The sequence below is a fragment of the Collinsella sp. An271 genome (assembly GCF_002159695.1).
GTDB lineage: Bacteria > Actinomycetota > Coriobacteriia > Coriobacteriales > Coriobacteriaceae > Collinsella > Collinsella ihumii.
Window position 1 is genome coordinate 1 of record NZ_NFJE01000001.1, and the last position, 57,671, is coordinate 57,671.

The 57,671-nt window shown below is 63.5% G+C and carries 52 protein-coding genes and 1 tRNA gene (1 of these 53 running past the window's edge); 41 read left to right on the plus strand and 12 right to left on the minus strand.

Annotated elements, in window-relative coordinates:
* Window positions 1-291 precede the first annotated feature (291 nt).
* Window positions 292-555 carry a 30S ribosomal protein S20 gene (gene rpsT, locus B5F74_RS00005; protein ID WP_066831951.1) on the minus strand — a complete coding sequence of 88 codons (264 nt, stop codon included), beginning with the start codon at window positions 553-555 and terminating at the stop codon, window positions 292-294.
* 197 nt (window positions 556-752) lie between these two features.
* On the opposite strand from rpsT, the gene lepA reads away from it, so the two are divergent.
* The 35 genes from lepA (at window position 753) to hflX (ending at window position 42,594) form a co-directional block, all read left to right on the plus strand.
* Window positions 753-2,561, plus strand: coding sequence for a translation elongation factor 4 (lepA, locus tag B5F74_RS00010; protein ID WP_066831953.1), 1,809 nt, complete (start codon window positions 753-755; stop codon window positions 2,559-2,561).
* A gap of 55 nt (window positions 2,562-2,616) precedes the next feature.
* Window positions 2,617-3,648: a tRNA dihydrouridine synthase DusB gene (gene dusB / locus B5F74_RS00015; protein WP_087199008.1), complete on the plus strand. Its 1,032-nt coding sequence runs from the start codon at window positions 2,617-2,619 to the stop codon at window positions 3,646-3,648.
* Between the two features lie 126 nt (window positions 3,649-3,774).
* Window positions 3,775-4,974: a radical SAM family heme chaperone HemW gene (gene hemW / locus B5F74_RS00020; RefSeq protein WP_239283291.1), complete on the plus strand. Its 1,200-nt coding sequence runs from the start codon at window positions 3,775-3,777 to the stop codon at window positions 4,972-4,974.
* Between the two features lie 237 nt (window positions 4,975-5,211).
* Window positions 5,212-6,315, plus strand: a complete 1,104-nt coding sequence (locus tag B5F74_RS00025; protein ID WP_187119125.1) for a DnaJ domain-containing protein — start codon at window positions 5,212-5,214, stop codon at window positions 6,313-6,315.
* Window positions 6,316-6,512: 197 nt separating this feature from the next.
* Window positions 6,513-7,664 carry a molecular chaperone DnaJ gene (dnaJ, locus tag B5F74_RS00030; protein WP_087199012.1) on the plus strand — a complete coding sequence of 384 codons (1,152 nt, stop codon included), beginning with the start codon at window positions 6,513-6,515 and terminating at the stop codon, window positions 7,662-7,664.
* A 12-nt stretch (window positions 7,665-7,676) separates the two neighbouring features.
* Window positions 7,677-8,963, plus strand: coding sequence for a MiaB/RimO family radical SAM methylthiotransferase (locus B5F74_RS00035; protein WP_087199451.1), 1,287 nt, complete (start codon window positions 7,677-7,679; stop codon window positions 8,961-8,963).
* A 60-nt stretch (window positions 8,964-9,023) separates the two neighbouring features.
* On the plus strand, window positions 9,024-10,028 hold the full coding sequence (locus B5F74_RS00040) for a PhoH family protein (protein ID WP_066831962.1): 1,005 nt from the start codon (window positions 9,024-9,026) through the stop codon (window positions 10,026-10,028).
* Window positions 10,009-10,518: an rRNA maturation RNase YbeY gene (gene ybeY, locus B5F74_RS00045; RefSeq protein WP_087199014.1), complete on the plus strand. Its 510-nt coding sequence runs from the start codon at window positions 10,009-10,011 to the stop codon at window positions 10,516-10,518. Before B5F74_RS00040 ends, ybeY begins: the two co-directional genes overlap by 20 nt.
* An 11-nt stretch (window positions 10,519-10,529) precedes the next feature.
* The gene (locus B5F74_RS00050; protein ID WP_087199016.1) at window positions 10,530-10,910 is read left to right on the plus strand and encodes a diacylglycerol kinase family protein; all 381 of its coding nucleotides are present in this window, start codon (window positions 10,530-10,532) and stop codon (window positions 10,908-10,910) included.
* Window positions 10,911-10,932: 22 nt separating this feature from the next.
* Window positions 10,933-12,033, plus strand: a complete 1,101-nt coding sequence (gene era / locus B5F74_RS00055) for a GTPase Era (RefSeq protein WP_087199018.1) — start codon at window positions 10,933-10,935, stop codon at window positions 12,031-12,033.
* An 18-nt stretch (window positions 12,034-12,051) separates the two neighbouring features.
* On the plus strand, window positions 12,052-12,804 hold the full coding sequence (gene recO / locus B5F74_RS00060; RefSeq protein WP_087199020.1) for a DNA repair protein RecO: 753 nt from the start codon (window positions 12,052-12,054) through the stop codon (window positions 12,802-12,804).
* A 421-nt stretch (window positions 12,805-13,225) separates the two neighbouring features.
* Entirely contained in the window at window positions 13,226-13,879 is a 654-nt protein-coding gene (locus B5F74_RS00065) for a class I SAM-dependent methyltransferase (RefSeq protein ID WP_087199022.1), read from the plus strand.
* 183 nt (window positions 13,880-14,062) lie between these two features.
* Window positions 14,063-15,892: an NAD(P)-binding protein gene (locus B5F74_RS00070; RefSeq protein WP_087199023.1), complete on the plus strand. Its 1,830-nt coding sequence runs from the start codon at window positions 14,063-14,065 to the stop codon at window positions 15,890-15,892.
* The gene (locus B5F74_RS00075; RefSeq protein ID WP_087199025.1) at window positions 15,886-17,628 is read left to right on the plus strand and encodes a [FeFe] hydrogenase, group A; all 1,743 of its coding nucleotides are present in this window, start codon (window positions 15,886-15,888) and stop codon (window positions 17,626-17,628) included. Before B5F74_RS00070 ends, B5F74_RS00075 begins: the two co-directional genes overlap by 7 nt.
* Before the next feature lie 198 nt (window positions 17,629-17,826).
* Complete coding sequence (locus tag B5F74_RS00080) at window positions 17,827-18,336, plus strand: hypothetical protein (protein WP_087199027.1); 510 nt, start codon at window positions 17,827-17,829, stop codon at window positions 18,334-18,336.
* Window positions 18,333-18,836 carry a hypothetical protein gene (locus tag B5F74_RS00085; protein ID WP_087199029.1) on the plus strand — a complete coding sequence of 168 codons (504 nt, stop codon included), beginning with the start codon at window positions 18,333-18,335 and terminating at the stop codon, window positions 18,834-18,836. The genes B5F74_RS00080 and B5F74_RS00085 overlap by 4 nt, the downstream gene beginning before the upstream one ends.
* A gap of 151 nt (window positions 18,837-18,987) precedes the next feature.
* Window positions 18,988-20,301 carry an NCS2 family permease gene (locus B5F74_RS00090; RefSeq protein ID WP_066831976.1) on the plus strand — a complete coding sequence of 438 codons (1,314 nt, stop codon included), beginning with the start codon at window positions 18,988-18,990 and terminating at the stop codon, window positions 20,299-20,301.
* A 272-nt stretch (window positions 20,302-20,573) separates the two neighbouring features.
* Entirely contained in the window at window positions 20,574-21,290 is a 717-nt protein-coding gene (locus B5F74_RS00095) for a transposase (protein ID WP_158095644.1), read from the plus strand.
* A gap of 163 nt (window positions 21,291-21,453) precedes the next feature.
* Window positions 21,454-21,732: a 30S ribosomal protein S15 gene (gene rpsO / locus B5F74_RS00100; protein WP_066831978.1), complete on the plus strand. Its 279-nt coding sequence runs from the start codon at window positions 21,454-21,456 to the stop codon at window positions 21,730-21,732.
* A 146-nt stretch (window positions 21,733-21,878) separates the two neighbouring features.
* Entirely contained in the window at window positions 21,879-24,152 is a 2,274-nt protein-coding gene (locus B5F74_RS00105) for a polyribonucleotide nucleotidyltransferase (protein ID WP_087199032.1), read from the plus strand.
* 384 nt (window positions 24,153-24,536) lie between these two features.
* A complete protein-coding gene (locus tag B5F74_RS00110) occupies window positions 24,537-26,213 on the plus strand; it encodes a ribonuclease J (RefSeq protein ID WP_087199035.1) in 1,677 nt (558 codons plus the stop codon).
* A 1-nt stretch (window position 26,214) separates the two neighbouring features.
* Window positions 26,215-29,115: a DNA translocase FtsK gene (locus B5F74_RS00115; RefSeq protein WP_087199037.1), complete on the plus strand. Its 2,901-nt coding sequence runs from the start codon at window positions 26,215-26,217 to the stop codon at window positions 29,113-29,115.
* Window positions 29,115-30,515 (plus strand): helix-turn-helix transcriptional regulator, encoded by a 1,401-nt coding sequence (locus B5F74_RS00120; RefSeq protein ID WP_087199038.1) that lies wholly within the window; start codon window positions 29,115-29,117, stop codon window positions 30,513-30,515. Before B5F74_RS00115 ends, B5F74_RS00120 begins: the two co-directional genes overlap by 1 nt.
* A 30-nt stretch (window positions 30,516-30,545) precedes the next feature.
* The gene (locus B5F74_RS00125; protein WP_087199040.1) at window positions 30,546-31,043 is read left to right on the plus strand and encodes a YajQ family cyclic di-GMP-binding protein; all 498 of its coding nucleotides are present in this window, start codon (window positions 30,546-30,548) and stop codon (window positions 31,041-31,043) included.
* Between the two features lie 41 nt (window positions 31,044-31,084).
* A complete protein-coding gene (rimO, locus tag B5F74_RS00130; RefSeq protein ID WP_087199042.1) occupies window positions 31,085-32,437 on the plus strand; it encodes a 30S ribosomal protein S12 methylthiotransferase RimO in 1,353 nt (450 codons plus the stop codon).
* 9 nt (window positions 32,438-32,446) lie between these two features.
* Complete coding sequence (gene pgsA / locus B5F74_RS00135; protein ID WP_087199044.1) at window positions 32,447-33,088, plus strand: CDP-diacylglycerol--glycerol-3-phosphate 3-phosphatidyltransferase; 642 nt, start codon at window positions 32,447-32,449, stop codon at window positions 33,086-33,088.
* Between the two features lie 15 nt (window positions 33,089-33,103).
* Complete coding sequence (locus tag B5F74_RS00140; protein ID WP_087199046.1) at window positions 33,104-33,622, plus strand: CinA family protein; 519 nt, start codon at window positions 33,104-33,106, stop codon at window positions 33,620-33,622.
* Window positions 33,623-33,892: 270 nt separating this feature from the next.
* Window positions 33,893-34,987, plus strand: coding sequence for a recombinase RecA (recA, locus tag B5F74_RS00145; RefSeq protein ID WP_066832010.1), 1,095 nt, complete (start codon window positions 33,893-33,895; stop codon window positions 34,985-34,987).
* Window positions 34,988-34,989: 2 nt separating this feature from the next.
* Window positions 34,990-35,676 carry a regulatory protein RecX gene (locus B5F74_RS00150; RefSeq protein WP_239283292.1) on the plus strand — a complete coding sequence of 229 codons (687 nt, stop codon included), beginning with the start codon at window positions 34,990-34,992 and terminating at the stop codon, window positions 35,674-35,676.
* Window positions 35,677-35,944: 268 nt separating this feature from the next.
* The gene (gene rny / locus B5F74_RS00155; RefSeq protein WP_066832012.1) at window positions 35,945-37,495 is read left to right on the plus strand and encodes a ribonuclease Y; all 1,551 of its coding nucleotides are present in this window, start codon (window positions 35,945-35,947) and stop codon (window positions 37,493-37,495) included.
* A 5-nt stretch (window positions 37,496-37,500) separates the two neighbouring features.
* The gene (locus B5F74_RS00160; RefSeq protein ID WP_087199048.1) at window positions 37,501-38,589 is read left to right on the plus strand and encodes a sensor histidine kinase; all 1,089 of its coding nucleotides are present in this window, start codon (window positions 37,501-37,503) and stop codon (window positions 38,587-38,589) included.
* A gap of 86 nt (window positions 38,590-38,675) precedes the next feature.
* Window positions 38,676-38,996: a stage V sporulation protein S gene (locus B5F74_RS00165; RefSeq protein WP_087199050.1), complete on the plus strand. Its 321-nt coding sequence runs from the start codon at window positions 38,676-38,678 to the stop codon at window positions 38,994-38,996.
* A gap of 3 nt (window positions 38,997-38,999) precedes the next feature.
* Window positions 39,000-40,358 (plus strand): tRNA (N6-isopentenyl adenosine(37)-C2)-methylthiotransferase MiaB, encoded by a 1,359-nt coding sequence (gene miaB / locus B5F74_RS00170; RefSeq protein ID WP_087199052.1) that lies wholly within the window; start codon window positions 39,000-39,002, stop codon window positions 40,356-40,358.
* A complete protein-coding gene (miaA, locus tag B5F74_RS00175) occupies window positions 40,355-41,302 on the plus strand; it encodes a tRNA (adenosine(37)-N6)-dimethylallyltransferase MiaA (protein WP_087199054.1) in 948 nt (315 codons plus the stop codon). Before miaB ends, miaA begins: the two co-directional genes overlap by 4 nt.
* Window positions 41,303-41,304: 2 nt before the next feature.
* Entirely contained in the window at window positions 41,305-42,594 is a 1,290-nt protein-coding gene (gene hflX, locus B5F74_RS00180) for a GTPase HflX (protein ID WP_087199056.1), read from the plus strand.
* 16 nt (window positions 42,595-42,610) lie between these two features.
* On the opposite strand, the gene B5F74_RS00185 is transcribed toward hflX, so the two are convergent.
* Both B5F74_RS00185 and lexA read right to left on the minus strand, forming a co-directional pair.
* Entirely contained in the window at window positions 42,611-43,333 is a 723-nt protein-coding gene (locus B5F74_RS00185; RefSeq protein ID WP_255375100.1) for a heparan-alpha-glucosaminide N-acetyltransferase, read from the minus strand.
* Window positions 43,334-43,350: 17 nt separating this feature from the next.
* Window positions 43,351-43,989 carry a transcriptional repressor LexA gene (gene lexA, locus B5F74_RS00190; RefSeq protein ID WP_066832030.1) on the minus strand — a complete coding sequence of 213 codons (639 nt, stop codon included), beginning with the start codon at window positions 43,987-43,989 and terminating at the stop codon, window positions 43,351-43,353.
* Between the two features lie 159 nt (window positions 43,990-44,148).
* On the opposite strand from lexA, the gene B5F74_RS00195 reads away from it, so the two are divergent.
* The 3 genes from B5F74_RS00195 to dut all read left to right on the plus strand — a co-directional run bounded on the left by B5F74_RS00195 (window position 44,149) and on the right by dut (window position 45,606).
* Window positions 44,149-44,568, plus strand: coding sequence for a LysM peptidoglycan-binding domain-containing protein (locus B5F74_RS00195; protein ID WP_087199058.1), 420 nt, complete (start codon window positions 44,149-44,151; stop codon window positions 44,566-44,568).
* A gap of 146 nt (window positions 44,569-44,714) precedes the next feature.
* Window positions 44,715-45,158 (plus strand): transcriptional regulator NrdR, encoded by a 444-nt coding sequence (nrdR, locus tag B5F74_RS00200; RefSeq protein WP_087199061.1) that lies wholly within the window; start codon window positions 44,715-44,717, stop codon window positions 45,156-45,158.
* A 4-nt stretch (window positions 45,159-45,162) separates the two neighbouring features.
* Window positions 45,163-45,606 carry a dUTP diphosphatase gene (dut, locus tag B5F74_RS00205; protein ID WP_087199063.1) on the plus strand — a complete coding sequence of 148 codons (444 nt, stop codon included), beginning with the start codon at window positions 45,163-45,165 and terminating at the stop codon, window positions 45,604-45,606.
* 74 nt (window positions 45,607-45,680) lie between these two features.
* Here the strand turns inward: dut and B5F74_RS00210 are convergent, their stop codons facing one another.
* On the minus strand, window positions 45,681-46,979 hold the full coding sequence (locus tag B5F74_RS00210; protein WP_087199064.1) for a glycosyltransferase: 1,299 nt from the start codon (window positions 46,977-46,979) through the stop codon (window positions 45,681-45,683).
* A 155-nt stretch (window positions 46,980-47,134) separates the two neighbouring features.
* Between B5F74_RS00210 and B5F74_RS00215 the strand changes: the two genes are divergently transcribed.
* The gene (locus B5F74_RS00215; protein WP_087199066.1) at window positions 47,135-48,079 is read left to right on the plus strand and encodes an FAD-dependent oxidoreductase; all 945 of its coding nucleotides are present in this window, start codon (window positions 47,135-47,137) and stop codon (window positions 48,077-48,079) included.
* A 212-nt stretch (window positions 48,080-48,291) separates the two neighbouring features.
* On the opposite strand, the gene B5F74_RS00220 is transcribed toward B5F74_RS00215, so the two are convergent.
* Window positions 48,292-49,164 (minus strand): DegV family protein, encoded by an 873-nt coding sequence (locus tag B5F74_RS00220; protein ID WP_087199068.1) that lies wholly within the window; start codon window positions 49,162-49,164, stop codon window positions 48,292-48,294.
* Window positions 49,165-49,301: 137 nt separating this feature from the next.
* On the opposite strand from B5F74_RS00220, the gene B5F74_RS00225 reads away from it, so the two are divergent.
* The gene (locus B5F74_RS00225) at window positions 49,302-49,913 is read left to right on the plus strand and encodes a DUF1836 domain-containing protein (RefSeq protein WP_239283294.1); all 612 of its coding nucleotides are present in this window, start codon (window positions 49,302-49,304) and stop codon (window positions 49,911-49,913) included.
* Between the two features lie 47 nt (window positions 49,914-49,960).
* Here B5F74_RS00225 and B5F74_RS00230 read toward each other — a convergent pair whose 3' ends face one another.
* Genes B5F74_RS00230 through B5F74_RS00240 form a run of 3 tightly spaced genes read right to left on the minus strand, consistent with a single transcriptional unit; the run spans window position 49,961 to window position 52,052 of the window.
* Window positions 49,961-50,794, minus strand: a complete 834-nt coding sequence (locus tag B5F74_RS00230) for a MerR family transcriptional regulator (RefSeq protein ID WP_239283313.1) — start codon at window positions 50,792-50,794, stop codon at window positions 49,961-49,963.
* A gap of 26 nt (window positions 50,795-50,820) precedes the next feature.
* Entirely contained in the window at window positions 50,821-51,255 is a 435-nt protein-coding gene (locus B5F74_RS00235) for an FHA domain-containing protein (protein ID WP_229254248.1), read from the minus strand.
* Window positions 51,256-51,296: 41 nt separating this feature from the next.
* Entirely contained in the window at window positions 51,297-52,052 is a 756-nt protein-coding gene (locus B5F74_RS00240; protein WP_087199071.1) for a CDP-alcohol phosphatidyltransferase family protein, read from the minus strand.
* A 279-nt stretch (window positions 52,053-52,331) separates the two neighbouring features.
* On the opposite strand from B5F74_RS00240, the gene B5F74_RS00245 reads away from it, so the two are divergent.
* Window positions 52,332-52,408, plus strand: a tRNA-Pro gene (locus B5F74_RS00245).
* 144 nt (window positions 52,409-52,552) lie between these two features.
* Here B5F74_RS00245 and B5F74_RS00250 read toward each other — a convergent pair.
* The 4 genes from B5F74_RS00250 to B5F74_RS00265 form a co-directional block, all read right to left on the minus strand.
* Window positions 52,553-55,072: an S-layer homology domain-containing protein gene (locus B5F74_RS00250; RefSeq protein WP_087199072.1), complete on the minus strand. Its 2,520-nt coding sequence runs from the start codon at window positions 55,070-55,072 to the stop codon at window positions 52,553-52,555.
* A 674-nt stretch (window positions 55,073-55,746) separates the two neighbouring features.
* Window positions 55,747-56,946 carry a bifunctional phosphopantothenoylcysteine decarboxylase/phosphopantothenate--cysteine ligase CoaBC gene (coaBC, locus tag B5F74_RS00255; protein WP_087199074.1) on the minus strand — a complete coding sequence of 400 codons (1,200 nt, stop codon included), beginning with the start codon at window positions 56,944-56,946 and terminating at the stop codon, window positions 55,747-55,749.
* The gene (locus tag B5F74_RS00260) at window positions 56,946-57,662 is read right to left on the minus strand and encodes a C4-type zinc ribbon domain-containing protein (protein WP_087199076.1); all 717 of its coding nucleotides are present in this window, start codon (window positions 57,660-57,662) and stop codon (window positions 56,946-56,948) included. Before B5F74_RS00260 ends, coaBC begins: the two co-directional genes overlap by 1 nt.
* Window positions 57,659-57,671, minus strand: the 3' portion of a protein-coding gene (locus B5F74_RS00265) for a Nif3-like dinuclear metal center hexameric protein (protein WP_087199458.1). Its footprint extends 800 nt past the window's final position; only the last 13 of its 813 coding nucleotides appear in the window; its start codon lies off the right edge, out of view; the stop codon is at window positions 57,659-57,661. The genes B5F74_RS00260 and B5F74_RS00265 overlap by 4 nt, the downstream gene beginning before the upstream one ends.

Here is a 57,671-nt window from a genome sequence, read left to right on the forward strand (position 1 = left end):
TTCGACTGCGGTGCGCGACCGCCGTTTGCGCTGACAACAACGATTGTCGCCCATCCCGCGGGCATCCGGGGAGGCTCCGACCGATCAGTTATCGGTCATATCTTCTAAATGCTTTTGCTGACCCCCTATAGCGTGCCAAACGGTCCGCTTTGTGTCATTTCGCGCTCACGCTCGCCCTTCTCGGAAGGCGCGGCGGTGCATTCGTGCGAGGTCGCGCCGCCCTCGCGCCATGGAAAAGGGCCCCGCTGGCGAAAGCGGGGCCCTTGCGATCAACGTTGTACCGTTGAGAAGTTACTCCATGGAGTTGACCAGGTGCTGCACGCCGGACTTGCGGTTGGCGGCCTGGTTCTTGTGGATGACGCCCTTGGCGACAGCCTTGTCGAGCGCGCGGTTGGCGCGGGTCGCGGCAGCAGAGGCAGCAGCCTTGTCGCCAGCCTCAACGGCAGCGTGAACGTGCTTGATCAGCGTCTTGAGCTCGGACTTGATCGCCTTGTTGCGGATGCGGGCAACCTCGGCGGTGCGGATACGCTTCTTCTGAGACTTGATGTTTGCCACTTGCAGAAATCCTTTCAAATGCTTCGATAAGCCTTATGTTCACGGCCTCTGAGACACGGTGAGGTCACAACTCGGTGAGTATAGCACGCGTATGCAGGGAAGAAAAGCGTATTCGGTGTGGAATAGGCGTGATGCTCACGAGATGTGCACGAGTGGACACTCGCGTGAGCCCTCGGCGTTCGGGTATGATAGGCCCCATGGATACGACTAACACCTCACATATCAGAAACTTCTCCATCATCGCGCACATCGACCACGGCAAGTCGACGATCTCGGACCGCATCCTCGAGCTCACGCACACCGTGGACGAGCGCGACATGGAGTCGCAGCTGCTCGACTCGATGGACATCGAGCGCGAGCGCGGCATCACCATCAAGAGCAACGCCGTGCGCGTCATGTACACGGCAGACGACGGCGAGGTCTACCAGTTCAACCTCATCGACACGCCGGGCCACGTCGACTTCACCTACGAGGTCTCGCGCTCGCTCGCCGCGTGCGAGGGCGCGGTCCTCGTGGTCGATGCCACCCAGGGCGTCGAGGCCCAGACGGTCTCCAACGCCAATTTGGCCATGAACGCCAACCTGGACATCGTTCCGGCCATCAACAAGATCGACCTTCCGAGCGCCCATCCCGACGAGGTGAAGACCGAGATCGAGGACGAGCTCGCCATCCCCGCCGACGACGCGGTCTGCGTCTCGGGAAAGACGGGCGAAGGCATCCACGACCTGCTCGAGGCCATCGTGTTTCTCGTCTCGCCGCCGACGGGCGACGCGAAGGCGCCGCTGAAGGCGCTCATCCTTGATTCGTATTTCGATGAGTACCGCGGCGTGGTGGCGACGGTGCGCGTCTTCGACGGCTCGATCCGCAAAGGCGACACGCTCACCATGATGCAGACCGGCGAGAGCTTCTTGGTCGATGGCGTGGGCATCAAGCGCCCCGCCGAGATCCTTGTCGACGAGATCGCCGTCGGCGAGGTCGGCTTCGTGGTGACGGGTCTCAAGGATCCGGGGGCGGTGCACGTGGGCGACACGTTGACCTACCGCGACCGTCCGTGCCCTGAGCCGCTGCCAGGCTATCGCGAGGCCAAGCCTATGGTCTATACGGGCCTGTTCCCGATCGACAACAAGGATTACGAGAACCTGCGCGACGCCCTCGAGAAGCTGCGCGTGAACGACCCGTCACTCACCTGGAGCCCCGAGACCTCCGTGGCGCTCGGCTTCGGCTTCCGCGTGGGCTTCCTCGGCCTGCTTCACATGGAGGTCGTCAAGGAACGCCTGGAGCGCGAGTTCGACCTCGATCTCATCGCGACGAGCCCCAGCGTGGACTACCACGTCTACAAGACCGACGGCACCATGGTCGACGTGCGCAGCCCGCAGGATCTTCCCGACGTGACGCGCATCGACCATATCGAGGAGCCGTACCTCGCTGCGAAGGTCATCGTGCCGCCCGAGTACACCGGCGCGGTCATGCAGCTCGCCATCGAGCACCGCGCGGTCATGACCGACATGATCCACCTGTCCGCCAAGTCGGTGGAGATGCATTTCGACATGCCGCTCGCCGAGCTCATCTTGGACTTCTTCGACCAGCTCAAGAGCCGCACCAAGGGATATGCGAGCCTCGACTACGAGTTCTCCGGCTATCGCACGAGCGAGCTCGTCAAGCTCGACATCCTGCTTTCGGGCGACGAGGTCGACGCACTGTCCTTCATCGTCCACAAGGACAAGGCCTACCCGCTCGCGCGCGGGCTGTGCGACAAGCTCAAGGAGATCATTCCCAGGCAGCAGTTCGAGGTGCCCATCCAGGGCGCGATCGGCAACAAGATCATCGCGCGCTCGACGGTCAAGGCGGTGCGCAAGGACGTGCTCGCCAAGTGCTACGGCGGCGACATCTCGCGCAAGCGCAAGCTGCTCGAGAAGCAGAAAGAGGGCAAGAAGCGCATGAAGGCCATCGGCTCGGTCGATGTGCCGCAAGAGGCGTTCCTTGCGATTCTGAAGGTGGACGAGTAACCGCGTGAAATTCTAGGGACAGTCCCTAGAATTTCATTGCGTGCAAAGGGGATTCATGGGGTTTTCCGACGACCTGCGCGCGGCCTATGCCGAGCAGCCGTTTCTGCTGGCACCCATGGCGGGCGTGACCGACGCGGCCTACCGTATCATGTGCCGTCGCCGCGGGGCGGCCATGGCGTACTCCGAGATGGTGAGCGTCGCCGGGCTGGCATACGCGAGCAACAAGACCTGGCGCCTCGTGCTGCCCGAGGACGAGGAGCCCCAGATCTGCGTGCAGCTGTTCGGCTCCAAGCCCGAGCAGTTCGCGGGCGCCGTCGATGCGGTGCAGGAGCGCGTGGGGGACAAGCTCTTGCTGATCGATATCAACATGGCGTGCCCCGCGCGCAAGGTCATCACCAAGGGCGAGGGTTCCGCCCTCATGGAGACCCCCGAGCTAGCCGCGGATATCGTGCGCGCCGCGGTCGAGCGCGCCCAGGTGCCGGTGACGGTCAAGATGCGCATCGCGTTCCGTACGGGCGAGCGCACCGCGCCCGAGCTCGCGCGCATGCTCGAGGACGCGGGCGCCGCCGCCGTGGCGGTCCACGGGCGTACGGCCAAGCAGCTCTACACCGGGGCCGCCGACTGGTCCATCATCGACGAGGTCGCCGATGCCGTGGAGATCCCGGTCGTTGGCTCGGGCGACGTGTTCTCCGCCGAGGACGCCGTGCGCATGCTCAAGACCACGAAGGCCGAGGCCGTGTTCGTGGCGCGCGGCACCTACGGTAACCCCTGGATCTTCGACGATGCGCGCGCCCTCGCCGCGGACGGGACCGCGGTGCCCGTCCGCTCGGCGCACGAGCGTCTCGAGGCCCTGCGGGAGCATCTGGGCCTCGTGCACCGCTACCTGCCGTTCATGGCGCGCGCCCGCACGTTCGCGACTTGGTATCTCAAGGGCATGCCGCATGCCGCCGCGTGGCGCGGGCGCGTGGTCAAGTGCACGGACTACAGGGACTTCATGGACCTGGTCGACGAGATCGAGGCGGACGTGGCCGTTTGCGAGGAGATCCTCGCCGCGGGCGGCACCCTGCCTCCTCTCGCGAGCGCGTAGCGCTCGGCGCCCATGCTTCCAAAGAGCGCCACGGGAGCGCATTCGGGCGAATAGCGCTTCCGTGGCGTACACTCGGTCGGTGGACGCTCCATGTGCGCGCCGTGGACGTGCGGAAGGGGAATGCGAATGGTCGATGCGCTCTATATCCATGTGCCGTTTTGCCATGCGAAGTGCCTGTACTGCGATTTCGATTCCCGGGCATGCCGGGACGCTTCGGCCTACGATGCGTACGTTGCATCCATGCGGGCGTGCATCGAGCGGCTGGGGGAGACGGGCGCGCTGTCGTCCTGCCGGACGGTCTATATTGGCGGCGGCACGCCGAGCGTTTTGGGCGACCTGCTGGTCGAGCTCGCGCAAACCGTGCGCGAGGCTGCGCCCGGCGTCGTCGAGTTCTCGTGCGAGGCGAATTCCGAATCGTTTTCGGCGGGACTGGCGGAGTCGCTCGCGGGCGCAGGCGTGACGCGTGTGTCGCTCGGGGTCCAGAGCTTCGTCGACGACGAGCTCCGTGCGCTCGGGCGCCTGCATTCGGCGCGCGGCGCACGCGAGGCCATCGACGCGGCGCGTGCCGCGGGGCTGGACGTGTCGTGCGACCTCATGTGCGGCATTCCCTTGCAGACGGCCGAAAGCTGGGAGGCCACGCTCGATGCAGCCGTCGCCGCCCGGACGGACCACGTTTCGGTCTACCCGCTCACGATCGAGGACGGAACGCCGCTCGCCGCGAAGGTCGAGCGCGGCGCGCTCGCCGAGCCCGACGAGGACTTCCAGGCATGGTGCATGGAGGAGGCGAGGCGGCGGCTCGGGTCCGCCGGCATGCGCCCTTACGAGGTGGCGAGCTATGCGCGACCGGGCAAGGAGTGCGCCCACAACATCGCCTATTGGACCGGGAAGAGCTATCTGGGGCTCGGGCGGTCTGCGGCGAGCATGTTCGACCGTAAGACGTATGGTGAGCTGCGCTGCAACCTTTCGTTGCCCGAGGTCGGGGAGGATGCCGCGAGGATCCGCTTCGTCCAGACGACCGACGCGCTGCCCGGCGGAAGGCGCGCGCCGGCTTCCTTCGATATCGAGCAGATGCGCGCCCGCGAGGCCGTCGCGGAGGACCTGATGCTCGGCATGAGGATGTCGTGCGGGGTGGACGGCGAGCTGCTCCTTCGCGCCCGCGAGGAGATCGGGTTGGATGCGGTCGACCGCGCCGTCGACCATGCGCTGTCGCGGGGGCTCGCCCGCTGGTGCGATGCGGCGGGCGGGCGGCGCCTGGTGCCCACCCACGACGGCTGGCTTCTCGGCAACGAGCTTTACGGCCTGTTCTGGGACCTGGCCTCCGCATGAAATTATAGGGACTGAAATTCTAGGGACTGTCCCTATAATTTCACATTCTGACAAGATGCCCTGGGAAGAGAAGATCGCCTACGTGAAATTTAAGGGACTGTCCCTAGAATTTCAGTCCCTAGAATTTCACCGCTCTCGTTAGTGTACGGACGTGCAGGTATCGTGGGGTGTGCATATTAACCGTGCGGTTCGGTACAATAGAGCAACTGAAAAAACCGCAGGAGGTTATGTCGCCATATGGCAACGATGAACGAGAAAGACTACTACGCGATCCTCGGCGTCTCGAAGGATGCGTCGGCGCGCGAGATCCAGAAGGCCTTTCAGCAGAAGGCGCGCAAGCTGCACCCGGACGTCAACAAGGCACCGGATGCCGAGGAGAAGTTCAAAGAGGTATCCGAGGCATACGCGGTGCTGTCCGACGAGCAGAAGCGCGCTCGCTACGACGCCATGCGCTCGGGCAACCCCTTTGCCGGCGCGCCGACGTCCCAGCCCTATGGCGGCGGGTATTCCGGCAGCTATACCGGCGGCGGGTACGGGGGCTTTCCCTTCGGCGGCTTTCCGTTCGACAACGCGTACGGCCAGCGCCGCCGCAGCGGTTCGGCGTACAACCCCGAGACCGGCGCCGATGTCGTGGTCGATGTCGACCTCACCGCGGAGCAGGCCAAGCAGGGCGCGCGCCGCGCGGTGAAGTATCGCCGGTATGAGCCGTGCGACCGCTGCCACGGGTCGGGCTCGGTCTCCTCGGGCGAGGCCCATGCGTGCCCCTCATGCCACGGCACCGGCACCATCGACGTCGACCTGTCCTTCATGTTCGGCGCGGGTACGTTTCAGACGGTCTGCCCCGAATGCGGGGGCTCGGGGCGCGTGATCGCCGACCCGTGTCCCGACTGCGGCGGCTCGGGAAGGACGCCGGTGGTCACCGAGGCGGTCGTCGAGTTCCCTGCTGGCACCCACGACGGCGACACCGTCCGCGTCTCGTCTATGGGGCACGCGGGCACGAACGGTGCGGCGGGCGGAGACTTGGTCGGTCGCGCGCACGTTGCGGCCGAGCGCCTCGAGGGTACGCCCCGCACGGGCTTCTACCTCGTGGGATTCGTCCTGCCCTTCCTGATTCTCTCGGCGGTCCAGGGCGTGTTCGGCGTGTTCGCCATCCTGTGCCTCGTGCCGTTCTTCATGGGGCTCTCCATGATCATTCGCTCGGATCTCAAGAGCCGCTCGAAGATCTGGTGGAAACGCGGCCTGTCGCAGGTGGTCAACGGCATGGCGAACGGCCTGCTGCTGGCGCTCATCTCGGTGTCGTTCTCGTCGTGCATGATGCGCCCGTACTACTATCTCTTCTAACGGCGACCGGGCGGTACGTTTTGGAACGGAACCATTTTTGATAATGGCCCTCGAAACGGGGGCCACGATTAAAAATGACCCCGTCGCAAAATGTACCGCCTACGAGTGCGGCGCGTTGGGTATATCTTCTTGGGTCGGTTTTTATCCGGCCCTTCGCTTTGCTGTGTTGCTGAGGATTTCTGGGAAGGAAGTTCGCTGTGGCGGATAAACGGGACTACTACGAGGTACTGGGCGTCGACCGCGACGCCGACCAGCGTACGATCAAGCGCGCGTTCCTGAAGAAGGCACGCGAGGTGCATCCGGACGTGTCCGACGATCCCGATGCGGAGGCCAAGTTCAAAGAGGTCAACGAGGCGTACTCGGTCCTTTCCGACGAGCAGAAGCGCGCGAACTACGACCGGTTCGGCACGGCGGACGGGCCGGGCATGGGAGGCGGCTACGTCGACTTCTCCGATATCTTCGGCGGCATGGGCATGGACGACATCTTCTCGTCGTTCTTCGGCGGCGGGGCAGCCGGTTCGCGCGGAGGCGCCAGCGCGCGTCGCACCCGCGGCCGCGACATGGCCATCACGCTGACCGTCACCCTCGAGGAGGCTGCGCGCGGCTGCACGAAGACCATCAGCTACGACCGCCTGGCCACGTGCGAGGACTGCCACGGCACCGGCGGCGCCGACGGCGCGCAGGAAAAGCAGTGCCCGCGCTGCCACGGCACCGGCTTCGTGACCACGGTCCAGCGCTCCATCTTCGGCCAGGTCCAGTCCAGCTCCCCGTGCCCCGATTGCCACGGCGAGGGCACCGTCATCGACCATCCCTGCGAGATGTGCGACGGCCAGGGCCGCACGCCCACCCATGAGAAGATCGATATCGACGTGCCAGCGGGCATCGCCACCGGCCGGCAACTGCGCGTGCGCGGCTACGGCGAGGCCGGATTCCGCGGTGCCGCATCCGGCGACCTCATCGTCACGGTCCAGGTATCCGAGCACGATCGGTTCCAACGCAGCGGCGACGACCTGTACTGCACGGTCGAGGTCCCCATGGCGAGCGCGGCGCTCGGGTGCACGGTCCAGGTGGACGGCATCCTCGACGGCGAGCGCATCGATGTCGAGATCCCGTCGGGCACGCAGTACGGCGACGCCATCACGGTGGACGGGCGCGGCATGCCCCGCTCCGGCGGAGGCGGCTCGCGCGGGCGCCTGATCGTCCGCGTCGCCATCGTCGTCCCGCGCAAGATGAGCCCCGCCGCCCGCGAGGCGCTCGAGAAGTTCGCCCGCGAGATGGGTGAATCGCCGACGCCGCGCAAGACGATGGGCGACCGCATCCGTGACGCCATCGACGACATCTTGGAGTAGCTGCCCGTGCCCATGCCCTTTGTGAGCGTCGTGAACCTCGGCTGCCGCGTCAACCGGGTCGAGAGCGACCGCATGACCGTAGACTTTGCCCGCGCCGGCTTCGGCCTGGTCGATGAGGACGAGGCCGATCTCGTCGTCATCAACACCTGCGCTGTCACCGGCGAGGCGGAGGCCAAGACCCGCAAGGCCGTTCGCCATGCGGTCAACCTGCCGCGCAAGCCCTACGTGGTCGTCACGGGATGCGCGGTCAACCTGCACCCCGACTCCCTCGCCGAGCTTTCCGACCGCGTGGTGATCGAGCCCATGAAGACCGACGTCGCTGCGCGCGCCGCGGACCTCCTGGGATTCGGCGAGACCGGAGCGTGCGATGGCGGCCTCGATTCCCGCGAGCTCGCCGACCTGCTCGGCCGCTCGAGGCTCGGGGTCAAGATCCAGGACGGCTGCAACAACCGCTGCACGTACTGCATCGTCTGGAAGGCCCGCGGGCCCGAGCGCTCCGTGCCCGTCGACGCCGTGCTCGAGCAGGTTCGCGAGGCCTTCGCCGCGGGCATTCCCGAGGTCGTGCTCACGGGCGTGAACCTAGGGGCCTACGACGGCATGGGTCCCGACGACGATCACGTCGAGATTGACGAGCTGCTCGACGCCATCCTGACCGAGACGGATATCCCGCACGTGCGCCTGTCGTCCATCGAGCCGATGGATGTCAGCGAGCGCCTGGTTCGCCGCATGGCCGCAGAGCCTCGGCGCGTGGCCCCCTTCCTGCACCTTCCCGTGCAGTCCGGTTGCACCGCCACACTTCAGCGCATGGGCAGGCCGTATTCCGCGGAGGAGTTCGAGCGCACGGTCGCGCGCATTCGCGAGATCCTGCCGGCGGCCTCCATCTCGGGCGACCTGATCGTCGGGTTTCCGGGCGAGACGGACGAGGAGTTCGAGCAGACGCGCGCGTTCGTGGAGCGCGTCGGGTTCTCCCGGCTGCACGTCTTCCGCTACAGCGCGCGTCCCGGCACGATTGCCGCCGAGATGCCCGATCAGGTGGCGCCCGAGGTCATGGCGGACCGGTCGCTTGCCATCCGAAAGCTCGTCGAGCGCACGGCTCGCGCGGACGCGCAGGCCCGCATCGGCACGACTGAGCGCGCGGTGGTCGAATATCCCGGGCGCGGGACGTTGGGGTCGTTCCATCGCGTCGTCCTCGATAACGCCCCCGACCTCGCGGTCAAATCGATCGTGGACGTTGCTATCATGTATATGGATGAGGAGGGCGTGCTGCACGGCCGTCCGGTCCTCGACGCTGACGAGTAAACCGGGGCGAGTCCCGACGCGCTTGGGCGCGCCGGCGCCCTGCGGCGGATAAGGGGGAGCATGGATACCGCGAAGGTGCGCCTGTCCATTCCTGAGCATATCGATCCTACGCGCATCACCGGTACGGGCGATGCGCTTCTGCGAGCGGTCGAGGACCATACGAGCGCCTCGATCGTCGTGCGCGGAACGGCCATCTCGCTTTCGGGCACGCCCGACGAGGTTGAGCTGCTCTGCCGCCTGTTCACCCATATCATCAAGCTCGCATCTGCCGGCGAGACCCCCAGCGAATCTGACGCCCTGCGCGCGCTTGACGCCCTGCGCGCCGAGCGCTCGGACATCTCGGGCCTCTCCGACGACATCCTACTGACGTATCGCGGCCACGCGATCAGGCCCAAGACGATCGGCCAGAAGCGCTACATCGACGCCATCCGCAACAACACCATCACGTTTTGCATGGGTCCGGCGGGCACCGGCAAGACCTATCTGGCCATGGCCATCGCCGTGGCCGCGCTCAAGCGCCATGAGGTCGGCCGCATCGTGCTCACGCGGCCGGTCGTCGAGGCGGGCGAGAACCTCGGGTTTCTCCCCGGCACCCTTGAGGAGAAGATCGATCCCTATGTCCGCCCGCTGTTCGACGCCCTGTTCGACATGACCGATATGGAGCGCGCGACGACGCTTGTGGAGCAGGGCATCATCGAGATCGCCCCGCTCGCCTACATGCGCGGCCGGACGCTGAACGACGCCATCGTGGTGCTCGACGAGGCGCAGAACACCACGCCCGAGCAGATGAAGATGTTCCTGACCCGCCTGGGGTTCAACTCCAAGTTCATCATCACGGGCGACACGACCCAGCGCGACCTGCCCGGCAGGCGCGGCGGCCTGACCGATATCGAGGACATCCTCTCCGGGGTCGATGACATCGCCTTCATCCACCTCAACCGCGCCGACGTGGTGCGCCATGCGCTCGTCGGCCGCATCGTCGAGGCGTACGACGCATACGAGGACGCGCATCCTGCCGGCGCGCGCCCGCAGAAGGGAGGCGGCCATGGCCGTGCTCATCAGTAACGATGCAGAGCTGGACACGCTGATCGCGGCGCCCGAGATCGAGGAGGCGGTCCTGTGCACGCTCGAGCACGAGGGCGTCGAGCGTCCGGTCGAGGTATCGGTCTCGTTCGTGGACGACGAGGAGATGCGGGGGCTCAACCGCACATGGCGTGAGATCGACGCCCCGACCGACGTGCTGTCGTTCGAATGCGACTCGCCTTTTGACGAGGACATCCCCGCGGATGAGGCGGTCGAGCTCGGCGACGTGATCCTCGCGCCCGGCGTGATCGCCGCGCAGGCCGCCGAGTTCGGCAACACGCCGGCGGAGGAGTGCCGCCTCATGCTCGTGCACGGCCTGCTCCATCTTTTGGGTTACGATCACCTCGAAGATGCCGAGGCCGCCGACATGGAGGCGCGCGAGATCGAGGTCCTGCGGGAGCTCGCTCGCCGCCGCGGAGACGATCCCGATGACGTGAAGATCGGTCCCACGACCCGCCACCAGGGCGAGTAGGAGGGGTTGAGATGATTCCCGGTTCCAACAAGGACCACCCGTCGTTCATCCGGTCGTTCGGATACGCCCTCGAGGGCTTTGTCACGGCGGTGCGCACCGAGCGCAACATCAAGGTGATGCTCGCGCTGGGCATCGCCGCGGTCGTGGTCGGTTGCGTCCTGAAGATCGACCTGCTCTCCTGGTGCCTGGTGGCCCTGTGCTTCGGTCTCGTGATCTTCGCGGAGCTGGTGAACACGGCGATCGAGGCCATCGTCGATCTCGCCACCCAGGAATACCATCCGCTTGCCAAGCGCGCGAAGGACATCGCCGCCGCAAGCGTCTACACGCTGTCGATCACCGCGGCGATCGTCGGCATCATCGTGTTCGCCCGTGCGCTGGGGCTCATCGCCTAGCGTCCAAGAAAGACGAGGAACCATGACTGAGTTGGATAAAGACCTGCTGGAGACGACTGAGGAGCTCGATGACGCCGAGGACGTCCTCGAGGAGGAAGACGGGCTCGATGCCGACGAGGAGCTCGAGGAGTTCGACCCCTTTGCGGGCCTGAGCGACGACGAGCTCGATGCGCTCGTCGAGTCGCAGGGCGGCGTCGGCGCCGAGCTGGGCCTTGTGGCGGGGGACACGCCCGAGGGATTCCGCAGCGGCTTCGTCGCGTTGGTCGGTCGTCCCAACGCGGGCAAGTCCACGCTGCTCAACGCCTGCATGGGCACCAAGGTCGCCATCACCTCGCCGGTCGCCCAGACGACGCGCCGGCGCATGCGCGCCGTCGTGGATCGCGACGAGTTCCAGCTCGTGTTCGTCGACACGCCGGGCATCCATAAGCCCAAAGACGGGCTCGGCTCCGAGCTGAACCGCTCTGCGCTCGCGGAGCTTTCCGATGTCGACGTGGTCGCCTTCCTGATCGATGCGTCGGTGCCCATCGGGCGCGGAGATGCATGGGTCGCCGAGCGCGTGGCGGCGTCTTCCGCGGTCAAGGTGCTCGTCCTCACCAAGGCGGATAAGGTCGATCAGACCAAGATGATCAAGCAGATCGAGGAGGCGCGCAAGCTCGTGGACTTCGACGACGTGATCGTCGTCTCCTCCACGGAGGGGTTCAACGTCGAGCCCTTCATCCAGCTGGTCGCCGACTACCTTCCGCAGGGTCCGCGCTGGTACCCCAAGGGCATGGACACCGATACCGACGACGCTACGCTCGTGGCCGAGTTCGTGCGCGAGAAGGTGCTGCTGCGCACGCGCGAGGAGGTGCCCCACTCGGTCGGCGTCGTATGCGACTCGTTCGAGAGCACATCGAAGCTCGTGCGCGTCCATGCCACGGTCTACGTCGAGCGCGAGGGGCAAAAAGGCATCCTCATCGGGCGCAAGGGCGAGATGATCAAGCATATCGGCACCGATGCTCGCCATGACCTGGAGCGCCTGTTCGGTCGCAAGGTGTACCTGGAGCTCGCGGTGCGCGTGAAGCAGGGTTGGCGCGACGACGTCAACGAGATCCGCCGCATGGGCTACGCCTTCGAGGAATAGCCGAGAGGGGCTCCTTCCGTGGCGGGATCGCGTACATATCGCACGCGCGCCGTCGTGCTCGACAAGGTCAAGCTCAAAGAGACCGATCTGATCTTGACTCTTATGTCCGAGAAGGGACGCCAGATCCGCGCGGTCGCCAAGGGCGCCCGCAAGCCGGGGTCCCGTCTTGCTGCGCGTTGCGAGCTGTTCTGCACGGTCGATGTGCTGCTCGCCCATGGCCGCACGCTCGATGTCGTCTCGCAGGCCGAGCTGCTCGCGGCCCCGCTCGGCGCGGGCGCGACCTATGAGCGCATGTGCGCCGCCAGCGCGATCGCCGAGGTCGCGAAGCTTTGCAGCTACGAGGATTCCGAGGATCCGTTCACGTTCGCCATCACGGAGCGCGCGCTGTCGCTCGCGGGCGACAAGGCATGCGACGATGTGCATCTCGATGTGCTGGTCGCCGCCTTTGTGTTCAAGCTGCTTTCCCATGAGGGGTATCGACCCGACCTCTCGTCGTGCGTGCTGTGCGGGGACGCTGCGCTGAGTTACTTTTCCGCTTCGGCGGGCGGCCTGCTGTGCGCGTCGTGCGCCTCGAGCGTGCCGGGCGCCGACGAGGTCGACGCCAATCAGGTGCGCTGGCTCCAGTCGCTGCTGGCCCTGCGGTTCGATGAGCTGGTCGAGGCTCCTGTCGACGGCATGACCGCGACGTTCATGCTGGCTCTTGCCCATGTGTGGGCGGCGACCCATCTCGATGCGCGCCTGAGGTGCCTTGAATTCATGCTGGGTCGCTGATCATCGTTTCCTTTGCGGGGAAATGCCGGTCGACTTCGCCGCTTCGCGCGCGGCCCATGCTGCCCTCTGAGGAAAAGTGGCTAGAAATTTCTATTTTGCTGTAACGAACTCCGTGTGGGCGGGTCCCGATCCGCCGTCTGTGGCTGCTTGCCCACCCTGACAGGTTCCGTTTCGGGGCATTTGAGGCGCTGACGGCAGCATCTCAGCCAGATTGACCTCCTTTGTCTGGCTCGTCTAACAGCAAAACAGAACTTTTTAGCCAGTTTGGCCGCAACGGGTGGAAGCCCGAAGCGACTCACGCCGCAAGGTGCTTCAGGACGATGCCTGCAAAGGCGTTTTCCTCAACGAGTTCCACCGTAAGGGCTTTGTTCGGTGTTACCTTTGGGGTCGTTCGAGTATCGCTGCAGAAGGGGTAAGTTTCATGAGGACTAAGCAGAGCCTGCTTGCCGAGGACGAGCGGCGCGATATCGTCGCCTGCGGTCGGTCGCTTGCATGCTCGCGTCCTGCCGCCCGCAGCGCCGAGGGGGCTCACGAGCCGACGCCTACGCCGTATTTCGTGCTCGACGAGCTGTTCTCCCATCTCGCGTTCGACGAAGGCTCGCAGCTTCTCGACGTTGGATGCGGCACGGGGCGCGTCCTCGCGTACTTCGCGTTGCGCGGCTTTTCGGGCGCAGCGGTCGGCGTCGAGCTCGACCGCGACCTCGTGACGCGCGCGTCCTCTTGGATCGGGCGGTTTCCCCAGCTCTCTGTACGATGCGCGAACGTGCTCGACGAGCCGCTCGGCGCCTATACCCACATATACCTGTTCAACCCTTTCGACACCCCGGTCCTCGCGCGCTTCCTCGACAAGATCGAGGAGGAGATCGCGCATCCGGTCACGGTGATCCATATGTCCGATAACGGCGAGCGTTACGCCTACGCGGGTCGACCCGGATGGAGCATCGAGCGCCAGGGTACGTTCCAATGGTTCGAGGGTGTCCAGGTGTTCGGCTATCCGCAGACCTACACCATCTGGTCGTATAGCGGGCGCGCCGCCTTGTCCGCTCTGGACAATGATAAAAAAATATTAGACTGAACTCGAGCTCGGTACATCGCGAAGTAAGCCAACACATGCCCAACGGCTCTCTCCACGAATACTACGGAAAATTCTACCTGCGATAACGCTTACGAGACGGAATCGTCCGTCCATAGGGTTGTGCTGGCCAAAACGACCCCTAATGCAATAAAAAGTTATTGTACATAGTAGAGGGGAGTACTTATGGCACGACTTCATGTCATGGAGCGCAGCCATGCCCAGGCCGTCATGGACGACCTGCATGATGCACTCGGTCGGCGTCTCGCCGCTCGATCGCTCGCGCCGTGCCCGGTCGAGTTCACCGCGGCGCTCGTCAACCTGTGCGCCACGCAGAGCTGCGGCAAATGCACGCCTTGCCGCGTGGGGCTCAGGGCGCTGTCGGATCTGCTCGAGGATGTGCTGGAGAACCGCGCTACGCTCGAGACGATCGATCTGATCGAAAAGACCGCGAACACGATCTACCTGTCGAGCGACTGCGCGATCGGTTACGAGGCGGGCTCGATGGCGCTCATGGCCGTGCGCGGGTTCCGCGACGACTTCGAGCATCACGTCCGTGAGCACGCCTGCGGGTTCGCAGAGAACGAGCGGGTTCCGTGCGTTGCCGGATGCCCCGCCAACGTCGACATTCCCGGGTACATCTCGCTTGTTGAGGCGGGCCGCTACACCGATGCGGTCAGGCTCATCCGCAAGGACAATCCGCTGCCCATCGTCTGCGGCCGCGTGTGCGAGCACCCGTGCGAGATGCACTGCCGCCGCGGCATCGTCGACGACCCGTTGAACATCCTGGCGCTCAAGCGCTACGCCACCGATCACATGGAAGAGGACTACCGTCCGTGGATCGCCGAGAAGACCGGTCGGCGCATCGCCGTCATCGGCGGCGGCCCCGCGGGCATCAGCTGTGCGTACTACCTGGCCATCATGGGTCACGATGTCACGATCTTCGAGCAGCGCAAGCACCTGGGCGGTATGTTGCGCTACGGCATTCCGAGCTACCGCCTGCCGCGCGAGGATCTCGACCAGGAGATCCAGTGGATCCTGGACTGCGGCATCAAGGTGGAGCTCGAGCACGCGGTGGACGGCGCTGAGCTCGAGCGCATGCGCGCTGACTTCGACGCGGTTTACCTTGCCATCGGTGCGCACAACGACAAGAAGCTCGGCCTTCCCGGCGAGGATGCCGAGGGCGTCGTCTCCGCGGTGCAGATGCTGCGCGTCATCGGCGACGGCGAGATGCCCGACTTCTCCGGTGAGCGCGTCGTGGTCATCGGCGGCGGCAACGTCGCGATGGACGTCGCCCGCTCGAGCGTCCGCCTGGGTGCCGAGAAGGTCATCATCGCCTACCGCCGTCGCATCTGCGACATGACGGCGCAAGATGCCGAGATCGCGGGCGCCGAGGCGGAGGGCTGCCAGATCATGGAGCTCAACGCACCGGTCCGCGTGGAGACCGATGAGGCCGGGCGCGTCGCCGGCGTCGTCGTGCAGCCGCAGATCATCGGCGCCCCGAGCCGTGGGCGCCCGGCCCCTCGTGCCGCCGCCGCGCCCGAGCAGCTCATCGCGTGCGACCGCGTGATCGTGGCCATCGGACAGGACATCGATTCCGCTCCGTTCGAGGCCATGGGCGTGCCGTGCAAGTGGGGCCGCGTCGTGACCGATTCCGACGGGGCCGTGCCCGGATTCGAGGGCCTGTACTCGGGCGGCGATTGCCAGACCGGGCCCGCGACCGTCATCCGCGCCATCAACGCCGGCAAGGTCGCTGCGGCGAACATCGACCGCTACCTCGGCTTTGACCATCAGATCCTGCTCGAGGTCGAGCTGCCACCCGTCCAGTTCAAGGGCAAGCGCCTGTGCGGCCGCTGCGAGCTCAAGGAGCGCGACGCCGCCGAGCGCATCGGCGACTTCGAGATGGCCGAGATCGGTCTTACCGAGGAGGAGGCGCACCAGGAGGCATCGCGCTGCCTGCGCTGCGATCACTTCGGCTTCGGCGCGTTCCGTGGGGGGAGGAATTTCCAGTGGTAAAGCTGATTATCGACGACCGCGTGGTCGAGGTGCCCGAGCACACGACGATTCTGGACGCTGCGGCGAGCGTGGGCATCAAGATCCCGACGCTGTGCTATCTGCGCGACCTCAACGAGGTCGGGGCGTGCCGCGTGTGCGTGGTCGAGGTCGAGGGCATCGACCAGCTCGTGGCCGCATGCAACAACTACGTGCTCGACGGCATGATCGTGCACACGAACAGCCGCAAGGCGCGGATCGCGCGCAAGGCGAACGTCGAGTTTCTGCTCTCGCAGCATGATTCCGAGTGCACGAGTTGCGCCCGTTCGGGCAACTGCTCGCTGCAGAGCCTCGCGAACGACCTGGGAATCACCGACCTGCCGTATCCCAAGCATCTCGAGGGGTTCCGCTCCGATCCCGCCTTCCCGCTCATCCGCAACAACGACAAGTGCATCAAGTGCCTGCGCTGCATCCAGATCTGCGAGAAGGTCCAGGCGACGGGCGTATGGGACCTCACGAGCCGCGCGAGCCATGCGTCGGTAAACGTGGCGGGCGGCAAGGAGCTCTCGCAAACCGACTGCGCCCTGTGCGGCCAGTGCATCACGCACTGCCCGACCGGCGCGCTGCGCGCTCGCGACGACACGGAGCGCGTGTTCGACGCCCTGGAGGACCAGGAGAAGATCTGCCTCGTGCAGATCGCCCCGGCGGTCCGCACCTCGTGGGGCGAGTCGCTTGGCCTCACCCATAAGGAGGCGACCGTTGAGCGCCTGGCGAGCGCTCTGCGCGCCATGGGCTTCGATTACGTGTTCGACACGAACTTCTCGGCGGACCTCACCATCATGGAAGAGGGCTCCGAGCTGCTCGAGCGCATCAAGAAGGCGAGCGAGCCGGGCGGGGAGGACATCAAGTTCCCGATGTTCACCTCATGCTGCCCCGGATGGATCCGCTACGTCAAGTCGCACTATCCGGAGTTGCTCGACCAGGTCTCGACGTCCAAGTCCCCGCAGCAGATGTTCGGCGCGGTCGCCAAGACCTACTATGCCCATGCGCTGGGCGTGGACCCCTCGAAGATCTTCAGCGTGTCCATCATGCCGTGTGTCGCCAAGAAGGCCGAGGCCGCGCTGCCGACCATGGCGGGCGAGACCGGAGACCCCGACGTCGACGTGGTGCTCACGGTGCGCGAGGTCGACCGCATGATCCGCGCGTCGCACATCGACGCGAGCGCCCTGCCCGAGCAGGAGCTCGACCAGCCGCTCGGCGTCGGCACGGGCGCGGCGGTCATCTTCGGTGCGACCGGCGGCGTCATGGATGCGGCCCTGCGCTCCGCCTACTTCCTCGCGACGGGCGAGAATCCCGATCCCGACGCGTTCTCCGGCGTGCGCGGCCTTGACGGCTGGAAGGAGAAGACCTTCGATCTGGCCGGCACCCCGCTGCGCGTGGCCGTGGCGCACGGTCTGGGCAACGCCCGCAAGCTTATCGAGGCCCTGCGAGCCGGGGAGGTTTCATACGACTTCGTCGAGATCATGGCGTGCCCCGGCGGGTGCGTGGGCGGCGGCGGCCAGCCCATTCACGACGGCTGCGAGCTCGCCGGCGAGCGCGGTGACGTGCTGTGGGGCCTTGACGCGCAGGCGCCCATCAGGTTCTCTCACGAGAACCCGAGCGTGAAGCTCGTCTACGACGATTTCTTCGGCCATCCGCTCTCCGAGCGCGCCGAGGAGCTTCTCCATACCGACCACACCGCGTGGTCGATGCCGAAGTAGGATTCAAGCGGGACGATAGACGCCGCTCCTCTTCGCTGTGTTCCGCGACCGGCAGCAATGCCGGTCGCGGCTTTTTTCTGCCGCCTGCCGACTGGTTCCACAGTGAGCGTAAACAATCGTGGTAACGAGGGAAACTCCTGCTAAGAGTCCCTAGTTGTATTACTGATATATGTGTTGCACGAGCAAAAGGGGGACACGATGCGTTCGGTGGTTCGCGTTTGGCGTTCATGTGACGAGCGGGAGAGGGGAGCTGTTGTAAAGCCCTTGCTCGTCGGTTCAGCTTGCGCGGTCATGTGCGGTGTCCTTGATGTAGCCTTGAAGATGTCGGTCGATTCCGGTCGTATCTCGTGGAGCGATACGGGCGGGTTGCTTCTCCTTGCGCTGCTCGGCTTGTTTATTGCATGCGTTGCCGTAACGTTGGTTTATGCAAGCCGGATGCGGCCGGCGGTGTCTAATTGGATGCTGCGCTGCGGACTGAGCCCTCAGACAAGAGCTTTCGGGAGATCGACGCTCAAGACGATGGTGCCGCTGTCGCTTTCATTTCTCGCGCTTATGCCTTTTTTCCTTGTCAGAATGGTGATAGATCTTTTTGATCGCTCCTTCGACGTCAGATTGTATATCTGTCCAGTGCTGATTCTCATCCAGGTGCTCGTGACGCTACGGTGTTTGGCCGCAGAACTGGGAAAACGGGAGGGGAGGACATCATGAGCACCGTCAAGCAGTACTGGTATGCGCTCGGCGATGCACCGAGGGCGGCGATCAAGAAAGTCATCCGTTTTCAGATAGTTCTGTTCTTGGCGACGACTGTCGTGTTCGGTTTGCTTGCGTACTCGGTGCTCCACGGCGCCGGGTCCGATGACCCGGTCGGCGCGTTGAGCCTCGTGGGCTTCACGTGGCTTCTGGTCGTCGTCGTGCTGGGCTTTTGCGTCTACGGGTTGGTGCTTGCGTCCAGGGCCTATCGGGCGGTCAAGTCATGGTTGTTTGATCTCGAGGCGCAGGGATATCCCACCAGGGAGACGTGGTCGCGGCAAGATGGCCTGCTTCTCGGTTTTGCGTTGCTGGGATTCACGGGCCTGCCCGTCGAGATAGCGGGCCTGCCGCTTCTCATTTTCTTGCAGGACTGGTCATCTCTTCCCGGAACCATATTGTGGATCGTCCTCGGCATCGTCTTGCCACCCATCGCCGCCCGCCGCTTCATTCCCCTGTGAAATTCTAGGGACAGTCCCTAGAATTTCAGGTTTGGGGTTGCGCTCGGTTCGGTTGCCGACGTATTTCATAGGTTTGAACTCCTGCAAGGCGTGCTAGAGTGGATAAAGCGTCCCTGGTGGGCGCTTTTGCTGTTTCGAGGGAGAGGAAAGCATGGATCAGTTCTTCAAAATCGGTGACCGCGGGTCCTCGGTGGCAACCGAGTTGCGCGCGGGCCTCACCACGTTTCTCGCCATGGCCTACATCATCGTGGTTAATCCGCTCATCTTGGAGGCGGGCGGGGTGCCCATAGCCGCGGCGGTCACCGCGACCTGCGTCGGCGCGGGCATCATGACCATCCTGATGGGCGTTTGCGCGAACCGTCCGCTTGCCTGCGCCTCGGGCATGGGCATCAACTCGATCGTCGCCTACACGCTTTGCGGCTCTATGGGCCTTGGCTGGCAGACCGCCATGGCCGTCGTCCTCATCGAGGGCATCGCCATTCTGCTGCTCGTGCTCTGCGGCCTGCGCGAGGCCATCATGGAGGCCATTCCGGTATCGCTGCGCCGCGGCATCTCCATCGGCCTCGGCCTGTTCATCGCGATGATCGGTCTCAAGGACGGCGGCATCATCCTGGCCAATGCCGACACGCTCGTGTCCCTTGGCAACGTGACCGACCCGACGTTTCTGGTCGGGGTCATCTCCATCGTGGTGACGGTCGTCCTGTACTCCATGAAGGTCAAGGGCGCGCTGCTGTGGGGCATCGTGATCGCCGCCGTCTGCGGCATCCCGCTGGGCGTCACCCAGATCCCCACCGGCCTGGTCGCCCCGTTGGACTTCTCGACGTTCGGCGCGCCGTTCATGAGCGACTCCGACGGCGTGATGGGTCTCGTGAAGGCCATCTCCACCCCGACGATCCTGCTGTTCGCCTTCTCGCTCATGATGAGCGACTTTTTCGACACCATGGGCACCGCCATGGCCGTCGCCAAGCAGGGCGAGTTCTTGACCGATGACGGAAGGGTCGAGGATATCAAGCCGATCCTCATCGTCGACTCCGCTGCCGCCGCGGTCGGCGGCATCATGGGCGCCTCGTCCATCACGACGTTCGTCGAGTCCGCGTCGGGCGCCGCCGACGGCGGTCGCACGGGCCTCACCTCGGTCTTCACCGGCATCCTGTTCATCCTCGCCGCGTTTCTCTCGCCGCTTATCTCCTGCATCAGCTCGGCCGCGACGTGCGGCGCGCTCGTGTTCGTCGGCTTCCTCATGATGGGCGATGCGGTCATGGTCAAGTGGAACGACGTGCTCGAGGGTTTCCCGACGTTCATGATCATCGCGGGCATCCCGTTCACGTACTCGATCTCCAACGGCATCGGTCTGGGCTTCATCACCTACGTCGTCGTCGCCGTGGTGAGCGGCCGCTCGCAGTACGTCCGCCCGCTCATGTGGATCGCGGCGATCGCCTTTTTGCTCTACTTCCTGCTGCTGTAGCGACGCGTAACGTGAAATTCCAGGGACAGTCCCTGGAATTTCACACGTGCCAGTCGTTCAGCATCGTGCACACTGGAGCCGGTTTTTTAGGGACAGTCCCCGGGATTTCTCTACCGTGAACTCCTGGGGACTGTCCCTCAAAAACCGCCTCTCCGTCTTGCATCTATTCTATGCAACTAATAGTATTAAGATATTGTCTACAGTGTAGATGAGCTTAAGGAGTTGCTATGGATAGAATCGCACGGGTACGGTCGGAGACGGGGTTCTACCATGTGGTGTCACGCGGCAACAACAAGCGGCCCGTTTTTTCAGACGATGTCGACCGGCATCGGTTCCTCAAGCTGCTTCAGGACTGCTGCGCCCAGTACGATATCAACATCATCGCCTGGTGCCTCATGAGCAATCATGTCCACCTGCTGTTGGAAGACCTCCATGGACAGCTGAGCGAAGCCATGAAGCGGCTGCTCGGCGGCTACGCCGCGTATTTCAATGCGCGAACCGGCCGCATAGGGCACCTCTTCCAAGGGCGGTTTTCGAGCAGGGCCATAGACACCGATGCCTACCTACTCGAGTGCGTTCGCTACATCCATAACAACCCGGCGAACGCTCATGTGGCACCTGCAGATATCTATCCGTGGAGCAGCTACCGGGAATACATGTCCGAGGCGAACATCACTGCGACTGGGCTTATCCTGGATATGCTGGACGGACCGGAAGGCTTCTCCCGATTCGTGGCAGACCGCGATGCGTGCACATATTGTTTTGGGGGAACGCGCGCCATGTCCGACGAGGACGCCCGCCGAATTGCCCGCGCGATCGCAAGGCAGCGTGGCATCGACCTTGCCCTCATCAAGGATATGTCCCACGCGCGTCGTGTGGACCTCGCGCTGGCAATGGAGGACGCGGGGCTTATGCAGCGACAGATCGCGGAAGCGATCGGAACCAGCAAGGCATCGGTCGCGCGGATGCTCAAGCTCCGGCAACGCTGAATTTTTAGGGACTGTCCCTAGAGTTTCATGCGCATTGTCGTGCAGTTCTGGTGGAGCGTGAAAGCTGTGGTACCATATGCAGCTGTTGGTTACCCGCACTTAGAGATTCGCTGCACCGGCGGTTTCCCAGTGCTGGGCGTACGTGAGAAGAAAGGTGTACATCATGACCGTTTCCAAGGAGCGCAAGGCCGAGCTCACCGCACAGTTTGGCGACAGCCCCGTCGACACCGGTAACCCCAAGGTTCAGGTTGCCATCCTCACCGAGCGCATCCGCGAGCTCACCGAGCACATGAAGTCCCACCAGAAGGACTTCCACACCCGCCGCGGCCTGCTCATGCTCGTCGGTCGCCGTCGTCGTCTGCTCTCCTACATCAAGAAGAACGACATCTTCGAGTACCGTGAGCTCATCAAGGCGCTTGGCATCCGCGACAACATCCAGTAGAGAATCGTGCATGCAGGAGCCCCCTCGGGGGCTCCTTTTCATGTAGGGGGCAGCAATCGCGGTCCCTACACCGTCCGAGGAGGTTCCGCCCCGTATCGGACCAGACGTCCCGTGGGCAATGGGGTCCACGGAGTTGAAGGAGAAAAATGTCACTCGTATCCAAAACCTTTGAGCTGTACGGCAAGACCTACACGCTTGAGAGCGGCGAGCTCGCCAAGCAGGCCACCGGCGCCACGCTCGTCAAGCAGGGCGACACCACCGCGCTCGTGACCGTCGTCGTCTCCAAGGAGCGCAAGAACTACGACTTCTTCCCGCTGACCGTCGACTTCAACGAGAAGATGTACGCTGCCGGTCGCATCCCCGGCGGCTATCTCAAGCGCGAGGGCCGTCCCAGCGAGAAGGCAACGCTCACCGCGCGCATGATCGACCGCCCGATTCGCCCGAGCTTCCCCGACGGCTTCCGCAACGAGGTTCAGATCGTGGCGACCTCCCTGGTTGCCGACCAGGTGAACCCCATCGACGTCATCTGCACCATGGGCGCCTCGCTCTCCCTCACGCTCGGCGGCGTGCCGTTCGAGGGACCGCTCGCCTGCGTGCGCATCGGCCGCAACGTCGAGACCGGCGAGTTCATCGTCAACCCCACCTATGAGGAGCGCGAGAACTCCGACCTCGACCTGGAGCTCGCGGGTACGCGCGACTTCATCTCCATGGTCGAGGCCGGCGCCAAGGAGGTTACCGAGGAGGATATGCTGGCCGCCATGGAGTTCGGCCAGGAGGCCATCGGCGCCTTCTGCGACGCCCAGCTCGCGTTCGTCGAGGAGTGGGAGCGCGTCAACGGCCCGATCGAGCCCAAGGAGTACATCCTCGATCAGCCCGTCCCCGAGGTCGAGGAGCGCATCTTCGCCCATTACGACGAGATGTACGCCGCGCTTTCCGATGCCGACAAGCTCTCCCGCATCGCCCACGTCGAGGAGCTCAAGGAGCGCATCCGCGCCGAGTTCACCGAGGAGGAGCAGCTCGAGTGGGAGCGCGAGATCCCGGTGAACCTGAAGAAGCTCGAGAAAAAGGCCATGCGTACCATGGTCGTCGAGACCGGCGAGCGCGTCGACGGCCGTGCCGCCGACGAGATCCGCCCGATCATGGTCAAGGACAGCTACCTGCCGCTCGTGCACGGTTCCGGTCTGTTCCAGCGCGGCCAGACCCAGGTGCTCTCCGTGCTGTCGCTCGGCATGCTGAACGAGGGCCAGCGCCTCGACACCATCGAGCCGGTCGAGGGCAAGCGCTACATGCACCAGTACAACTTCCCGCCGTTCTGCACCGGCGAGACGGGCCGCATGGGCTCGCCGAAGCGCCGCGAGATCGGCCACGGCAACCTTGCCGAGCGCGCCCTGCTGCCCGTGCTGCCCGATGAGAACGAGTTCCCCTACGCCATCCGCGTGGTGTCCGAGGTCATGGAGTCCAACGGCTCCTCGTCGATGGCCTCCACGTGCGCGAGCTGCCTTGCCCTGATGGACGGCGGCGTGCCCATCAAGCGCCCCGTTTCCGGTATCGCCATGGGCCTCATCCAGGAGGAGGGCAAGACCGTGGTCCTGTCCGACATCCAGGGTATCGAGGACTTCCTGGGCGACATGGACTTCAAGGTCACCGGCACCGAGCGCGGCATCACCGCCCTCCAGATGGACAACAAGGCCACGGGTCTCACCTTCGACATCCTGCGTGCCGCGCTCGAGCAGGCCAAGCAGGGCCGTGCGTTCATCCTCGGCAAGATGCTCGACGTTATCCCCGGGCCGCGCGAGGCCACGCGCGAGACCGCGCCTCGCATCACCTCGATCTCCATCCCGGTCGACAACATCCGCGACGTCATCGGAAAGGGCGGAGAGACCATCCGCGGCATCCAGGACGAGACCGGCGCGTCCATCGACATCCACGAGGACGGCACCGTGTTCGTGGGCGGTGTCGGCGACTCCGTCGAGGCTGCCATCGAGCGCATCCAGCTCATTGTCAAGGTCCCCGAGGTGGGGGAGGAGTACACGGGCCGCGTCGTCTCCATCCAGCCGTTCGGCGCGTTCGTGAACCTCCTGCCCGGCAAGGACGGCCTGCTGCACATCTCCCGTGTCGCCCAGGGCCGCGTCGATAAGGTCGAGGATGTCCTGAACGTCGGCGACGAGGTCAAGGTCAAGGTCATCGAGGTCGACGACCGCGGCAAGATCTCCCTCGACCGCCTCGACAAGCCCGAGGCTCCCGCCGGCTCCGGCGATGAATCCGGCGAGAACGGCGGCGGTTTCGGCGGTCGTGCCCGTCGCGAGCGCTCTGATCGCCCCGGCCGTCCGCGCCGCGACCACGGCGACCGTCCGCGCCGCACCCCGGGTGACAACGGCGGCCACGGCGGCCGCACCCCGCGTCGTCATCACGAGGGTTAATGCGCCGCGCTGACCGTTTCGTTAGCTGTAATGGCGGGCCTCACGTATGTGGGGCCCGCCTTTTTCTACCGTGGTTTGTGTTTCATCGCGCTTTTGAGGGCGACTGGCTACGGGACGCTCCCGTTCCGGCTCGCGGGGACCGCAGGGGCCGCCGTATGGGTTGAAACGAACCCGTCCCCAAACAACCCATATCCGTGCGTCCTGTCAAATCCACGCTTTGTGTAGGGATAACGTCTGGGCTCGAATGGGGAGCGCCCCGAATTGGTACAATGCAATATCACTATGCACCTGCCGCAGCTCTCACGTGCGGCATGGATTTGAACGTCACGGCGGTGCGTCCGTCGTTTGGATACTCGGATCGACAGAAAGGATCTAATCGACCCCATGGCAACAACTAAGAAAAAGCCCGCGCCGCTCAAGATCATCCCCTTGGGCGGCCTTGACGGTATCGGCAAGAACATGACGGTGTTCGAGTGCGGCGAGGACATGGTGCTCGTCGACGCGGGCCTCATGTTCCCCGACGACACGCAGCCCGGCATCGACCTGGTGCTGCCCGATTACACTTATGTGCTGGAGCACGAGGACAAGCTGCGCGGCATCGTGGTCACGCACGGCCACGAGGACCACACGGGCTCTCTGCCGTACCTCCTCCAGGATCTCAACAACAAGGTGCCCATCTTCTCGAGCAAGCTCACGCTCGGCTTCATCGAGGGCAAGCTCGCCGAGTTCCGCATCCGTGCCCCTAAGTTCCGCGAGGTCAACGGCGGCACGCATGTGAACCTCGGCTCCATCCAGCTCGATTTCTTCGCGATGACCCACTCCATCCCCGGTGCGCTCGGCGTATTCATCCGCACGCCCCAGGGCACGGTCATGCACACGGGCGACTTCAAGCTCGACCAGACGCCCATCGACGGCGTGACGCCTGATTACGCCGCCATCAGCCGCTTTGCCAAGCAGGGCATCGACCTGCTCATGTCCGACTCCACCAACGCCACGCGCCCCGGCTTCACCAAGTCCGAGGCCGAGGTCGGCCCGTCGTTGCTTGCGGCCATCAAGAACGCGCCCGGTCGCGTGTTCGTTGCGAGCTTCTCGAGCCATATCCACCGCCTGCAGCAGATCTGCGATGCGGCGCGCACCTGCGGGCGCAAGATCGTGGTCACCGGCCGCTCGATGCTCACCAACACCCGCGTGGCCCGCGAGCTCGGCTACCTCGATATCCCCGAAGAGGACATTATCGACGCCTACGAGATCAACAACATCCCCGAGGACCAGATCGTGGTCATGTGCACGGGTTCTCAGGGCGAGCCGCTCTCCGCGCTGTCCCGCATGGCGAACGGCGAGCACAAGACGCTCTCCATGCACGAGGGCGACACGGTCATCATCTCCGCGACGCCCATTCCGGGCAACGAGAAGGGCGTCCAGCAGGTCGTCAACAGCCTGGCCAAGATCGGCTGTAACGTCTACGACAAGAACCGCACGCTCGTGCACGTGTCGGGCCATGGCAGCCAGGAGGAGCTCAAGCTCATGCTCGCCATGACCAAGCCGAGCTACTTCATGCCCGTCCACGGTGAGGCCGTGCACCTGCGCGCGCACGCCGAGCTCGCCCGCAAGGTCGGCATCCCGAGCGACCATATCTTCATCCTCGACAACGGCGACTCCCTCGAGATGCGTAACGGCGTGGTCAAGCGCGGCGCGTCGGTGGAGTCCGGCGTGGTCTACGTCGACGGCCTGCGTATCGGCGACACCGACCCCATCGTGCTGCGCGACCGCCAGAAGCTCGCCAACGACGGCATGGTGACCGCCGTGGCCATCGTCTCGCTCAAGCGCAAGAAGATCGATGCGATCGAGTTCTCCGGCCGCGGCGTCTCGTTCACCATCGATGACGAGTTCTCGGCGGATGCCTCCGCGTCCGTCATGAAGGTCATCGAGAAGGGCACGTTCAACTACACCAGCAGTGGCACCGATGCGCTGCGCAAGGCGGTGCGCGACTCGCTGTCCAACTTCATCTGGAACCGCATGCACACGCGCCCGATGATCATCCCGGTCGTCATGGAGGTCTAGCGTGGCGGCCACGGGTTCGAACAACGCCCGCAAGGGCCAGGCAAAAGGCAAGGCTTCGGCTAAGGGACGCTCGAAGGCGGCGCAGGCTGCAGCCGGGCTGCGCGCCAATGAGGGGCGCGCCGCCGAGGCCGTCGAGGTGGCACCCCTGCTCGGCGAGGGGTCCGGCCGCGATATCGCGGGCGTGATCCTCGCCGTCGTGGCCGTCGCCTCGTTCATCGCCGTCGTCTCGCCCTCGAGCGCACCCGTCACCAGCGCCATCGCCGGGTTCTACCACCTGGGCTTCGGCCTGGGGGGCTACCTGCTGCCGCTTGTTCTGCTCGGCTGCGCTGCCATGCTCTTCATCAAGGGTTCCACGCCGGTCTCGGCAAGGACCTGTGCAGGCGCCGTGCTCATCTTCTGCTCTGCGGTCGCCATGCTGTCGCTCGCCGTGCCCGGCACCGAGCTGTCGAGCGACGCCATGTTCATTCCGCAGAACCTGTCCTCTTCGGGCGGCTACCTCGGGGCGTTCATAGCGAGCACCCTTCAGGGCGCGCTCGGAAAGGCGATCTCCTACGTGGTGCTCGTGGGATTCGTCGTGCTGGGTCTCGTGATCATCGGGTTTTCCATCAGCGATGTCGCCCGGTCGGCCGCTGAGCGCGTGGAGCGTTTGGCCCAGCGCCGCCATATCGACGTGAACGACAGCCCGTGGGGCGATAGCGAGGCCGCGTCCGTGGCGCCCGCCAGGCGCACCCCGCGCAAGATGCCGCGTCCGGTAAAGCCCAAGCAGGGCCGCCTGTTCGATGGCGACGGGACCGCCGAGACCACGTTTCTGGGCAATCAGACCACCACGGTGCTCGGTGCCGATGACGAGCCCGATACCGATGAGGATCCCTTCGTCGACGTGTCGGCCCAGGTGAAGGCCGAGCAGGCAAAGACCACCTTGATCCCGGTAGAGGAGCGCTTCGCCCCAGCTACCGCCAAGACCGAGGTCCTCGAGAAGCCCACACGCACGCCCAAGGCCGCAGGGTCCGCTCTCGATATCATCTCCGGCGCCCGCTCCGCCCTGAAGAGCGAGGCGAAGGTCCAAGATGCCGATTCCGCGATCGAGCCCCAGGATGTTCTGCCCTGGGACGAGCCGGTCGAAGGGAAAACGGAGGCGCGCCGCGCGGCCAAGGTCGCCAAGGCCGATGATGCCGCGAAGGCGTCCACGCGCGAACGCGCGCCGGAGCCCGACGCCGAGATCGCCGCGCAGCCCGTGCCCGACTTCCTGCGCAAGGCCGCTGCCGGCGCCTCTGCTACCAAGGCATCGCAGGCGGCGTCGGCGCCCGCTTCCGCCGCGCCGCAGGGCCGCCCCGCGCCCGCACGCCCCCTGCCCGCGACCGGCACGGCGGCACCCGCCACGTCAATTCTCGAGGAGGAGGGGGAGACCAGGCAGCTGCCTCCCGTCTCCATGCTCCGCCACAACCCCACGGCGCAGGCAAGCTCCAGCTCGTCCAAGGAGCTCGAGCAGACCGCCGAGGGACTCCAGTCGACCTTGCAGGAGTTCGGCCTGCACTCTCGCGTCGTGGGCTGGATCGCCGGCCCCACCGTCACCACCTTCAAGGTGCAGCCCGGTGAAGGCGAGCGCGTGAGCCGCATCACCAGCCTCGAGGACGACATCGCCCTGTCGCTCGCCACCGATTCGGTGCGCATCTTCGCGCCGATTCCGGGCACCTCGCTCGTGGGCATCGAGATTCCCAACCGCACGCGCCAGACGGTCGCGTTCGGCGACATCCTGCCCTATGTCCAGGGAGGTCCGCTCGAGTTCGCCCTGGGCCGCGACGCGGAGGGCCAGCCCATGGTCGCCGATCTCGCCAAGATGCCGCACCTGTTGATCGCGGGCACCACCGGTTCGGGCAAGTCCGTCGTCATCAGCTCCATCCTCATGAGCCTGCTCATGCGGACGTTCCCCGAGGACGTGCGCCTGATCATGATCGACCCCAAGCGCGTCGAGTTCGCCCCCTATGACGGCCTGCCGCACCTGTACGTCCCGGTGGTGACCGAGCCCAAGCAGGCGGCGAGCGCCCTGCAGTGGGCGGTATCGGAGATGGAGCGCCGCCTCAAGGTGTTCGAGCGCATCGGCGTGCGCAAGATCTCGACGTTCAACGAGAAGCAGGCTGCCGGAGAGTTCGAGAAATACGACAACCCGCCGGCGAAGATGCCCTATCTCGTCATCGTCATCGACGAGCTCTCCGACCTCATGATGGTCGCAGGCAAGGACGTAGAGGCCTCCATCGTGCGCATCGCGCAGCTCGGACGTGCCGCGGGCATCCATATGATCGTGGCCACCCAGCGTCCGAGCTCGAACGTCGTCACCGGCCTCATCAAGGCGAACATCACCAACCGTATCGGCCTGACCGTCGCCACGGGCATCGACTCGCGCGTCATCCTCGACCAGACGGGCGCCGAGAAGCTGATCGGCCAGGGCGACATGCTGTTCTCGCGCGTCGACTGGGGCAAGCCCAAGCGCATCCAGGGCTGCTACGTCTCCGACGAGGAGATCTTCTCGGTCGTCGAGTTCGTGAAGGACCAGAGTCCGGCCGACTACCACGAGGAGATCCTCTCGGCGGTCTCCCCGGCTGCCCTCGGCGGCGCGGGCGGAGGTTCCGGCGCCCGGGAGGCGTCCGACGACGACCCGCTCATCTGGGAGGCGGCGCGCATCGTCGTCGAATCCCAGCTGGGTTCAACTTCCGGTTTGCAGCGTAGGCTCAAGGTCGGTTACGCACGCGCCGGCCGCATTATGGATATGCTTGAGGAGAAGGGCGTGGTCGGTCCGCCCGACGGATCGAAGCCGCGCGAGGTCCTTCTCGACGAGGAAGGTCTGGCCGCGCTCGAGGCCGTCGAGGCCCGCATGGCCGATGAGGATGAGTTTGGAGGGTTCTGATGGCAAGTCGATTCGGAGAGATGCTCCTCAACAGGCGACGCGAGCTCGGTATGTCTATCCAGCAGGTCGCCAATGTCATCAAGATTCGCCCGCAGATCATCGAGTTTTTCGAGACGGGAAACTTCGCGTCGATGCCCCCGCGCGGCTACGCGCAGGGCATGATCGCCAGCTATGCCCGCTACCTCGGTCTGAATCCCCGCGAAGTGGTCAATGCGTATTTCGACGAGCTGTACGTCTACGAGCGCGGCGGCAGCGCGGCCGGAAGCCAGTTTACCGAGGGGGCGACGAACCCTGTGCCCCGAAGCGCGAGCATGAGCGGGCGCTACCTCATGGTCGACACGCCTCCTGCTCCCAATTCGCGCTACGCGCAACGGCCGCCGCAGGCCGGCTACGTGTCCGATTCCACCTCCGGCCACGTGCCGCTGCGCGTGGCGGACAACCAGCGCCGGGCGGCGAACCTGCCTTCGGGCGATGCGTACGGGCGCGACCTCGGGGGGTCCGGATACGATCGCGGGGGCTACGGCGCTCCTGAGCCGGGCGGCGCACCCGACCGCACCGTTCGCATGAATCGTCCCCAGGACCTGTCGCGCACGACGAATATGGGGCGCCAGGCGGGTCCTTATCAGCGTGGCGGTGCGCCGCGCTCGGGCCAGCTCGCCCAGCGCCCCGGCGGGCCCTCGCGCCCCGGGTATCGCGGCTCCGGAAATCGCGGCGGCGGTGGCGGGCGTCCGCCCCGTCGCGGCTCCTCGCCCCAGGGCGGCGGCTTTCTCAACGACTCGCGCGTCATCATCGGCGGCCTGATCGCCATCGTGGTGCTGCTCATCCTCGTGATCTTCCTGCTGGTTCGCAGCTGCACCGCCACGCCCGCGGCAACCGATCCCGCAACGGCTGAAACCCCCGCGACGACCGCGATGACCGATACTGGCGAGGAGGATGACGCGACGGGCGACGACTCGACGGACACCCCTGCGACCGATAGCGACACCCAGGGCACCGATTCGTCGGATGCCGACGCCGCCGACACCGCGACGAGCCCGCAGACTCCCACCGAACCGGTCGAGACGAACGTCACCGTCGCGATTCCCGAGGGCGTCACCTCCTGGCTCGAGATCTACGTCGACGGCGTGAGCGTGTATGCGGCCCAGACCGCGGGCCCGTTCGAGCAGAGCTACACGCCCGAGTCCTCTATCGAGATCACCGTCGACCATCCCGGCGACGTCGAGATCACCAAGAACGGGGAGAGCGTCGACTGGGATACCCGCACCTCGGGTGTCGGCAAGGTGACGATCAACGTGCCGCAGCCCGAGACCCCCGCCACGACCGATGCCGAGGGCACGACGGATGGGGAGTCCACCGACGGCACCTCCACGACTGACGATTCCGCTGCGGCAGCTGCATAACGGGCCGCCGCAAGACGAAAGGAGCCTTCCATGGCAAAAGATTCCAGCTTCGACGTTGTGTCGCAGGTCGATATGCAGGAGGTCGACAACGCGTTCCAGCAGGCGACGCGCGAGATCTCTCAGCGCTACGACCTCAAGGACTCCGGTGCGACGATCGCGCTGTCCAAAAGCGACAAGCTCGTCACGGTGAACGCCCCCGCCGACTTCGTCGCCCGCCAGATCATCGACCTGTTCGGCTCGAAGCTGATCAAGCGCGGCATCGATCTGGCTGCGGTCAAGTGGGATGCTCCACAGGCGGCATCTGGCGGCACGGTCCGCGTGCTCGGCCATATCGTCGAGGGCATCGACCAGCCCACGGCAAAGAAGATCAACAAGGACATCAAGGACACCAAGGCCAAGGTCAAGGTCACCATCGAGGCGGACAAGCTGCGCGTGACCTCACCGTCCAAGGATGCGTTGCAGCAGGTCATCCAGTTCCTGCGCGACCAGGACTACGGCCAGCCGCTCCAGTTCACCAACTATCGATAGGACCCGTCGTACGGGTTTGTGCAATCAAGGGGATCGAGGATATGTCCGAACAATTCGCCGACGCCTTTGGCGCCGTCTACTTCATCACGCTCGGGTGCGCCAAGAACGAGGTCGATACCGACCGGATGCGCTCCCTGCTGCTCGCGGCAGGCTACGAGGAGGCGCTTGATGTGGAGGAGGCCGACCTCGCCATCGTGAACACCTGCTCGTTTCTTGCCTCCGCGACCGAGGAGAGCATCGAGGCCACCCTCGCGCTCGCCGAGGAGGCGGCTGACGGCGTGCGCAGCCTGCCCATCGTGATGTGCGGCTGCGTCCCCTCGCGCTACGGCGCGGACCTTCCCGGCGAGCTGCCGGAGGTCGCCGCGTTCGTTAGGACGGACGAGGAGGATGGCATCGTCGGCGTCGTTGACGGCCTTTTGGGCGTCACGCGCGCGGTTCCCGCGCATGTCCCCGACGTCAAGCGCACGGTCGAGGGCTCTGTCGCCTTCGTCAAGATCTCCGACGGCTGTGACCGGTTCTGCAGCTTCTGCGCGATCCCCTATATCCGCGGCCGCTACCGCAGCCGTCCGTGGTCCGAGATCCGCGACGAGGTCGTCGACCTTGTCTCCGAGGGCGTGCGGGAGCTCGTCCTCATCGGTCAGGATACGGGCATCTGGGGCCGCGACCTCGCCGATGAGGGTGAGGGGCCGCACGACCTCGCGTCGCTGCTGCGCGCCGTCGCCGAGGCGGTTCGCCCCCATGACGTCTGGATCCGCGTCCTCTACCTGCAGCCTGAGGGCATGACCGACGATCTCATCTCCGCGATCCGCGACACCCCCGAGGTCCTTCCCTATATCGATATCCCCGTGCAGCACTGCAGCTCCCGCGTGCTCTCCGCCATGAACCGCTCCGGTTCCGAAGAGGAGCTCGACGAGCTGTTCGCCCGCCTGCGCCGCGAGATTCCCGACATGGTCATCCGCACCACGTATCTCGTCGGTTTCCCCGGCGAGACCGATGAGGAGCACGAGCGCATGCTCGCCTTCATGGACCGCACCGGGTTCGACTACACGAGCGTGTTCTCCTTCTCTCCCGAGGAGGGGACGCGCGCGGTCAAGCTCGACGGCCAGATCGACGACGACGTGAAGCTCGAGCGCACCCAGGCTGCGATGGACCTGGCCGAATCGCTGGGCTTCGCCGCGACGGCATCCCATGTCGGCGAGCGCGCGCAGGTCATCGTCGATGGCATCGAGCAGACCGACGAGGGATATGAGCTCATCGGTCACGCCTGGTTCCAGGCTCCCGACAGCGACGGCGCCGTCCATCTCGATGCGGGCGAGGCCGCCGTGGGGGATATCCTCGAAGTAGAGTTCACCGACAGCTTCTGCTACGAGCTTGTCGGCCATGTTGTGGAATAGCGAGGAATCATGGGTACTTCTGGCACCTCTGTCCCCGAGGGGCATCCGAGCATCTGGACCCCGGCGAATATCGTGACCTGCGTGCGCATCGTGTTCATCCCGGTGTTCATGGTGCTTTGCGACCTGTCGTACAACAACGGGTCCGGCCAGGTTTCCGTCGGGCTCGCGTTCGCGGCGTTCGTCCTGTATATGGTCCTGAGCTTGACCGACAAGGTCGACGGGTACCTGGCGCGCTCGCGCCACGAGATCACCGACTTCGGTAAGTTCCTCGATCCGATCGCGGACAAGCTGCTCGTGTTCTCCGCACTGCTCCTCCTGATGGACATCGGCTACGTGAACCTGTGGTTCGTCTTCATCATCCTGGTGCGCGAGTTTCTGGTGAGCGCACTGCGCATGGTCGCGAGCGCGGCCGGCGTGGTGATCGCCGCTGACAAGCTCGGCAAGGCCAAGACCGCCGTGACTATGGTGGCCATCTGCGCGTATCTGTTCACGTTCGCCCTGTCGGCTGCGGCTGGAGCGACCGGCTTGGCCACGTCGCTCGCAAGCTGGCTTCTGCTCATCTCCGATGCGCTCATGATCGCGGCCGTGGTGCTCACCGTCGTTTCCGGCATCCAGTATTTCTGGAACGGCCGGTCGGTCATCTTCTCGTAGCGAAGGAGCGGGTCCATGCGAGGACATGAGGAACTGCAGCGCCAGATCGACGAGATGGCGCATGAGGTCGTTACGCGCTGCTCGGAGCGCGGGGTCACCGTCGCTTCGGCCGAGTCGCTGACCGCGGGCATGGTCTGCTCGTCGATTGCGGGCGTCCCCGGCGCCTCTGAGATCCTGCGCGGAGGGGCCGTCACCTACGTCAACGAGATCAAGCATGCGGTCCTCGGGGTGAGCAACGACTCGCTCGATCGCTTCACCGAGGTCTCGCATCCGGTTGCCCGCGAGATGGCGACGGGTGCGCGCAACCTGTTTTCGACCGACATCGCGGTGAGCCTGACGGGCTATGCCGGGCCCACCGGTGGGACCGAGGAGAACCCCGTCGGAACGGTGTATCTGGGAATCGCCAGCGATGCGGGCGTACGTTCCGTGCGCGAGGTGTTCGACGGAGACCGTCTCGGCGTCCGGATGCGCTCCGCCATACGGGCGCTGAAGCTCATACTCGAGTGTCTGGACGAATGCGCCGAAAGCAGGTAGCTGACTGCTCTTGATACGCGTGGCCCGTCATGTCCTTTTGCGGATGCATCGCGCGGCGAAGCATACAGGCCCACAGTCAAATACACGTGGATGTGGGTCCATAGCTGCCGGTTTGGAATCCGGTCGGACTTGGTGCAGGGCGCGCCGGAGACCCGTCGGGACACACGGGACATCTCGTCAGGGTCGTACTCTAGGATATCCTCGTCAGTTCTTGACTGCGAACAGCTGTTCGAATATAGTCAAGACGGTAACGTTCTAGGGAGGATTCGCATGGCAAAGAGTTCAGGTCCGGCGCGCCAGATTCACGAGCGCACGTTCGGCGAAGAACGCGACAAGATGATCGACTTGACCAAGGCCGACATCGAGAAGAAGTTCGGCAAGGGCGCCATCATGCGCTATGGCGACGGAGGTCCTGAGCTCGAGATCGAAGCGATTCCCACCGGAGCGCTGGCTCTCGACGCAGCATTGGGTATCGGAGGAGTTCCGCGCGGGCGCATCATTGAGATCTATGGACCCGAGTCTTCCGGTAAGACCACGCTTGCGCTCGAGATCTGCGCCGAAGCGCAGGCGGCTGGCGGTGTCGTTGCGTTTATCGACGCCGAGCACGCGCTCGATCCCGGCTATGCCGCCCGCATCGGCGTCGATATCGACGAGGTGCTCATCTCGCAGCCCGATACCGGCGAACAGGCCCTCGAGATCTGCGACATGCTCGTGCGCTCCGGCGCCATCGACGTCGTCGTCATCGACTCGGTCGCCGCGCTCGTGCCCCGCGCCGAGATCGAGGGCGAGATCGGCGACTCCTCGGTTGGCCTGCAGGCGCGCCTCATGAGCCAGGCGCTGCGCAAGCTCGCCGGCTCCCTCGCCAAATCGCGTACGACCTGCATCTTCATCAACCAGCTGCGCGAGAAGATCGGCGTCATGTTCGGAAATCCCGAGACCACGACCGGCGGTCGCGCCCTCAAGTTCTTCTCGTCGGTCCGTATCGATATCCGCCGCATCGACCAGATCAAGAACGGCCAGGAGGTCGTGGGCAGCCGCGTGCGCTGCAAAGTCGTCAAGAACAAGGTCGCGGCCCCCTTCAGGACCGCTGAGTTCGACATCATGTACGGTACGGGTATCTCCAAAGAAGGCTCTATCCTGGATATGGGCGTCGACTTCGGCATCGTGACCAAATCAGGCGCATGGTACACCTATGAGACCGAGCGCTTGGGTCAGGGTCGCGAAGCCGCCAAGGAGTTCCTGCGCACGAACCCCGGCCTCGCTGAGGAGATCGAGCACAAGGTGCGCGTCTCCTGCGGGCTTGAGTTCGAGGACGAGCCGGTGGGGGAGGCCGTCGATCTGACGACCGGTCCCGCTGAGGAGTAGCCGTGGGGGAACAGGGCGCGACGGCCGCCGAGGCCGTTGCCCTCGAGGTGAGGCTTCCCGACGCCGCGGCGCGTGCCCGGGCTCAGGCGTGCGGCCGAAAGCCGATGGCCGAGGTCACGCTTACGCTCGACTCCGGTGATGAGCGCCAGATCGTCGTGCCCGTCCGCGTGGGCCGCGTGCTTGACGAGGCGGGCATCGCTTTCCCTTGTCCGGTCGATGATGCGTTCGATGCTATCCATGCGCTCGAAGGCCGCGTGTGCTTCGCCATGATCACAGAGATTCTCTCACGAAGGGATCATGCGGTCGACGAGCTCAGACGGAAGCTCTTGTCGTACGGGTTCCGGACCGAGGAGATCGAGCCCGCCATCGCCCGCGCCCAAAGCCATCGCTTTGTCGACGACAGCCGCTTTGCCGGCTACTTCATCGAGGAGCGCCTGCGCCGCGGCTGGGGACGCAGGCGCATCGAGGCCGAGCTCGTGAGGAAAGGCGTCGATCTCGAAGCCGTTCCCGGCTACCCCGAGCGGTACTTTTCCGAGGAGGACGACCTCGCCCGTGCGCGTGCGGCCCTTGAGCGCAAAACCGTTCCTTCCGAGCGGGCGTTCGAGAAGCTCGTGAGATTCCTCGTGACACGCGGGTTCTCATACGGTATCGCCTCCGACGCCGTTCGTGACCGTCTTGCAGACGATTAACCGTTGCCGTATTGTGTCCGCCGCCGCTCACATATGTATCCTTTCCATACACCGTCTGCTTGTTTGACATCGCGACTGAGTAAACGTAGGATTAAAAAGTCATTTGTTATGTGATATGCGCTCATCATAGATGAGATAGATATTTGTACTGTCAATGTCGACTTTCATACTGGGTGACTCATCCCTAGCAAATGTCTCGCCGTCCGTGTGACAGCACGGGCGGTGCTTTGTCTGTTAAAGAATGCGTAATGATTAAGGAGAACTGAGCATGGAAGTAGCGATCGGCATTGTATGCCTCCTCATCGGGGCTGCCGTTGCCGCAATCGCCATGCGCAGCGCCAAGAGCGGAAGCCTGCGAGAGGCCGATTCGAAGATCGAGTCGGCTCACGCGGAGGCGGAGCGCTTGATCGGCGATGCCAAGCGTACTGCGGAAACGATGAAGAAAGAGGCCCTGCTCGAGGCCAAGGAAGAGATCATTCAGAACAAGCAGGCGGCCGAGGCCGAGGAGAAGCAGCGCAAGCGCGAGCTTCGTGCCCTCGAGAACCGCGTCATGCAGCGCGAGGAATCCCTCGATCGCCGCAACGACGCGCTCGACAAGCGCGAGCACCAGCTGTCGAGCCAGGCGGGCCAGATCGAGAAGCGCTCCCGTGAGCTCGATCAGCTGGTCGCCAAGCAGACCACGGAGCTCGAGCGCATCTCGGAGCTCACCCGCGAGGACGCCCATCGCGAGCTCCTCGACAAGGTTCGCGGCGAAGTGACCCATGAGGCGGCGGCCATCATCCGCGACTCCGAGCAGCAGGTCCGCGCCGAGTGCCACAAGACCGCCCAGGAGATCATCTCCCTGGCCATCCAGCGCTGCGCCGCCGATCACACCGCTGAGGTCACGGTGACTTCGGTGCATATTCCCTCCGATGACCTCAAGGGCCGCATCATCGGTCGCGAGGGCCGCAACATCCGCACGTTCGAGCAGGTGTCCGGCGTCAACCTTGTGATCGACGACACGCCCGAGACGGTCGTGCTGTCGAGCTTCGACCCGGTTCGTCGCGAGACGGCGCGCGTTGCGCTCGAGAACCTGATCGCCGACGGCCGCATTCACCCTGCGCGCATCGAGGAGATGTACCGCAAGGCCTCCGATCTCGTCCAGCAGCGCGTGCGTGATGCGGGTGAGCAGGCCGCGTTCGATACCGGCATCCACGATCTGCACCCTGAGCTCGTGAAGACGCTCGGCGCGCTGCGCTACCGCACCTCGTTCGGCCAGAACGTGCTGCAGCATTCCATCGAGGTCTCCGAGCTCTGCGGCATCATGGCTTCCGAGCTCGGCGTCGACGTGCGCGCCGCCAAGCGCGCCGGCCTCCTGCACGATCTGGGCAAGGCGATCGATCACGAGGTCGAGGGCCCGCATGCGGTCATCGGCGCTGATCTCGCCCGCCGCTATGGCGAGAAGCCCGCGATCGTGCACGCCATCGAGGCCCATCACGGCGACGTCGACCCCAGCTCGGTGCTCGCGGTCCTCGTTCAGGCCGGCGACGCCATCTCGGCGTCCCGTCCCGGTGCTCGCCGCGAATCCGCTGAAAGCTACATCAAGCGCCTTGAGAAGCTCGAGGAGATCGCCAACTCCCATGCAGGCGTCGAGCGCACCTATGCCATGCAGGCTGGTCGCGAGGTGCACGTCATGGTTCAGCCCGACAAGATCTCCGATGCCCAGGCAACGGTGCTCGCGCATGATATCGCGCATCAGATCGAGGACGAGATGGAGTATCCCGGCCAGGTCCGCGTCGTCGTTATCCGCGAGAGTCGTGCCGTCGATATCGCCAAGTAGCGCCCATGTCTGACGCGAACGAGCTCATTTCGTTTATCGCCTCCATGTCCGGTGAGGGGAACCTGCGCGTCGAGGAGAATCTCGGCGAGGGTTTCGTGAAGCTTCGCGTCTCCGAGGCTGAGCGCCGTCAGGCCAAGCACGACATCCAGCATGTCGAGGACATCGTTATCGAGATGCTTCGCAACGCGCGCGATGCCGGCGCCACGAAGATCTATGTCGCCACAGCTAAAGAGGAGCGTGCCCGCACGCTCCTCTTTCTTGATAACGGCTCCGGCATTCCGTCCGACATGCATGAGCGCATCTTCGACGCACGCGTGACCTCGAAGCTCGAGACGATGAAGATGGACCAGTGGGGCGTCCACGGGCGCGGCATGGCGTTGTTCTCCATTCGCCAGAACGCCGAGTCCGCGCACGTCGTCACCTCCGCTCCCGGCAAGGGCTCGGCGATTCGCGTGGTCGTCGACACCGATAAGCTCTCCGAGCGCGCCGACCAGTCGACATGGCCCTTGGCGGAGAAGGATGACGCGGGGGTTTTCAGCTGCACGCGCGGGCCGCACAACATCATCCGCTCGGCATGCGAGTTCGCCTTGAGCGAGCTGCACGGCTGCGACGTCTTCCTCGGCTCTCCGGCCGAAATCGCGGCGACGCTGTTCTCCCATGCCTCTTCTTCGCTCGATGCCTCGACGCTGCTGTTCGTCGATGACGCCAACCAGCTTCCCGTCATCGATCGTCTGGGGAATGCAGGAGATGCCTCCGACTTCATGCGCGTTGCCAAGGAGATAGGCATCGATGTGTCCGAGCGCACGGCGCACCGCATCCTCGCGGGCACCATCAAGCCGGTACGGAGCGTCTCCGCGCGTCTGCTTCGCGAACGGACCAAGGTGGCGCCGAAGCAGGCGGGGCCCGTTGACCTGGCGCGCGACAGACGCGGGCTCAAGATCGCCCACGAGGACCTGAGCCAGTTCTCTCGAGCGGTCGAGCGCGATTTCAACGAGCTCGCGTCCCGGTACTATCTGAATCTCGTCAACGACCCCAAGATCCGGGTGACGCGCGACCGCATCACCATCACGTTCGATATCGGCAAGGAGGAATAGCCGCTCTTGCGCTTGTATCAGGGGGTCCGATACGATAAAGTCTTCATAATGCCTTAATTATGCACTACACGCAGGAGAAATGTAGCATGGAGTTCCTGAAGGTATCGAGCAAGTCGTCGCCCGCGTCGGTTGCCGGCGCCATTGCCGGTATGGTAAAAGACGGCGTGCCCGTCAATATGCAATGCGTCGGAGCTGGCGCGGTGAACCAGGCGATCAAGGCCATCGCGATCGCTCGTGGTTTTCTGATTCCCACCGGGTTCGACATCTCGTGCGCTCCGGTGTTCTCCGATATCCTTATCAACGGTGAATCCCGTACGGCGATCAGGCTCTCGGTGTACGTGCATCGGCTTTCCGCGCAGGCGGGCGACACCTTCGATTTCACAGACGATAATCTTCGAGTCGGGTAGGGTATGCAATCCTCTGTTCTTTCCGGTAAAACCTATTTCATCCGTACGTTCGGCTGCCAAATGAATATGCACGATTCGGAGCGCGTGAGCGGTCTTCTGGATTCGTGCGGTTGCCTTGAGGTGGCTGAGCCCGCCGAGGCGGACATCGTCGTCTTCATGACGTGCTGCGTGCGCGAGGCGGCAGACACCCGTCTGTACGGTCAGTGCTCTTCCTGCAAGAGCCTTCCCGCGCCTCCGGGCGGCAAGCGCGTGATCGCGGTCGGCGGCTGCATCGCGCAGCGCGACGGTGCCGGCTTGTTGACGAATCTCGATAACGTGGACGTCATCTTCGGCACGGCGTCCATCGCCCATGTCGCAGAACTGCTCGAGCAGGCGTTTATGGAGGGCGGCCACCACATTCGCTGCGAAGAGAAGGACTCCGGCGCCGCGACGGACATGCCGTGGCACCGCGCTGAAAACTATCGCGCCTGGGTTCCCATCATGACGGGCTGCAACAACTTCTGCAGCTACTGCATCGTCCCCTATGTTCGCGGACGCGAGAAGAGCCGCTCGTTCGAGGAGATCGTCGACGAGGTCACGGGGCTCGTCCGCATCGGCGTGCGCGAGATCACGCTGCTCGGTCAGAACGTGAACTCCTATGGGCGCGACCTGTTCGGGGCTCCCCGTTTTGCGGAGCTGCTGCGCGCGGTGGGCGATACCGGTATCGAGCGCATCTTCTTCACGTCGTCCCATCCGAAAGACCTTCTGCCCGAGACCATCGATGCCATGGCGGAGGTTCCCGCGGTGATGCCGCAGCTGCATCTGGCGGTCCAGTCCGGTTCCTCCCGCATCCTCAAGTTGATGAACCGCCGCTATACCCGTGAGCAGTACCTCGCGCTCATCGACCAGGTTCGGGAGCGGATACCCGACATCGCGCTTTCCACGGATATCATCGTCGGTTTCCCGGGTGAGACCGAGGAGGACTTCGAGCAGACGCTGTCGTTGGCGGAGCAGGTGGGATACGCGCATGCGTTCACGTTCATCTACTCTAAGCGAGCGGGCACGCCGGCGGCGACCATCGAGGACCCCACGCCGCGCGATGTCATCCTCGAGCGCTTCAACCGTCTCGTGAAGGTCATCGAGGACGGCGCGTACGCCTACAACCAGCACGATCTCCATACGGTTGTGCCCATGCTCGTCGAGGGCACCTCGAAAAAGGATGCGACCAGGCTTCTGGGCAAGAGCCCCAAGAACCAGACGGTTCACGCTCCGATTCCCGAGGGGTACACGGTGGACGAGCTTATCGGCAAGATCGTCGACGTCGACGTCGATCGAGCGCGCACCTGGTATCTGTCTGGAACGGTGGTCGGATCTCCGCGATGAGTGACGGCAGGGGAGAGACGCAGGTAAAACCGGTCATCGCAATAGTCGGTCCCACGGCGTCCGGCAAAAGCGCGGTGGCCGACGAGGTTGCCGTCCGGCTCGATACGGAAGTCATTTCCGCGGATGCCATGCAGGTGTATCGGGGTATGGATATCGGTACGGCTAAAACGCCGGTGGCCGAGCGCCGGGTCCCGCTGCTGCTCGTCGATATCGTCGACCCCTGCGAGGCCTACTCGGCAGCGCTGTACCAGATCGATGCACGCCGCGAGATAGACCGATTGCTCGGTTGCGGCAAAGCGCCCATTTTGTGCGGCGGGACGGGTCTCTATGTCCGAGCTGCCCTCGATGAGATGGACTTCCCGAGCGGCGATGTCGAGAGCTCGTCCCGCATGCGGTATCAGGCTATGGCCGCGGAGCTGGGCGATGAGGGGATCCACGCCGTGCTTTCCGAGCGCGACCCGCGCAGCGCCGCCCTGATCCATCCCCATAACGTACGCCGGACGATCCGTGCCCTCGAGATGCTTGACGAGGGGGTGTCGTATGCCGATCAGAGCTCGGGATTCTCTTGCCCCCGCGCTCGGTACGAAAGCATGCAGTTCGCGTTGACCATGGATCGGCAGCGGCTGTACGCCCGCATCGACGAACGCGTGGACCAGATGGTGCGCGCAGGCCTTGTCGATGAGGTCCGCGAACTCGTGGCGCACGGTGCTGCGGACGCATTGACCTCGCGGCAGGCGATCGGGTACAAGGAGATTATCGACGCCCTCGAGCATCGTTGCACAATGTCCGAGGCGATCGATACCATCAAGATGCGCTCACGTCGCTATGCCAAGCGCCAGCTTTCCTGGTTCAGGCGCGATGGGCGCATCGTTTGGCTTGATATGGACGAGATGGGCGTCGAGCAGGCCGCTCAACGCATCATCGAAGAATACGAGAGAGGCTGAGTTTGGCTCGATTCACCTTCCTTTCGACCTCGATTGAACCTGAACGCGCGCTGCTCGTTGGCGTCGAGTGGCGCACGAATGCCTGGCCGGTCGAACGCTCCCTTGACGAGCTGGAGCGGCTTGCGGGCACGGCGGGCGCCGAGGTGGTGGGCAGGTTGACTCAGCGCCTCGAGCGGCCGGTGCCGAAGTCGTTCATCGGATCGGGTAAGGTGCAGGAGCTCAAAGACCTTGTCTCACGGCTCGATGTCGATGTCGTCATCTTCGATGACGATCTCACTCCGGCGCAGCAGTCTCACCTGGAGAAGACCATCGGTGAGCCGACGAAGATCATCGATCGCACGGCGCTCATCCTCGATATCTTCGGCTTGCACGCCAAGACGCGTGAGGGGCGGCTGCAGGTCCAGCTCGCACAGCTCCAATATCTGCTGCCGCGCCTGCGCGGCATGTGGTCACATCTGGCGAAGGAGCAGACGCGCGGCGGCATCGGAAGCAGGTTCGGTCAGGGCGAGAGCCAGCTTGAGGTCGACAGGCGATTGATCCGCAATCGCATCTCAGCGTTGCGCCGCGAGCTCAAGGAGCTTGAGAAGCGGCGAGAGGTCCAATCCAAGCATCGCGTCGAGTCCGATGCGTTCCGCGTGGCGCTTGCAGGTTATACGAACGCGGGCAAGTCGACGCTTTTGAATACGCTGACGGGTGCGGGGGTGCTTTCGGAGGACAAGCTGTTCGCAACGCTCGATCCCACCACGCGCTCCTACGTGCTCCCGGGCGGTCGCTCCATCACGATCACCGATACGGTCGGCTTCATCCAGAAGCTCCCCCATGGGCTGGTGGAGGCGTTCAAATCGACGCTTTCCGAGGTGCGCGGGGCGGATCTTATCCTCAAGGTGGTCGATGTCGCCGATGAGGATCGCGAGCGCCATCTTGAAGCCGTCGATCGCGTCTTGGAGGAAATCGGAGCAGGAGAGCGGCCTTCGCTTACGGTCTACAACAAGGCCGATCTGCTCGACGCGCACGAGCTCGAGACCCTGCGCGTCCGAATGCCGCAAGCGGTCTTCTTCTCCGCTCGCACTGCGCTGGGGCTTGAGCAGCTTCTTGACAGGCTTGTTGCAGAGGCTGCGGCAACCGACCGCCTGATCAGTGCCGAGGTCCCGTATCGCGAGGGGTCGCTTATGAAGGTCGTGCGCGAGCAGGGCCAGGTGCTATCCGAGGAGTACCTGGAAGACCGCATGCGGATCGTTGCGAAGGTTCCCGAGCGCATAGCCGCCAGGCTGCAACGCTACGCCGTCGAATAAGACGGTCAATGCGCCGTCATCGGCAGACAAGCTCGAAGATGACGATGAGAAGCGGCTGATGGATGAGGTAAATCGGCAGGCTCAGCTTTCCGATCCTTGAAAGCGCGGGGACGGCATCGACGTACATCCATGCTGGATAGCCCTCGGGGCGAATTCGCGAGAAGAGCTGCGAGGCGTAGGCTCCCGCGAGGTACATGAAGGTAAACGGGACGATGGGGTAGTAGTCTCCCGATGTGAAGCCCGCGGCCGGGAATCCGAGCCATGCGAGTCCCTCTACCTGATAGAGACGGTGGGGAACATCGAGGGTTAGCAGGAACAGGATGAGGGCGGAGATACAGGGTATGGCCGGGTGAAGGCGCCTGAGCAGGGGATCGAGCACAGCGTAGATCGCGGTGCTCGCGGCCATGCAAAACAGGATGCCGAACGATACGGGCGTGTCGAGGGCTGCGACCGTGGTTGCCGCCCATACGACCAGCGCGGCAGAACCGTAGACCGCGGCTCGCTTGAGATTGTTGCGCGAGCAGGATGTCATCCAGCCGGCGAGTGCAAGGAAGACCCAGCTGATGGAGGCTCGCCAGATGTCCTGGAACAGCGTGCCCCGGAACCAGGGCATGTCGAAGCCGTAGATATAGGCTGCATCGTACGCCGCATGGAACAGCACCATCGAGATGATGGTGAATCCCCTGAGCATATCGAAAAATGCGATACGCCTTCTCTGAGTTGCCTGGTTGCTACCCATGTGCTTTCGCAGACGGTCTAGAAGCGACGCATCAGCGCCACGACCTTGCCCAAGATGGTGGGATTGGTGGCGTAGATGGGTTCCATGGCATCGTTTTCCGGCTGCAGGCGCACCCGTCCCTGCTCCTTGTAGAACGTCTTGACGGTCGCCTCGCCATCGATCATCGCCACGACGATCTCGCCGTTCATGGCGCTCTTCTGCTCGCGGACCACGATGTAATCGCCGTTGTAAATGCCGACGTTGATCATGGAGTTGCCGTGCACCTCAAGGATGAAGGAGCTTGAATCCGTCGCTATCTCGGTCGGCAGGGTGAAAGTGTCCTCGACGTTTTGCTCGGCCAGGATGGGCAGGCCGGCCGCAACGCGCCCGATTAGCGGAAGCGAGATGGTCCCGCGATCGGGAACCTCCTTGACCTCGGCGAGTGCGCTCGCCGACCCGTCCTGGTTGAAGACCTCGAGCGCACGGGGTTTCGTCTTGTCGCGCTTAATGAGCCCGCGCTCCTCGAGAGCCGAGAGATGGGCGTGGACCGTGGAAGGGGAGGACAGGCCGACGGCCGCCGCCATCTCGCGCACACTGGGGGGATAACCCTTCTCCTGCTGATAGGCGCGTATGAAGTCGTAGATCTGCTGTTGGCGCTTCGTGATTTTGCGTGCCATGTCCCTCTCCAATCAAAACCCAAACAAATGTTCCCATTTTTCTTGACAAGAACAACTGTTCGAACATAATAATATACGAACACTCGTTCTTGCGCCAGCAAAATATGTCCGCGCGAGAAGGTATACCTACTATCGTCAGTCAGACGAGAGGAGATATCGATGAGCACCAGTATGTACACCGACGGAAACCTTGCCTTGGTCCTTGATACGCCCCGTGCCGGCTTTTCCGTTGTCGATGGCTATAAGCGCACCTATGATTCGAGTAACCTGGCTCGGGAGCACGCCGCTGCTTCCGCACTGGCCCCGAAGACCCTGGCGATCGTGTTCGCGCTTGCCGCCATCATGATCGCCTGCCTGTTCGGCACGCTCATCGCCGGACAGCGCGCCTACGATACGGGCCTTGCGTCCCAGCAGCGCGCCGAGCTCGTCGTTGGTTCCGGGGACACGCTGTGGAGTATCGCTTCCGAGCACGCTATCGAGGGGCTGAGCACCCAAGACACCGTATCGGTCCTGCGTGAATGGAACGACCTTTCCACAAGCTCGCTGACTCCGGGCACGACGTTGGTTGTTCCCGCATAATGATCGAAAGGGGGCCTTCATGGCCCCCTTGCTGTTTTCCGTGAGGTTTTCTGGCCGGCGATGCGCCTGCGACTGGGGATTCGATGTGTCCCGTTTGTCCGTGGTAGACTTGTTCGTATCGTCAGTTTGGAGACGGAGGAGGTCGCATGCGTTGCCCAAAGTGCGGCTTTGACGATACCCGTGTAGTCGATTCTCGTACCCAAGAGGCCACGAACGCCATCAAGCGCCGCCGCGAATGTCGGAAATGCGGATACCGGTTCACCACGTTCGAACGGTGCGAAGATCCCATCGAGGTGCTCAAGAGCGACGGATCGATTCAGTCTTTTGATCGCAACAAGCTGCTGGTCGGCCTCATGCGTGCGACCTCCAAACGAGATATCGATCTGTCGGCGCTCAACGGTATCATCGATGACATCGAGCGCGAGCTCCGCGGCCGTACGCTGACCGCTGTCAGCTCTCACGAGCTCGGTGACATGGTTCTCAAGCGCCTGCAGAAGATCGACAAGGTCGCCTACATCAGATTCGCGTCGGTGTACCGCGACTTCCAGGATGTTGACGAGTTCATTGAAGAGCTAGATAAAATCAGGTGATGACATGGCAGAGCTGAATGTTTCAATCAAGCGACTTGACCCCGAGGTCGAGCTTCCCACATACGCATATGAGGGAGATGCGGGCTTGGATCTTCGCGCGAACGAGAGCGTCGAGATTCCCCCTCATGAGCGCGTGCTCATCTCCACGGGTATCGCGATCGCGCTTCCTGACGGCTACGCCGGCTTCGTTCAGCCTCGGAGCGGTATGGCGCTCAAGCGCGGTCTCTCGATCGCGAACACCCCTGGCCTCATCGATGCCCATTATCGTGGCGAGATCAAGGTTATCGCGGTGAATCTCGATCCCCGTGAGACGATTCGCATCGAGCGCGGTGAACGCATCGCGCAGCTGGTTATCCAGCAGGTTCCCGTCGTTCATCTCGTTGAGGTCGACGAGCTCGATGAGACCGATCGCGGTGCAGGCGGGTTCGGGTCGAGCGGCTCTCACTAGATGGCCTCGACACGGTTTGGAAACGGACGCATGCGTGCGTCCGTTTTTTGTTACCCGGTGAAGGCCAAAGAACGCTAGCGGATGTGTGCGGGTTTGTCTCCGATGTAGAATTCGGCGAAATGGCGCTCGCGGCGCTTGGGCTTTCCGACGAGCTTCATCGTCTCGCGCACGATGTCTTCGGCCGCATGGGGATGGCAGAGCGCATCCGCGTTGATGAGGAGCGCCCTGAGCGCGCTCGGATTGTCGTTCAGGTGCTTCAGCGTCGTGATGAGCTCTCGTGCCGTAGTCACGTGCATGCAGGCGCCAAAGCCGGTGAGCATGGTCGTGTTCGCCTTCTCCTGGCCGTATGATTTTCCGAGGAGCAGCATCGGCAGGTGCGCACAGAGGCATTCGGTGACGGCAAGACCGCCCGACTTGAGTATGGCGAGGTCAGACGTGTGCATCAGGGTCGCCATATCCTCAACGTAATCCATGACGGTTACGTTCTCGAGCCTCATCGCGGAAAAGATCGTTTTGAGCCGATCGGAGTATTCGGTGTCGCGGCCGGGCAGAAAGACGAAATGCATGTCTTCGAAGCCGCGCAGGAAGGGGAGCGTCTGCTCCATGGATGCGCGGAAGCGAACGTAGGGTTGCGGCAGGCTCGCTCCCGCCATGACCAAGACGATCTTCTTGTCTTTGGGCAATCCAAACTTCTCGCGGTCCTCAACGGGGTCGGAATCTATATCGAAACCGCCGCGCACGGGGATGCCTGTGATGGCGATGCGGGATTCCTCGACTTTGCGGGGACGCAGGGTTTCAGCCATGAACTCGGTGGCCACGCAGAACAGATCGGTCTCCTTGTGGGGCCACCAGCCCTCGATCTCATAATCGGTGGGAATGCAGACGATCGGGTATTCCACGCCGGTGATCATGCGGGCGCCGACGGCGACGTTCGCCGCGGTGATATGCGTCGCGATGATCGCGAGCGGTCGCTTGTCGAGAACATATTCATTGAAGGCAGGGAACATGACGCGCGACCATCCGGTGCCGCCGCCCCACAGGAGGCGTCCGGTCAGGGTGTAGCGCCAGGTGATATCGTAGATGGGGCGCGTCGCTCCCGTGAATGCGGCGGCGGTCTTGTTACCGTCAAACTTGATACGGCCGAAGTCGAGGATGTCGATAACATCGACGAGGACGTCATCGGGGATGCCGTCCGTGCCGCGCATGCGCTCGATGGCCTGCGCGACCGCATGCGCGGCCGCCCGGTGTCCCGAGCCGACCGAGGCGTGCATGATGGTGATCACGGGCTTGGCGGGGGATGCCGCCATGGCGATCTGAGCGTCGGAGGGGGTCGGGGCTGCGTTTGGTGTATCGGATATATGTTGCGATGACATGCAGCCTCCTTTGCGAACTCCGTCCTATTGTACGCTGTGCAGGAGGATGCGACCACGTTTGCTGCCGGTATGGTTGATAGACAATACCTTGTATCATGTTTGTACATAAAAACTTGGGGTATGAGGAGACCGAGTGACCGTTGAAGGAGGATTTCATGGATTCTGCTCGTGAATTTGATGCCATCGTCATCGGCGGAGGCCCTGCGGGAAGCGCTGCGGGACTCTATGCCGCGCGCGCTAGCCTGCAGGTGCTCGTGATCGAGCAGGGTATGCCGGGCGGGCAGATCGCGACGACGGATATCGTCGACAACTATCCGGGCATCCCGAACATCACTGGCGCTGAGCTCGGGCAGAAGATGCTCGACCATGCGGAGTCGGCGGGTGTCGAAGTCGCCTATGCGATGGTGCTCGCCGTGGATCGCAGCGAGGACGGCATCTTCACCGTCAAGACCGATTCCGAGACGTATGCCGCACCGGTTCTGATTATGGCCACCGGGGCGGTCCCGCGTACCGCCGGGTTCACGGGTGAGGATACGTTCCGCGGTCGCGGAGTCTCATACTGCGCAACGTGCGACGGCATGTTCTACCGTAACAAGAAGGTGTTCGTTGTCGGTGGCGGCAATTCCGCGTGCGAGGAGGGCCTGTATCTCGCGCATATCGCGGACGAGGTCGTGATGGTCCTGCGCCGTGACGAGTTCCGCGCGCCTCAGGGACGGGTCGACAAGCTGTTGGCCTGCGACAACGTTTCCGTTAAGTATTCGACTTCGATAGATTCCGTCGAAGGCGGGCACCTGATCTCCCGAATCGCGTTCAGGGACAACGTGTCGGGTGAGACCTATGTCGAAGAGTATCCCGAGGGCTCGGTCGGCATCTTCGTGTTCGCGGGAAACGACCCGGTAGTCGATCTGGTGCGTCCTATGGTCGAGATCGCGCAAGACGGCGGTGTCGTCACCGATGAGACCATGGCGACCAAGACGCCCGGGTTGTACTGTGCCGGCGATATGCGCTCGAAGAAGCTTCGTCAGGTCGTGACCGCGGCGGCAGATGGAGCCATCGCCGGGTCGGCGGCCTATGCGTACGTTCGGGAGCTTCGGGGTTAGGTTCACCCGGCGCCGTGATGGTCTGGTTGGTTTCTGCGGCCTGATGACTGTGCGGACTCGACGCATGGTTGGCCAGGCTGCAGGGCTTTTCCGCGCCCGACTCCCCTTGTTCGGTATGAACTTCTGATAATATATGTTATGTCAAGTAGATAGGAACTGAAAGAGGCCCCGCGCACCCCCCTCGGGTGCGCGGGGCCTATCGCTCTACGGGCTTACGCCCACTCGTAGCCGATGATCAGACCGGATTCCTCTGCGTAATACGAGCACAGCCCGCCGCACGGAAGGATCTTGACCTCAGCCTGGGGCCAAGACTCCTGGATTGCGTTCTTCAGCTCGAGCGCGGCGCGCTCGTTGTCCACGTGATCGATGTAGACCAGGCCGCCGTGGAAGCCGTCTTGCGCCATGCACTCGACGGTCTTGCGGTACGTCTTCTTCTCGCCGCGTGTCGGGCCTACGATCTTGATCGTACCCTCGGCGCTCGCGGTCCCGAGCATGCGTATGTTGAGCTTGCTTGCGATCGATCCCGCGAGACGCGGCATGCGGCCGCTTTTGACGAGGTTGTCGTAGCTTGACAGCGAAAAGAGCACGGTCGAGTACGCATCCAGGCGCTCAAGATACTCGACGACCTCCTCGAATGTCGGCGTGTGATGGCTTAGGTAACGATCGAGCAGATCGACGATGAGCTCCATCTTGCCGCCGGTGGCACGCGAGTTGAGGATGTAGATGTTCTTGCCCGAGATGATGCCCGCGTGCTCGCGCGTGTACTCGTCGAGCACGATGTTGCGCGCCGTCGAGGCTGCCTCGTAGCTGCCGGAAAGGTTTGCCGAGATCGTGATGGCAATTACGTTGTCGGCACGGCGGAACTCTTCTGCCCACACGCCGACGCTTGGGCAGGAACTGGATGACGACTCGCTGGATTCGGCAACCTTGCGGTTGAGCTCGGATACATCGAGCTGCTCGTCATCGACGAACTCCTCGCCGCCGACATGGATGGTCAGCGGAACGGACGTGAACGTGGTATCAGGAGCCGATGGCTTCCAGCCCCTGAGGTTGCAACTCGAGTCAGCGACGATCGCCCAAGTCATGAGACATCCTTTCGATAGCTCCTGCCCCTCCAGTATAGGGCACTCCCCTCCTCATAGTTTTGAAAACTAGGTTGTTCGGTCGTAAAGACCATGTGAGTCGCTATACTTCTAGAAAACAGTAAGATTGGGGGCGCTCTATGGAGCAGCACGTCACGATCATTCCCATGTCAGACTCGTCTGAGCGCATCACGCAGCAGGATGTGTCGCCGACGGTTCTCCCCGATGCGTTTTTGACGTCTGACGTCGCGTGCGCTGCAAAGCATTTCCATATGCCCCGCTACGATGAGCTTCCCAACGTCGAGTTGTATCGCGACCAGGTCATCGAGTACATCGAGCAGGTGCTCGGTCCCCTCTCGGGCTGTTCCGACGGTCCCTGGCTCACGCCCTCCATGGTCAACAACTATGTGAAGCAGCGGCTCGTTCCCGCCCCGGTCAAAAAGCTGTACGGGCGCGAGCAGATCGCCCGCCTGCTTACGATCTGCATCTTCAAGCAGTTTCTGCCGATCGATGCCATCGCTCGCCTGTTCCGCATCCAGAAGGTCACTTATCCGATCGATGTCGCGTTCGACTACGTGTCCGCGGAGATCAACAACGCGGTGGATAGCGCGTTTTCACGTCACGACGGCATGCGCAGGGACACGGCGTCGCTCGTGACGCGCGAGTCGCTGCTGGTGCGCAGCGCTGCCGCGGCTTTCGCGTCGAAGGTGTTTCTGATGAGCTATCTGGCTTTTGCGGGGTATGAAGGCTAAAAAGAAGGCCCCGAGGACGCGATGGTCTTCGAGGCCAAAAACGGGCTTTATGCTCTGGGCTTTCTCGTGGCGCGCCGCTGGGGCAGCGGCTTGACGCCCGTGGAGCTCGTCTGCGTCGAGGCCGATTCGGCCTGCTTGGCGGCTTCTGCGCGCGTGATCTCGTCGTCGATGGAGTCGAGGTCTGCGTCCTCGACCACAGCGTTCAGCGACTCGAACACGCGGTTCTTGAGCAGCGCGGTGTGCACGCCGTCGGTCAGGTCGTGTAGCTTGTTGAACGCTCGCTCGAGCTTCTTGTTGCGCTCGTCGTCGGAGTCGTCCGAGCTGATCATGCTGATGAGCACCTGCTCGAACATCGAGGACTCGCGGTTGGCGGACACCACGTACTGGCGAAGGTTGCGCGGCTCGATATGGAACCTGTTGAGCTCGGAGCATAGGCGGATGATCTTGAAGTCGCGACCGTCGACGAGCTCGCGGTTCTGAGGGCTGCGGATGAGTCGGATCAGGTCGTTGTCGGCGAGCGCCCGGATGAAGGAGATCTCGACCCCGAGGAGGTCGGGGATGTCCTCGATCGGGTGGAGCTTCTGCTGGGTCTCACGAGGCTCCGACTTCATGGGAAGATCGGACAGCAGGCCGACCTCATAGGCAAGCGTCGAGAGGTCGGTGGCGCTGTCCAGCTTCTGCTTGATGACGTTCAGCGGCATGTAGCGGGTCTTCTGGAGATGCAGGATGACCTCCAGACGGTCGACATCTTCTTTGGAGTACTGGCGATAGCCCTTGGGAGTACGGTGCGGCGTGATGAGCCCCTCGTCCTCCAAGAAGCGGATCTTGGAATTCGAGAGGTCGGGATACGCGCCACGAAGATAGTTGACGACCTGGCCGATGCTGAGGTAACTGCGCTCAGCCACCGCTACTCACCGGTTTCGATGCGCTCCGTCTGGCTTTCATGGTAGATCAGCGTGAACGTGCCGATCTGAACCGAGGAGCCGTCATGAAGCGGCGCGGAGTTGACGATGGCGCCATCGACCCAAGTGCCGTTGAGCGAACCGAGGTCCTCGATCAGGACGCCGGCGGCATTGCGAATGATCTTGGCGTGGGCGCGCGATACGGTCATGTCGTTCAGGAAGATGCCGTTGGACGGGTCGCGACCGATGGTGGTCTCTGCACCCTCGAGCTCGAAGGTGTTACCCGTCTGAGGCCCCTTGATGATCGTGAGAACCGGCGTGTTGGCCTGCACGTTCTTCATGAGGTCGGGCACGGTCGCATCATCGACGGGCATACGAAAGACGCAGGTCGAATCTCCGGATTGGTCGAGACCAAACGGAGTGCGCATCATATCAGACATAGTTTCTCCCTACGTCATCGAGTAAACGGTCAATACTTTTCCTATTCTACCCCACCGGAGCCGTGCGCGACCTCAGCGCCATACGGTTCATCGGAGTCATCAATCTCGGGGTTCAGGAAATCGATGTCTTCTTCCTCAGGGTGCTGCAGCGCGTGCCTGATCGCGAACGCGCCCTTGATGGTGTACAGGACGGCGGTTATCAGCGAGAACACGCAGCCGGCGTAGACGAAGAAGATGCCGAGCGGCACGGGCTGTCCATTCAGGCCGGGGAGCGCGCTGACCGACGCATCGAACAGTTGAGGTCCCTCGACTACGGGCAGGCCGAGCAACATGAGGGAAAAGCCGCTCATGAGCAGCGCGGTTGCGATCTTGCCGGTGTAGACCACGTCGATGGGGCGACGATGGTAGCGGTGGACGATGAGGTTTCCGCCCGCGAGGTACACGTCGCGCCCGATGATGAGGATGCAGACCCAGATGGGAAGCTCTCCCCTGCCAACAAGGCCCAAGACGCCCGTAAACAGCAAGGCGCGGTCGACCACGGGGTCCATCATCTTGCCGAGCCAGCTGACCGTCTTGGTCATGCGGGCGATCTGCCCGTCAAGCCAGTCGGTCGAGGCGGCGATGGCATAGATGATGAGGGCGATGTAGCGGTTCTCGTTCGTGATGAACAGGTACAGGAAAACGAAGGTGAGGACCAGGCGCGTGAAGGTGATGAAGTTGGAGATCGTGAAGATCTTATTCGAAGGGTAGTCGGATGTTCCGATGAGCTCCTTCTTGATCTTTTTCTTGAGGCTCACGTCTCTCCCCCGTCATGGTACTCCTGCACTCAACTAGAGGAATGATACCCGAACCGCCTTTGTCTAACAGAAGAACATGCAAAAGGCTCATAGACCCACGGGCTTGCGGTCTTTTCCCTGCATGATGAGACGCGGTCTCGCGAGAGTTCCGAAGGGGCTTCGGTATAGGCTGCAAACGGTCATATCCTCTAGATCAAAACTTTTTTGAAAAAGGTACTTGCATTGAACCGAAGAAGTGAGTAAAGTACTCCTTGCTGTCAGCGAGACAGCGCATTGCTTCGGGACGTGGCGCAGCTTGGTAGCGCACTTGACTGGGGGTCAAGGGGTCGCTGGTTCGAATCCAGTCGTCCCGACCAGAAGCTTCAAGGTCAGGGTTTTCACTCTGGCCTTTTCTTTTGCGAAATCATTTTACAGAGTAATACGCCAGTTTACGGCATGTCGGGAAGGCGGGTATCCGGGCGCCTTGACGGCGCGCAGGCCCCGCCTCCCCGATAGGAACGTTACCCTTCGGCGAAGATGCCTGCGTCGACGGCGGCGATCATCACCTTGGCCATCTCGGCGCGGGTCATCTCGCGGGCCGCCTGGAGTTCGCGACCCCCCTCAGTTTCCACCCCGTCGATGACGCCGTTGTCGACCGCCCAGGCCACGGCTGTGCGCGCCCATGCGGAGATTCCGTCGGCATCGGGGAACTCGTTGAGGCTCTCGGTCGACTGGGCGTCGAGGTCGGCGCCCACGGCCTTGGCGAGCACCGAGCAGAACTGCTCGCGCGTGAGCGCGTCGCCCACGCCGAACGTGTCGGATGCGCTGTATCCCTCCATGACATCGTTGGCCACCGCCCAGTTGACCGCGTCGGCGTACCAGGCGCCCTGGTCGACGTCGACATGCGCAGTTGCGGCCGCGTCCGTGTCGTCTTCGCCCAGAAGGTTCCACATGACCTGTGCCGCCTGCTCGCGGACGAGCGTGTCGTTCGGGCCGAACGTGCCATCCCCATAGCCGCCCATGAGTCCGAGGTCCGCAGCACGCTCGATACAGGCGCTGTACCACTCGTCAGCGGGCACGTCTGTGAAGATGTGGTCGAATGGGTCGGCGTAGGCCTTGATCGAGAAGTTGTCGTAGGCGAGCGCGTCGCTCATCGGAAGGTAGTCGCTTGCAAGCTTATCGACCAGGTCGGACCATGCACCGTCGGTGTACAGGTAGCTTTCGCCTTCGTTGACGACTGAGCGGAAGAAGATGGGCACCTGCGCCTGGATGACCGATTCGACGTTATCGGCGATGGCCTGCTCCTGAGAAGCCAGGTACTCGGAGACCTCAGCATCCGTCGCCTCCGGATGCGTCTCGAGGTATTCGGAGCGCATGGTCTCGATAACTTGGTCTTTGATGGCGTGCGTCTGATCCTCGACGATGCGCAGCTCGTTAAGCTCGAGGTCGCGAAGCTGTCTGCCCGGCGAGCCCTGGAACAGGATGCCATACGTGTCGTCGGCAAGCCGCATCGTAACGACAACCGAGAAGCGGCCACCTTTGCCGAAGCCCATCTTCCCACGGTCTTGAGCGGGGATCTTCTCCAGATGGTAGCCGCCGTACTCGTAGCTCGCCTCGAAGCGGGTGAGCAGCTCGCCGTCCGTCGGATCGGTGGCGCCGTCGGCCAAGCGGTAGACCTCGTAGGTCACCGTCGTGCCAGGTTGCGCCGTCTCGCAGGACAGGCTTGTGAGCCTTTGGCCGTCCTCCGCCGTGAAAACGTTTGCCGTGCGGGCGATATCCTCGTACATATCATTGAGGGATATATTCGTTGGCATGTAGTCGTATTGGTTGACGATGTAGGTGCCGTTCTTGTCGGTCTCCCGGCCATCCACATCGTAGTCGAACGCCTCGATAACTGAGATGCTCTGGTCGTAGTAGGACAGATAGAAATAGCCGTCGTCGCCGAAGTTGGATTTGTTGGGGAACTCGTTGCTTTCGGCACCCCAGCTGTTCTTCACGATCCAGGCGCCGTCTGCCGGCGGCTGGTGCTCGGCATTGAAGTTCTCCTTGGAATAGCTGTCGTCCCAGCCCACGATGGTCACGGCGTGGTTTGTCATGGCCGGGTGGTAGGTGTAGTGCGCCCACGTTTCGGTGTTGATGTAGGCGTCCTCGGAGACCTCGCCGGGCTTGGACGCGTCGGCGAAGAACGAGATCGAGACGGCGCGTCCTTCAAAGATCTGCTCTTTGATGGCGGTCGTCGCGTTCTCGTCGTACACATAGGCGTCGTTCTCGTCGAACGTTGCGGGCGAGGGCAGGATGAACGACTCCTCGAGAGCGGCGGACGATCCTGCGCGCAGGGCTTCGTCAAGCGTCCAGGTGCCTGCCGGCGACCAGAACATGTGATCATAGATGATGCCCTCGTCGTTCCTGTAGGGAGCCATCCATTCTTCGACGGGCCCGATGCCACTGGAGAATAGCGAGGTCGCATAGGCGACGTAGCCACCGTAGTTGTAAACCGCGTTCTCAAGCGGGTACCCCAGGGTCTGCTCGGCAAACTCCGGGTTGGGAACGTCGTCGGTCTCGGTCAGCGCGTTGTATCCGCCCTCCCCACCCTGGCCATCGTAGCTCTCATCTGTCGCGTCATCGTCCGGTAGGTGAATGGCCATGAAGTAGGCAAGGTGGCGCTCGGAGAAGTCGAGGCCGGTGTCCGCATAGGTGGTTCCCAGCTCGGAGAGCAGACTCGTCTCGGAGGCGGCGATGGCGGCGAATCCCCAGCAGGTGCCCCAGGGGTTCTGGAGCTTGACCGGCGTCACCACGCCGCGGTCGCGCAGGTCGAACGTGTCGGGCAGGACCTCGGATGCCGTCTGAAGGCGGATGGTCGAGTTTTCGGAGGTGAAGTTGTACGCCTCGTGGGCTTTCGCGTAGCCGAGGTCGTCTGTGTCGAGCGCGCGTGCCGGCGCCGCCATGGCGCCCAGCGCTGTCGCCGCGATGCCGAGCGCGAGCGCGCCGCGTACAATCAGGCTCTTTGTTTGGTCGCGCCATGCGCCGTTCAAATGCAGCATTTGCGATTCCTTTCCTGGCTCCCCTGCCGGCCATCCCGCATCCGGCATGTATGCCGATTAGTATCCCATGGAGCGTGGCGGGCGCTATAAGACGGCCGAATGGATGCAGGAAATAGAGAATGAACGGGATAGGGAATTCGGCAAACGGTACCGCGCAGTTGTGACGGCGCTGGTGCGGGGATCGGAAGGACATATCGCAGCGGGTTGGTGGACTCTCTTTGAATCTAGCACTGCTTAGGAGTGAGTCGTAGCGCAACAACGATGAGGATATTGCGCGGCTTGCTCATGCAAGGGCGTGGTCATGAGGGGCAATTTGGGGTCATATCGACATCAGATGGGCTTGCTGGTGGGTATTTTGTGCGGAACGAGCCGAGAATCGATACGGGGATGACGCTAAGGCGCTGGCGGAAAAGAAATAATGGACTTTTGGGTACAAATTTGAGCGTCCGCAAAGTGGACCTGTATTGGAACAATGTATAACATTGTGTCACATATGTGATAAGTTATTGAAAAGAAAGTATACTGGGCTGGCTCAGTATGATGTACCCATAAGTCCGATTTCTGTTGATGTAATAGAGTAAAATACAAACAAATAAATACTATATGCAAATATTAGGGTATAGTGCCGAGGATTCCGGCACTATACCCGATTTCATGCTAAGAAACCCTTCAAATCAGGCGTCCAAACCGCACGCGTTGAGCAGAATCTTCCGGGCGAGGTCGTCTTTGCTCATGCAAGGCAGCTCCTCGATCGTTCCCCTTGTGATCCACCAGGCTTTGTTCGTGTCGGTACCGAAGCCTGAGTCCGCACGGCTGACGTCGTTGGCGACGATGGCGTCGCAGTCCTTGCGGGCGAGCTTGTCTTGGGCATAGGCGATGACGTTGTCCGTCTCCGCGGCAAAGCCGATAACGATGCGCTCCCCCTTGTTCGCTGCAAGCGTGGCGAGGATGTCTTCCGTCTCGGTCAGCTCGACGACATCGAGCCGTTCGTATGCCTTCTTGAGCTTGTGGTCGGCGGGATGGACCGGGGTGTAGTCGGCGACGGCTGCAGCGCAGATCGCGATATCGGCATCCTCGAAGGCGCACCGGGCCGCCTCGAGCATCTGCGCGGCGCTCTCTACGCGCACGGTGGGAACCGACGCCGGAACGGCGGCAGTTGCGGGGCCGAGCACCAGGGTCACCTCGGCACCCAGATTCACCGCGGCGCGCGCCAGGGCCACACCCATCTTGCCGCTCGAGCGGTTACCGATATAGCGCACTGGATCGATCGCCTCATGGGTGCCGCCTGCCGTGATGAGCACACGCTTGCCCGCCAGGGGGCCGTGTGCCCCGAGGACGGCTTCCACCATATCGGCTATGTGCGAAGGCTCGGGCAGGCGGCCTCCCCCGACATCGCCGCAGGCGAGATACCCGGAGTCCGGAGCTATGACGTGCACACCGCGCCGACGGAGCACCTCCACGTTCTCCTGCGTGGCGCTCGCCTCCCACATCCCAACGTTCATGGCAGGCGCCACGACGATGGGCGCGCGGGTGGCAAGCAGCGTCGTGGACATAAGGTCGTCGGCGATGCCGTGGGCCATCTTGGCGATGATGTTGGCCGTCGCGGGTGCCACGAGCACGAGGTCGGCCTCCTGGGCGAGCGAGATGTGATGGATGGGGTCCTCGGGGTCGTCGAACAAGCCGACGGCGACCTTCTCGTGCGTGAGGGCGCGAAACGTCGTGGGTCCCACGAACTTCGTGGCGTGCTCGGTCATGAGGACCTTCACGCGCATGCCGCGCTTCTGCAGCTGTCGGGTGATCTCGCAGGATTTATACGCCGCGATGCATCCCGTCACGCAGAGCAGGACGCAGGGCTGGGCTGCCGCTTCGGCCATCACTCGTCACCGTCTTCGCTCAGGATGAGGATGCGGTGGCAGTAGGGGCACTCGGCGACATCGCCTGCATGCTTGAGCGCGTCCAGGGACGATGCCTGCAGCGTCATGCGGCAGACGGTAGGAACGTTTCCCTCGAGACGCTCGACACCCAGGCCGCGGAAGCGCTTCGCGGCAGCCTCGTAGAAGGAACGGGTCTCGGCGTCGAGCGTGTGCAGCAGCGAGGCGCGCTGACGCTCGGAGGCCTCGATGACGTCCTTGAGGGATCCCGCCTTCTCGCGTGCACGCTTGGTGTCGGCGATCACGGATGCCTCGAACTTCGCTGTGTACTCGGCGAGGTAGTCCTCCTTCTTCTTGAGATCGGCGAGCTTGGCCTCGTAGTCCTTGCGGTCGAAGGCGATGCGCTCGAGCTTTTTAGCGAGGTCCGAGAGCTCAAGTTCGAGCTGCTGGACGGAACGGTAATCGGAGGAATCGACGTTGCGCTGCGCGATGCGGATGTCGTCGTTGGCGTCCATCTCCTGGTCGTCGAGTTCCTTGAGGTAGGTCTCAAGATCCTTGCGCTGCGCATAGAGCTTCGTCGCGTCCGCCTTGAGCTTCTGGTAGGCGCGGCGCTTCTTGGCGAGCTCGGCGATCTCAGGCATCTCGGCGAGCGCCTTGCGGTCGCGCTCGAGGGAAAGGTCGAGTTCCTGAAGCTTGAGAAGGGTTGATCCGACGCTCATGAGCGCTCC

Bases quoted from the DNA above. Each gene is read 5' to 3' on its own strand.
- lepA (WP_066831953.1), top strand. From the start codon at position 753: ATGGATACGACTAACACCTCACATATCAGAAACTTCTCCATCATCGCG.
- dusB (WP_087199008.1), top strand. From the start codon at position 2,617: ATGGGGTTTTCCGACGACCTGCGCGCGGCCTATGCCGAGCAGCCGTTT.
- hemW (WP_239283291.1), top strand. From the start codon at position 3,775: ATGGTCGATGCGCTCTATATCCATGTGCCGTTTTGCCATGCGAAGTGC.
- B5F74_RS00025 (WP_187119125.1), top strand. From the start codon at position 5,212: ATGGCAACGATGAACGAGAAAGACTACTACGCGATCCTCGGCGTCTCG.
- B5F74_RS00035 (WP_087199451.1), top strand. From the start codon at position 7,677: ATGCCCTTTGTGAGCGTCGTGAACCTCGGCTGCCGCGTCAACCGGGTC.
- B5F74_RS00040 (WP_066831962.1), top strand. From the start codon at position 9,024: ATGGATACCGCGAAGGTGCGCCTGTCCATTCCTGAGCATATCGATCCT.
- ybeY (WP_087199014.1), top strand. From the start codon at position 10,009: ATGGCCGTGCTCATCAGTAACGATGCAGAGCTGGACACGCTGATCGCG.
- B5F74_RS00050 (WP_087199016.1), top strand. From the start codon at position 10,530: ATGATTCCCGGTTCCAACAAGGACCACCCGTCGTTCATCCGGTCGTTC.
- era (WP_087199018.1), top strand. From the start codon at position 10,933: ATGACTGAGTTGGATAAAGACCTGCTGGAGACGACTGAGGAGCTCGAT.
- B5F74_RS00065 (WP_087199022.1), top strand. From the start codon at position 13,226: ATGAGGACTAAGCAGAGCCTGCTTGCCGAGGACGAGCGGCGCGATATC.
- B5F74_RS00070 (WP_087199023.1), top strand. From the start codon at position 14,063: ATGGCACGACTTCATGTCATGGAGCGCAGCCATGCCCAGGCCGTCATG.
- B5F74_RS00080 (WP_087199027.1), top strand. From the start codon at position 17,827: ATGCGTTCGGTGGTTCGCGTTTGGCGTTCATGTGACGAGCGGGAGAGG.
- B5F74_RS00085 (WP_087199029.1), top strand. From the start codon at position 18,333: ATGAGCACCGTCAAGCAGTACTGGTATGCGCTCGGCGATGCACCGAGG.
- B5F74_RS00090 (WP_066831976.1), top strand. From the start codon at position 18,988: ATGGATCAGTTCTTCAAAATCGGTGACCGCGGGTCCTCGGTGGCAACC.
- rpsO (WP_066831978.1), top strand. From the start codon at position 21,454: ATGACCGTTTCCAAGGAGCGCAAGGCCGAGCTCACCGCACAGTTTGGC.
- B5F74_RS00105 (WP_087199032.1), top strand. From the start codon at position 21,879: ATGTCACTCGTATCCAAAACCTTTGAGCTGTACGGCAAGACCTACACG.
- B5F74_RS00110 (WP_087199035.1), top strand. From the start codon at position 24,537: ATGGCAACAACTAAGAAAAAGCCCGCGCCGCTCAAGATCATCCCCTTG.
- B5F74_RS00120 (WP_087199038.1), top strand. From the start codon at position 29,115: ATGGCAAGTCGATTCGGAGAGATGCTCCTCAACAGGCGACGCGAGCTC.
- B5F74_RS00125 (WP_087199040.1), top strand. From the start codon at position 30,546: ATGGCAAAAGATTCCAGCTTCGACGTTGTGTCGCAGGTCGATATGCAG.
- rimO (WP_087199042.1), top strand. From the start codon at position 31,085: ATGTCCGAACAATTCGCCGACGCCTTTGGCGCCGTCTACTTCATCACG.
- pgsA (WP_087199044.1), top strand. From the start codon at position 32,447: ATGGGTACTTCTGGCACCTCTGTCCCCGAGGGGCATCCGAGCATCTGG.
- B5F74_RS00140 (WP_087199046.1), top strand. From the start codon at position 33,104: ATGCGAGGACATGAGGAACTGCAGCGCCAGATCGACGAGATGGCGCAT.
- recA (WP_066832010.1), top strand. From the start codon at position 33,893: ATGGCAAAGAGTTCAGGTCCGGCGCGCCAGATTCACGAGCGCACGTTC.
- rny (WP_066832012.1), top strand. From the start codon at position 35,945: ATGGAAGTAGCGATCGGCATTGTATGCCTCCTCATCGGGGCTGCCGTT.
- B5F74_RS00160 (WP_087199048.1), top strand. From the start codon at position 37,501: ATGTCTGACGCGAACGAGCTCATTTCGTTTATCGCCTCCATGTCCGGT.
- B5F74_RS00165 (WP_087199050.1), top strand. From the start codon at position 38,676: ATGGAGTTCCTGAAGGTATCGAGCAAGTCGTCGCCCGCGTCGGTTGCC.
- miaB (WP_087199052.1), top strand. From the start codon at position 39,000: ATGCAATCCTCTGTTCTTTCCGGTAAAACCTATTTCATCCGTACGTTC.
- miaA (WP_087199054.1), top strand. From the start codon at position 40,355: ATGAGTGACGGCAGGGGAGAGACGCAGGTAAAACCGGTCATCGCAATA.
- B5F74_RS00185 (WP_255375100.1), bottom strand. From the start codon at position 43,333: ATGGGTAGCAACCAGGCAACTCAGAGAAGGCGTATCGCATTTTTCGAT.
- lexA (WP_066832030.1), bottom strand. From the start codon at position 43,989: ATGGCACGCAAAATCACGAAGCGCCAACAGCAGATCTACGACTTCATA.
- B5F74_RS00195 (WP_087199058.1), top strand. From the start codon at position 44,149: ATGAGCACCAGTATGTACACCGACGGAAACCTTGCCTTGGTCCTTGAT.
- nrdR (WP_087199061.1), top strand. From the start codon at position 44,715: ATGCGTTGCCCAAAGTGCGGCTTTGACGATACCCGTGTAGTCGATTCT.
- dut (WP_087199063.1), top strand. From the start codon at position 45,163: ATGGCAGAGCTGAATGTTTCAATCAAGCGACTTGACCCCGAGGTCGAG.
- B5F74_RS00210 (WP_087199064.1), bottom strand. From the start codon at position 46,979: ATGTCATCGCAACATATATCCGATACACCAAACGCAGCCCCGACCCCC.
- B5F74_RS00215 (WP_087199066.1), top strand. From the start codon at position 47,135: ATGGATTCTGCTCGTGAATTTGATGCCATCGTCATCGGCGGAGGCCCT.
- B5F74_RS00220 (WP_087199068.1), bottom strand. From the start codon at position 49,164: ATGACTTGGGCGATCGTCGCTGACTCGAGTTGCAACCTCAGGGGCTGG.
- B5F74_RS00225 (WP_239283294.1), top strand. From the start codon at position 49,302: ATGGAGCAGCACGTCACGATCATTCCCATGTCAGACTCGTCTGAGCGC.
- B5F74_RS00235 (WP_229254248.1), bottom strand. From the start codon at position 51,255: ATGTCTGATATGATGCGCACTCCGTTTGGTCTCGACCAATCCGGAGAT.
- B5F74_RS00250 (WP_087199072.1), bottom strand. From the start codon at position 55,072: ATGCTGCATTTGAACGGCGCATGGCGCGACCAAACAAAGAGCCTGATT.
- coaBC (WP_087199074.1), bottom strand. From the start codon at position 56,946: ATGGCCGAAGCGGCAGCCCAGCCCTGCGTCCTGCTCTGCGTGACGGGA.
- B5F74_RS00260 (WP_087199076.1), bottom strand. From the start codon at position 57,662: ATGAGCGTCGGATCAACCCTTCTCAAGCTTCAGGAACTCGACCTTTCC.